At 58.8% G+C, this 57,671-nt stretch carries 47 protein-coding genes and 2 pseudogenes (1 of these 49 running past the window's edge); 26 read left to right on the top strand and 23 right to left on the bottom strand.

Translation table 11 applies throughout. From position 1 onward, the window contains the following. The 5 genes from BOP96_RS22160 to BOP96_RS22135 form a co-directional block, all read right to left on the bottom strand. Window positions 1–572, bottom strand: the 5' portion of a protein-coding gene (locus BOP96_RS22160) for a mannose-1-phosphate guanylyltransferase/mannose-6-phosphate isomerase (protein ID WP_073454046.1). Its footprint begins 889 nt before the window's first position; only the first 572 of its 1,461 coding nucleotides appear in the window; it begins with the start codon at window positions 570–572; its stop codon lies beyond the left edge, outside the window. After that, window positions 572–2,011 (bottom strand): undecaprenyl-phosphate glucose phosphotransferase, encoded by a 1,440-nt coding sequence (locus tag BOP96_RS22155; RefSeq protein WP_003190214.1) that lies wholly within the window; start codon window positions 2,009–2,011, stop codon window positions 572–574. The genes BOP96_RS22160 and BOP96_RS22155 overlap by 1 nt, the downstream gene beginning before the upstream one ends. Before the next feature lie 514 nt (window positions 2,012–2,525). Further along, on the bottom strand, window positions 2,526–5,012 hold the full coding sequence (locus tag BOP96_RS22145; protein ID WP_073454041.1) for a TonB-dependent siderophore receptor: 2,487 nt from the start codon (window positions 5,010–5,012) through the stop codon (window positions 2,526–2,528). A gap of 105 nt (window positions 5,013–5,117) precedes the next feature. Next, window positions 5,118–6,068 carry a FecR domain-containing protein gene (locus tag BOP96_RS22140; protein ID WP_073454039.1) on the bottom strand — a complete coding sequence of 317 codons (951 nt, stop codon included), beginning with the start codon at window positions 6,066–6,068 and terminating at the stop codon, window positions 5,118–5,120. Further along, window positions 6,055–6,570 (bottom strand): sigma-70 family RNA polymerase sigma factor, encoded by a 516-nt coding sequence (locus BOP96_RS22135; protein ID WP_003190219.1) that lies wholly within the window; start codon window positions 6,568–6,570, stop codon window positions 6,055–6,057. The genes BOP96_RS22140 and BOP96_RS22135 overlap by 14 nt, the downstream gene beginning before the upstream one ends. A 169-nt stretch (window positions 6,571–6,739) precedes the next feature. On the opposite strand from BOP96_RS22135, the gene BOP96_RS22130 reads away from it, so the two are divergent. Next, window positions 6,740–7,369 (top strand): LysE family translocator, encoded by a 630-nt coding sequence (locus BOP96_RS22130; RefSeq protein WP_073454037.1) that lies wholly within the window; start codon window positions 6,740–6,742, stop codon window positions 7,367–7,369. A 281-nt stretch (window positions 7,370–7,650) separates the two neighbouring features. Here BOP96_RS22130 and BOP96_RS22125 read toward each other — a convergent pair whose 3' ends face one another. Next, window positions 7,651–8,196: a hypothetical protein gene (locus BOP96_RS22125; RefSeq protein WP_238346862.1), complete on the bottom strand. Its 546-nt coding sequence runs from the start codon at window positions 8,194–8,196 to the stop codon at window positions 7,651–7,653. Window positions 8,197–8,364: 168 nt separating this feature from the next. Between BOP96_RS22125 and BOP96_RS22120 the strand changes: the two genes are divergently transcribed. Next, a complete protein-coding gene (locus BOP96_RS22120; RefSeq protein ID WP_073454035.1) occupies window positions 8,365–12,159 on the top strand; it encodes a YobI family P-loop NTPase in 3,795 nt (1,264 codons plus the stop codon). Between the two features lie 112 nt (window positions 12,160–12,271). Here BOP96_RS22120 and BOP96_RS22115 read toward each other — a convergent pair whose 3' ends face one another. Together BOP96_RS22115 and BOP96_RS22110 are read right to left on the bottom strand one after the other, a co-directional pair. After that, the gene (locus BOP96_RS22115) at window positions 12,272–14,143 is read right to left on the bottom strand and encodes a UvrD-helicase domain-containing protein (RefSeq protein ID WP_057710175.1); all 1,872 of its coding nucleotides are present in this window, start codon (window positions 14,141–14,143) and stop codon (window positions 12,272–12,274) included. Then, a complete protein-coding gene (locus BOP96_RS22110; protein WP_057710174.1) occupies window positions 14,140–16,437 on the bottom strand; it encodes an AAA family ATPase in 2,298 nt (765 codons plus the stop codon). The genes BOP96_RS22115 and BOP96_RS22110 overlap by 4 nt, the downstream gene beginning before the upstream one ends. A gap of 224 nt (window positions 16,438–16,661) precedes the next feature. Here BOP96_RS22110 and BOP96_RS22105 point away from each other — a divergent pair, with 224 nt between their 5' ends. Together BOP96_RS22105 and BOP96_RS22100 are read left to right on the top strand one after the other, a co-directional pair. Further along, complete coding sequence (locus BOP96_RS22105; protein ID WP_057710173.1) at window positions 16,662–17,828, top strand: restriction endonuclease; 1,167 nt, start codon at window positions 16,662–16,664, stop codon at window positions 17,826–17,828. Window positions 17,829–18,386: 558 nt separating this feature from the next. Beyond that, window positions 18,387–18,641 carry a DUF6124 family protein gene (locus tag BOP96_RS22100; protein WP_019818714.1) on the top strand — a complete coding sequence of 85 codons (255 nt, stop codon included), beginning with the start codon at window positions 18,387–18,389 and terminating at the stop codon, window positions 18,639–18,641. A gap of 165 nt (window positions 18,642–18,806) precedes the next feature. Here BOP96_RS22100 and inhA read toward each other — a convergent pair whose 3' ends face one another. Then, a complete protein-coding gene (gene inhA, locus BOP96_RS22095; protein WP_019818712.1) occupies window positions 18,807–19,487 on the bottom strand; it encodes an isonitrile hydratase in 681 nt (226 codons plus the stop codon). Between the two features lie 88 nt (window positions 19,488–19,575). Here inhA and BOP96_RS22090 point away from each other — a divergent pair, with 88 nt between their 5' ends. Next, window positions 19,576–20,544 carry a GlxA family transcriptional regulator gene (locus BOP96_RS22090; protein ID WP_014717847.1) on the top strand — a complete coding sequence of 323 codons (969 nt, stop codon included), beginning with the start codon at window positions 19,576–19,578 and terminating at the stop codon, window positions 20,542–20,544. Here BOP96_RS22090 and BOP96_RS22085 read toward each other — a convergent pair. The 3 genes from BOP96_RS22085 to BOP96_RS22075 are packed head-to-tail and all read right to left on the bottom strand — an operon-like array spanning window position 20,530 to window position 24,048. Then, window positions 20,530–21,441 (bottom strand): alpha/beta fold hydrolase, encoded by a 912-nt coding sequence (locus tag BOP96_RS22085; RefSeq protein WP_014717848.1) that lies wholly within the window; start codon window positions 21,439–21,441, stop codon window positions 20,530–20,532. The two genes, BOP96_RS22090 and BOP96_RS22085, sit on opposite strands and share 15 nt — an antisense overlap. Beyond that, on the bottom strand, window positions 21,429–23,255 hold the full coding sequence (locus BOP96_RS22080) for a glycoside hydrolase family 15 protein (RefSeq protein ID WP_073454032.1): 1,827 nt from the start codon (window positions 23,253–23,255) through the stop codon (window positions 21,429–21,431). The genes BOP96_RS22085 and BOP96_RS22080 overlap by 13 nt, the downstream gene beginning before the upstream one ends. Continuing rightward, entirely contained in the window at window positions 23,248–24,048 is an 801-nt protein-coding gene (locus BOP96_RS22075; protein WP_019818709.1) for a glucose 1-dehydrogenase, read from the bottom strand. Before BOP96_RS22075 ends, BOP96_RS22080 begins: the two co-directional genes overlap by 8 nt. A gap of 147 nt (window positions 24,049–24,195) precedes the next feature. On the opposite strand from BOP96_RS22075, the gene BOP96_RS22070 reads away from it, so the two are divergent. The 7 genes from BOP96_RS22070 to BOP96_RS30650 all read left to right on the top strand — a co-directional run bounded on the left by BOP96_RS22070 (window position 24,196) and on the right by BOP96_RS30650 (window position 31,452). After that, window positions 24,196–24,597, top strand: coding sequence for a c-type cytochrome (locus tag BOP96_RS22070; protein ID WP_020301884.1), 402 nt, complete (start codon window positions 24,196–24,198; stop codon window positions 24,595–24,597). Window positions 24,598–24,676: 79 nt separating this feature from the next. Further along, complete coding sequence (locus tag BOP96_RS22065) at window positions 24,677–25,177, top strand: sigma-70 family RNA polymerase sigma factor (RefSeq protein WP_073454030.1); 501 nt, start codon at window positions 24,677–24,679, stop codon at window positions 25,175–25,177. 26 nt (window positions 25,178–25,203) lie between these two features. Further along, window positions 25,204–26,154, top strand: a complete 951-nt coding sequence (locus tag BOP96_RS22060; protein ID WP_019818704.1) for a FecR family protein — start codon at window positions 25,204–25,206, stop codon at window positions 26,152–26,154. Between the two features lie 97 nt (window positions 26,155–26,251). Further along, window positions 26,252–28,645 carry a TonB-dependent siderophore receptor gene (locus BOP96_RS22055; RefSeq protein WP_019818702.1) on the top strand — a complete coding sequence of 798 codons (2,394 nt, stop codon included), beginning with the start codon at window positions 26,252–26,254 and terminating at the stop codon, window positions 28,643–28,645. 234 nt (window positions 28,646–28,879) lie between these two features. Then, window positions 28,880–29,899, top strand: a complete 1,020-nt coding sequence (locus BOP96_RS30165; protein WP_175563008.1) for a type III secretion effector protein — start codon at window positions 28,880–28,882, stop codon at window positions 29,897–29,899. 291 nt (window positions 29,900–30,190) lie between these two features. Then, window positions 30,191–30,358 (top strand): hypothetical protein, encoded by a 168-nt coding sequence (locus BOP96_RS30655; RefSeq protein ID WP_020301887.1) that lies wholly within the window; start codon window positions 30,191–30,193, stop codon window positions 30,356–30,358. A 176-nt stretch (window positions 30,359–30,534) separates the two neighbouring features. Continuing rightward, on the top strand, window positions 30,535–31,452 hold the full coding sequence (locus BOP96_RS30650; protein WP_238346861.1) for a type III secretion protein: 918 nt from the start codon (window positions 30,535–30,537) through the stop codon (window positions 31,450–31,452). Between the two features lie 8 nt (window positions 31,453–31,460). Here the strand turns inward: BOP96_RS30650 and BOP96_RS22025 are convergent, their stop codons facing one another. Beyond that, complete coding sequence (locus BOP96_RS22025) at window positions 31,461–32,612, bottom strand: MFS transporter (protein WP_014717858.1); 1,152 nt, start codon at window positions 32,610–32,612, stop codon at window positions 31,461–31,463. 362 nt (window positions 32,613–32,974) lie between these two features. Between BOP96_RS22025 and BOP96_RS22020 the strand changes: the two genes are divergently transcribed. The 5 genes from BOP96_RS22020 (at window position 32,975) to BOP96_RS22000 (ending at window position 39,925) form a co-directional block, all read left to right on the top strand. Then, window positions 32,975–33,961, top strand: coding sequence for a diaminopimelate epimerase (locus tag BOP96_RS22020; protein ID WP_073454024.1), 987 nt, complete (start codon window positions 32,975–32,977; stop codon window positions 33,959–33,961). Window positions 33,962–34,257: 296 nt separating this feature from the next. Further along, window positions 34,258–36,153, top strand: a complete 1,896-nt coding sequence (gene tssI, locus BOP96_RS22015) for a type VI secretion system tip protein TssI/VgrG (protein ID WP_003190245.1) — start codon at window positions 34,258–34,260, stop codon at window positions 36,151–36,153. Beyond that, on the top strand, window positions 36,153–36,989 hold the full coding sequence (locus BOP96_RS22010) for a DUF4123 domain-containing protein (protein WP_060767125.1): 837 nt from the start codon (window positions 36,153–36,155) through the stop codon (window positions 36,987–36,989). Before tssI ends, BOP96_RS22010 begins: the two co-directional genes overlap by 1 nt. Beyond that, window positions 36,982–37,761: a hypothetical protein gene (locus tag BOP96_RS30645; protein ID WP_373420032.1), complete on the top strand. Its 780-nt coding sequence runs from the start codon at window positions 36,982–36,984 to the stop codon at window positions 37,759–37,761. The genes BOP96_RS22010 and BOP96_RS30645 overlap by 8 nt, the downstream gene beginning before the upstream one ends. A 13-nt stretch (window positions 37,762–37,774) precedes the next feature. Further along, complete coding sequence (locus BOP96_RS22000; RefSeq protein WP_060767126.1) at window positions 37,775–39,925, top strand: lipase family protein; 2,151 nt, start codon at window positions 37,775–37,777, stop codon at window positions 39,923–39,925. A gap of 9 nt (window positions 39,926–39,934) precedes the next feature. Here the strand turns inward: BOP96_RS22000 and codA are convergent, their stop codons facing one another. From codA to BOP96_RS21980, 4 genes are all read right to left on the bottom strand, one after another. Continuing rightward, on the bottom strand, window positions 39,935–41,170 hold the full coding sequence (codA, locus tag BOP96_RS21995) for a cytosine deaminase (protein WP_060767127.1): 1,236 nt from the start codon (window positions 41,168–41,170) through the stop codon (window positions 39,935–39,937). A gap of 50 nt (window positions 41,171–41,220) precedes the next feature. Further along, the gene (codB, locus tag BOP96_RS21990; RefSeq protein WP_014717865.1) at window positions 41,221–42,489 is read right to left on the bottom strand and encodes a cytosine permease; all 1,269 of its coding nucleotides are present in this window, start codon (window positions 42,487–42,489) and stop codon (window positions 41,221–41,223) included. Between the two features lie 230 nt (window positions 42,490–42,719). Beyond that, on the bottom strand, window positions 42,720–43,076 hold the full coding sequence (gene queD / locus BOP96_RS21985) for a 6-carboxytetrahydropterin synthase QueD (protein ID WP_003190259.1): 357 nt from the start codon (window positions 43,074–43,076) through the stop codon (window positions 42,720–42,722). A gap of 97 nt (window positions 43,077–43,173) precedes the next feature. Continuing rightward, complete coding sequence (locus BOP96_RS21980) at window positions 43,174–44,253, bottom strand: hypothetical protein (protein WP_060767128.1); 1,080 nt, start codon at window positions 44,251–44,253, stop codon at window positions 43,174–43,176. Window positions 44,254–44,411: 158 nt separating this feature from the next. On the opposite strand from BOP96_RS21980, the gene BOP96_RS21975 reads away from it, so the two are divergent. The 4 genes from BOP96_RS21975 to BOP96_RS21960 are packed head-to-tail and all read left to right on the top strand — an operon-like array spanning window position 44,412 to window position 47,003. Further along, window positions 44,412–44,714: a PepSY domain-containing protein gene (locus BOP96_RS21975; protein WP_014717943.1), complete on the top strand. Its 303-nt coding sequence runs from the start codon at window positions 44,412–44,414 to the stop codon at window positions 44,712–44,714. Then, on the top strand, window positions 44,714–45,025 hold the full coding sequence (locus tag BOP96_RS21970; protein ID WP_003190266.1) for a PepSY domain-containing protein: 312 nt from the start codon (window positions 44,714–44,716) through the stop codon (window positions 45,023–45,025). Before BOP96_RS21975 ends, BOP96_RS21970 begins: the two co-directional genes overlap by 1 nt. Next, window positions 45,025–45,693 carry a response regulator transcription factor gene (locus tag BOP96_RS21965; RefSeq protein WP_003190268.1) on the top strand — a complete coding sequence of 223 codons (669 nt, stop codon included), beginning with the start codon at window positions 45,025–45,027 and terminating at the stop codon, window positions 45,691–45,693. Before BOP96_RS21970 ends, BOP96_RS21965 begins: the two co-directional genes overlap by 1 nt. Next, window positions 45,690–47,003, top strand: a complete 1,314-nt coding sequence (locus BOP96_RS21960) for a sensor histidine kinase (protein WP_014717944.1) — start codon at window positions 45,690–45,692, stop codon at window positions 47,001–47,003. The genes BOP96_RS21965 and BOP96_RS21960 overlap by 4 nt, the downstream gene beginning before the upstream one ends. Before the next feature lie 128 nt (window positions 47,004–47,131). Here BOP96_RS21960 and BOP96_RS30965 read toward each other — a convergent pair whose 3' ends face one another. Both BOP96_RS30965 and BOP96_RS30960 read right to left on the bottom strand, forming a co-directional pair. Then, window positions 47,132–47,887, bottom strand: coding sequence for a methyl-accepting chemotaxis protein (locus BOP96_RS30965; protein ID WP_370694801.1), 756 nt, complete (start codon window positions 47,885–47,887; stop codon window positions 47,132–47,134). Between the two features lie 102 nt (window positions 47,888–47,989). Further along, a pseudogene (locus BOP96_RS30960) lies at window positions 47,990–48,136 on the bottom strand (HAMP domain-containing protein); the annotation flags it as partial. Between the two features lie 1,372 nt (window positions 48,137–49,508). On the opposite strand from BOP96_RS30960, the gene BOP96_RS21950 reads away from it, so the two are divergent. The 3 genes and pseudogenes from BOP96_RS21950 to BOP96_RS30950 all read left to right on the top strand — a co-directional run bounded on the left by BOP96_RS21950 (window position 49,509) and on the right by BOP96_RS30950 (window position 52,687). Further along, entirely contained in the window at window positions 49,509–50,828 is a 1,320-nt protein-coding gene (locus BOP96_RS21950) for a Na+/H+ antiporter family protein (protein ID WP_161793214.1), read from the top strand. Window positions 50,829–51,007: 179 nt separating this feature from the next. Next, window positions 51,008–51,829: pseudogene (locus BOP96_RS30955) on the top strand (cache domain-containing protein); the annotation flags it as partial. Between the two features lie 36 nt (window positions 51,830–51,865). Beyond that, window positions 51,866–52,687 (top strand): methyl-accepting chemotaxis protein, encoded by an 822-nt coding sequence (locus BOP96_RS30950; RefSeq protein ID WP_370874666.1) that lies wholly within the window; start codon window positions 51,866–51,868, stop codon window positions 52,685–52,687. Window positions 52,688–52,709: 22 nt separating this feature from the next. Here the strand turns inward: BOP96_RS30950 and trhP are convergent, their stop codons facing one another. Then, entirely contained in the window at window positions 52,710–54,023 is a 1,314-nt protein-coding gene (gene trhP, locus BOP96_RS21940; protein ID WP_072435681.1) for a prephenate-dependent tRNA uridine(34) hydroxylase TrhP, read from the bottom strand. A 171-nt stretch (window positions 54,024–54,194) separates the two neighbouring features. Between trhP and BOP96_RS21935 the strand changes: the two genes are divergently transcribed. Then, window positions 54,195–55,262 carry an AI-2E family transporter gene (locus BOP96_RS21935; protein ID WP_019818663.1) on the top strand — a complete coding sequence of 356 codons (1,068 nt, stop codon included), beginning with the start codon at window positions 54,195–54,197 and terminating at the stop codon, window positions 55,260–55,262. Between the two features lie 3 nt (window positions 55,263–55,265). On the opposite strand, the gene BOP96_RS21930 is transcribed toward BOP96_RS21935, so the two are convergent. The 3 genes from BOP96_RS21930 to BOP96_RS21920 form a co-directional block, all read right to left on the bottom strand. Further along, window positions 55,266–55,448, bottom strand: a complete 183-nt coding sequence (locus BOP96_RS21930; protein WP_003190283.1) for a hypothetical protein — start codon at window positions 55,446–55,448, stop codon at window positions 55,266–55,268. A gap of 91 nt (window positions 55,449–55,539) precedes the next feature. Further along, window positions 55,540–55,734, bottom strand: coding sequence for a hypothetical protein (locus tag BOP96_RS21925; RefSeq protein WP_014717949.1), 195 nt, complete (start codon window positions 55,732–55,734; stop codon window positions 55,540–55,542). Window positions 55,735–55,967: 233 nt separating this feature from the next. Further along, window positions 55,968–56,342, bottom strand: a complete 375-nt coding sequence (locus tag BOP96_RS21920; protein ID WP_019818659.1) for a hypothetical protein — start codon at window positions 56,340–56,342, stop codon at window positions 55,968–55,970. 156 nt (window positions 56,343–56,498) lie between these two features. Here BOP96_RS21920 and BOP96_RS21915 point away from each other — a divergent pair, with 156 nt between their 5' ends. Next, complete coding sequence (locus BOP96_RS21915; protein WP_014717950.1) at window positions 56,499–57,317, top strand: shikimate 5-dehydrogenase; 819 nt, start codon at window positions 56,499–56,501, stop codon at window positions 57,315–57,317. Window positions 57,318–57,671: the final 354 nt, after the last annotated feature.

Here is a 57,671-nt window from a genome sequence, read left to right as displayed (position 1 = left end):
TAGCCTTGGGCGGTGGCCAGGTCGGGCTTTTCGACAAAGCGCTGCACCCTGAAGCCCGCGCCCAGGGCCGGCCCTTGTTCGATATAGCCAAAGCCGGTTTCTGCTCGGTCAGGCTGGATGCCAAAGGTCACCAGGTAACCGGCCTCGGCCAATGCGCGGGCTTTTTCCACCGCCTGGGCAAAGGCGCCTTCATCGAGGACCAGATGATCGGCCGGCATCACCAGCAACTGCGCATCTGCGCCAAAATGCTCCTGCACATGCAAGGCGGCCACGGCGATGGCGGCGGCGGTGTTGCGGCCAAACGGCTCCAGCAGCAGGTCGAGGCCCAGGCGCTGGGTGTTCACCGCGCGGTAGTCGTCCAGGGTGCGAAACAGCAGGTCGCGGTTGGTCACGGTCAGGATGCTGTCGACGCCCGGCAAGTGACTGGCCCGCAGGAAGGTCTTCTGCAACAGGCTCTGGTCGTCGCGCATGCGCATGAAGGGCTTGGGCATGTTCTGCCGCGAAACCGGCCACAGCCGCGTACCCGAACCACCGGAGATGATGCAGGGAATCAATCCGTTAAGTGGGTTCATCAATAGACTTCCTTGGTGGAAAGAACGGCCGGGACCGTCATGAAAACGATGTAGAGGTCCAGCCACACGGACCATTTGGCGATGTATTCCAGGTCGTATTCGACCCGTTTCTGAATCTTGAACAGCGTATCGGTCTCGCCGCGGTAACCATTGATCTGCGCCCAGCCGGTGATGCCAGGCTTGACCCGATGGCGTGAGCTGTATTCGCTGACCGCTTCCTCGAAAGGAATCCCGGCCGCCTTGGTGGCCGTGGCGTGGGGGCGCGGGCCGACCATCGACATATTGCCCAGCAGTACGTTGAACAGCTGGGGCAGCTCATCGATGCTGGTCTTGCGGATGATCCTGCCGACCCGGGTAATGCGCGGGTCCTGGCGCGTGGTCTGGTGCTCGGCGTTGAGGTCGGTCTGCTCGACGTACATCGAGCGGAACTTGAACACGCGGATCAGGTTGTCGTTGTAGCCATAGCGCTTCTGGCGAAACAGCACCGGGCCCTTGGAATCGAGTCTGATCGCGATGGCGGTCACCAGCATCACCGGCGACAGCAGCAGCAGGCCGATGCTGGCCAGCAGCAGGTCTTCGCAACGCTTGATAAAGGGCGACCAGCCTCGCAACGGCAACTGCGAGGTGTTGAACATCAGGATGCCGCCCACATCGGTGATTCGGTTATGGCCGTAGCGCAGGGCGGCCATGTCCGGCACCAGCATGACGTTCACCGACATCTGCCGCAGGCGCTTGACCAGCCCATTGATGCGCTGCTCGGCGGCCCAGGGCAGGGTGATCATCACCTGGTTGACCTGTTCGGAGCGGATCAGCTTTTCCAGGTCGCGGGTATTGCCCAGCAAGGGCAGGCGGCTCAACTCCTTGGGAATGCGCTCGGTACGGTCGTCGATAAAACCGATCAGGCCGGAGCGGATGTCACTGTTGCGCGACAGGTGTTCAGCCACATGCACGGCCGTGTCGGTAAAGCCCAGGATCACGGTGCGCTGGAGGAATTTGCCGTTGTCCATCAAATGGCGGTACAGGCGCAGCATCAGGATCCGCTCCACGCCAAACAGCAGCAGGCTCGCGGAAAACCAGAACACCAGGTTGCGTGGGCTCAACTGCGGGAACAGGAGCAGGATCTGGTACATGAACAACAGGATGCAAAACGCCGAGACCCAGGCCACCAGCATCACGCGAAAACGCAGGCGATTGCTGAACAGGTCATCGGAGTAAACCCCCAGGGCCTGGAACAAGATAATGGTCAGGATCGCAAAGAACGCCAGCAGGCCCAGGTAGTGAGTGCGCATGTGTTCTGCGACAGGGTCCGGGTAGAACAACAGGATGATCGCCGGCGAGATTGCGGTCAGCCCATGGATCAGTTTTACGAAAACGACAAAAAACTCAACGAAACCGGTGCGAGTCAAAAACAGGCTATCAACCGACGATTTACCGCGCATACATCAGATCCTCAATACACCACCAGAACGTTCCTATTCGTTTGCTCATCCATAAGGCAGGTATGCATTACAAGTGGTGCAAATCGAACGACTTCTGTTGCTGGGTAAACCGTAATGGCTGTCTAGACGCAGGCATTTACTGGGTGATGGCTAAATAGTGGCTTCATTGAGGATTTGTGTCAATGATTTGGCTTTTCGTCCGTTTTCTTCGGTGCCCCTCTCAATGCCTCCATGATATGACGGTTTGTTGACGTGTATGGCGGGTATTTCAGAATAATCGAGAATCGATGATGGCTTTTTGGAGTGTAGGAACAAACCTGGGGATTTGCCTGCCAGCGACGAAAAGCTTTTGCCGGCGGGAAGGAGGGGGCGGGACAAGGCTTTTTTGTAGGAGCGAGGACGCCTGGTTCTTGCTCGCGAAAGACGTCAACGATAACGCGTGCTTCCTGAATAAACGCGGCGTCTGTGAGTTTTTCGCGAGCAAGCTCGCTCCTACAGGAGGGGTATGCAGTGCTTAGAAGTTGCCTTTGAGGCTCAGCGTGAGGTTACGCGGCTCCCCGTAGAGGTTACCCCAGCCTGCTGTACCAACGGTCTGGTAGTAGTTTTTATCGAACAGGTTGTTGCCGTTGAGCGCCACAGTCCAGGTGTCGTCCACCTGATACGCAATGCGCGCACTCCACAACGCATACCCGGCCTGCTCCAGTTTGATGGTTTGCAGGCGGTAGTTACTGCTTTGGGCGTTGACGCCTGCGCCGACTGTCCATTTCGACAGCGCACCGTCCAACTGGTAGTCGCCCCACAAACGCAGCATATGCCGCGGTACGTAGGTGTTGGACACCGCGCCTTCGGCGGCACTGTCGATGTTTTTCAGGTTCTTGGTTTGCGTGTAGGTATAGCCGCCGAACACCTGCAGGCGTTCAAGCAATTCGCCGCTCAGCTCGGCCTCGACCCCTTGAGCGCGCACTTTGCCCGTGTCGGTGTAGCAGTAGCCGTCGGAGGAGCTGCCGCAGCGGGTCTCGAAATCGGTTTGGGCGGCGTTTTTTTCGATGGCGCGAAACAGCGCCAGGGAGCTGTTCAGGCGCCCGTCAAACCATTCGCCCTTGATGCCCAACTCATAGTTCTCACCCATTTTCGGCTTGAGGGCCGAACCGCTGACCGTAGCGTAGGAGCTTTGTGGCTGGAAGATATCGGCGTAGCTGGCGTACACCGAAAGGTTGTCATTGAGGTCGTAGATCAGCGCGGCAAACGGCGTGACCACCCCGGTTTCCTTGGTGCGTGCATCCTGGTCGGCCCACTCGCCCCAGGCCAGGTTCAGGGACTCACGGCGGTTTTCATACCAACTGACGCGACTGCCCAGAACCAGCATCAAAGGTTCGGCCAGACGCAGGCGCAAGGTGGCGTAGGCACCGTATTGAGTGGCGGTTTCCTTGACCGTGCCGCCACGGTACATGTTGGGCCAGAAGGTGTCGTCGGCAGGTTCCGGGAAGTGGTGGTTGGGGTTGAAGACGCTTTGGCGCTGGGGCAGGTTGCGGATCGCATAGACATCGTCCTGAGTGCCACGGCTGCCATTGGCGCCGAGGATCAACTCATGTTGCAGGCCAAAGGCTTCAAATTGACCGTCGATGTAGGCGTCCAGGCCGTAGTCTTTGTGATCGTAGTCCAGCAAGGCTGCGTAGCTGGTGAGCGTGGGGGCCGGGTTGCCATAGTCCACGGTGCTCTCGCTGGCGGCGTATTTGATGTCTTGCAGGTTGCGGCTATGCACGGCGCTGACTTTGAGCTTCCAGTCGTCGTTGAAGTGATGGATCAGATCGGCGAACAGCGTGGTGCGCTGGCTTTGCCAATCGTTCCAGGCCTGGCCAAGGCAGGTGGAGCGGCTCAGGCCGAGGCTTTTGCCGTCGCGATAACGCGGCAGGCCGCTCCAGCACGGCGTGGAGTCGACATCCTCATAGCTGGCTCCGAAGCCCAGGGTAGTGTCAGGGCGGACATCCATGTCCAGGGCCGCGTAAAACGCCTGGTCCTGACGCTTGGCAAGGTCCATGTACGAGCCACGATTCTGTTGGCTAACCGCCGTGCGGCCACGCACCGTGCCGCTGTCGTTCAACGGGCCGCCGGTGTCGAATTCGGCGTGATAGTTATCCCAGGTGCCCGCCGACAGGCCAAGGCTGGTGGTGGGCTTGTCCTGGGGCCGCTTGCGCACGAAGTTCACCGCACCACTGGCAGTGCCGGCGCCCTTGAGCATTCCGGCAGCGCCTTTAAGCACTTCCACACGGTCATAAATCGCCATGTTCGCGCTGAAACTGTCGGCTTGTATGTAGTCCTTGCCGATGTCCAGTGGTACACCATCGAACTGGTACTGGCCGAGCATCTTGAAGCCCCGGGAGTAAAAATACTTGCCGCCCATGGGCGATTCGTAGCTGGTGATCCCTGGGGTGCGCTCCAGCAATTGGTCGATGGTGGTGATGTTCTGGTCATCCATCAGCTTGCGTGTCATCACACTCACCGATTGCGGCGTGCGTCGCAGGCTGTGTTCGCCCTTGCCGATGGTCACCGCGCCGGTGGTGTAGGAGCCGCTGCCTTCGGTGGTGGCGCCCAGGCGCTCGCCGTTAATGGTGGTGGCGCCCAGGTTCAGGGTCGAGCTGTCGGCCTGTTGAGGTAACAGTAACCAAGCGTTCGGGCCCTGGCTCTGAGCCTGCAAGCCCTGGCCTTGAAGCAGTCGGCTCAGGGCCTGTTGTGGCTCCAGGGTACCGCTCAGCCCATCACTGCTTTTGCCGGCTACGCTGCCTGCGTCATACGACACGCTGATACCGGCCTGCCGTGCAAATTGATCGAGGGCGCCGGCCAGTGGGCCGGGGGCGATATTCCAGGTGCGCGTCTGGCGTTCGCCGCCGGTTGGCTGGGCACCGGCGGTATACGGAAGGGCAGTGGCCGCCAGGCAGGCGCCGAGGAGGGTCGCCTTGATGGCGTGCCTGAGAGGTGAACGCAGGGAGGGGAACGCTTGCATGACCGCGGGATGCTCCTGAAGGAAGTGGACAACACGGGCCTGTTGATCGGCCTTTCCTTACAGGTCGAATGGCAATGAGAATTCACCTCATTTATTTTTGGCCGGTCACGCGCGCGCGGAGACGGTCACCCAGTAACGGCTACGGTAGGTCACATCGATTGCCAGCGATTGCGCCACCAACTTGAGCACCTGGTCGGTGTCGTCCAGTTGGTAAGTGCCCGACACCCGCAGCCCCGCCACGGCTTCGCTGCAACGCAGCAACCCATTGCGATAGCGACCCAGCTCGGCCAGGAAGTCCTCCAGGCGCATATTGTGGGCGCTGATCACGCCGTCACTCCAGGCCCAAGGGTCCAGGCCGTTGTTGGGGGACGGGCGAATGCCGCTACGATTGAACATCACCTGTTCGCCCGGCTTGATCACTTGGCGTGCGGCGCCGTCATAGCGGTCGGTAAACACCGCCACTGCACCCTGTTGCACGGCCAGGAAGGTGCCTTGGGGTTCTTCGCGCACCAGCAAGCGCGTACCGAGGGCGCGCAGGTAACCATCGCGGGTATGCACCCATAGCGCACGGTGGTCGGCCCCGGTATTGATCAAAATTTCACCCTGGCGCAGGTTCACCAGCCGTTGTTCGGCGCCAGGAGTAATGTCGACGGCGCTGGCGCTGTTGAGCTGGACTTTGCTGCCATCCTCCAATGCTACCCAGCGCCGCTCGCCAGTGGCGGTGCGGTAGTCCGCCATTAAGGCGGGCAGGGGCGTGTAGTCGCGGCCAAGCCAGGCTAAACCTGCGGCGCCGGCAAACAGCCCGAGCAGTTTCAGGCTTTCACGACGGCTGATGTGCTGGCGTGCGCCGTCGAGTGCATGGCGACTGACATGCGCTGGCAAGTGGTTGAAATCGTCATTCAGGGTGGCGACCCGATGCCAGGCCTGTTGATGCGCGTCGCTGGTGTGCAGCCACTGTTCAAAGGCCGCGGTGCTGGCGTCGTCGGCGGTGTTATAGCGCAACTTGATCATCCACTGGATGGCCTGGTCGACCAGGCGCGAGTCAGGAGTCGGCATAGCGCAACCGGTAACAGGCGTGCAGCGCCTTGGACAGGTCGCGTTCCACCGTGGCCTTGGACACGCCCAGGCGCAAGGCGATCTGCGGGCAGGTCAGGCCGTCCAATTGGGCCAACAGGAACGCCTCGCGTACCCTCGGCTTGAGCTGGTCGAGCAGACGGTCAATGCGTTCCAGGCTGTCGAGGATCAGCCGCCGTGTTTCTTCGCTCGGCACCTCCATTTGCGCAAAGTGCGCCAGGCTTTCCAGGTAGGCGCGTTCCAGCTCGCGGCGCCGGTATTGGTCGATCATCAAGCTGCGTGCGATGCTGCTCAGATAAGCGCGCGGCTGCTGCAAAGTCTGTTGCTGACGCGCGTTGAGCAGGCGCACGAAGGTGTCCTGCGCGAGGTCAGCGGCGCGCTCATGGCAACCCGTGCGCCGGCTCAACCAGCCCCGCAGCCAGGAGTGGTGGGCTTGGTAAAGCTGGCCGATGGCAGCAGGGTCCAGTGGGTGATCGCTCGACATGGTCATCCTGGCGCAGCAGGCTTAATTGATAATGTTTCGCATTCTAGACGTTGGTCGTGGCATTCAGCAATCACTGGGTTCGCTGCGTGAGCAATGTATCCAGCACAATTTTTTGTAGGGGCTGGAAGCATCGATTAATCTGCAGTTTTTGCAGGTGGACGGTTCAAGCATGATCAGCCTTGTCACACTCGGCGTTTTTTCCGGCGCTGTGTTGCTGTTGCTGCTGTCACCGGGGCCGAACATGGCGTTTGTCATCAGCCAGGGTGTCACCCATGGCTGGCGCGGCGGTGTTGCCTCGGCCCTGGGCATCGGCGTGGCCGACCTGCTGCTGACGGCATTGACCGCCATGGGGGTGACGGCGGTGGTCGCCAGTTGGCCGCCGGCATTCGACCTGATCCGTTATGCGGGCGTGATCTACCTGCTGTGGCTGGTCTTCAAAACCTTGCAAAAACGCCCCAGCCTGGGCGCCGCTCACGTCGGCCGCGTGGCGTTGGGCCGGGTGTTTTTGCAGGCTATGTTCAACAGTTTGCTCAACCCCAAGGCGTTGTTGTTTTTCATGGTGTTCCTGCCGCAGTTTGTGCGGCCCGAGGCGGGGCCCATCGCCTTGCAACTGATGGTGCTGGGCGGCGTTCTGACGTTGATCGCGAGCGTGTTTCACATGCTATTAGGCCTGTTTGGCGGGGCGCTCAGCCGCTTTTTCGCCAAGCGCACCAAAAGCGCCTGGCTGCAGAAGTGGGGCTTGGCAGCGGTGCTGACGGCGTTGGCCGTGCGCTTGGCGGTGATGTCGCGTCCTGCCTGAATGACAGGCGGGAAGCCAAACGAGTTTCTTCGTGGCGAGGGAGCTTGCTCCCGTGACGGCCCGACAGCCGATGCTCATCTACCAGACACCCCGCAATCCAACTGTGGGAGCGGGCTTGCTCGCGAAGGCGGCCTAACAGGCGACGCAGTTATACCGAGAGCATATCCATTCCTGCGGTAACGGCTGGGTTCCGCCCTGACGGCGGCTCATTTTGCAAAAGCGGCAGAGTAAGCAACGCTCTTACCCCACCTGGGGTTCCTGCACTAACTGCTTTGGTGAGGTTACTGCGAGCTGAGCCAAGCTTCCATTTTCCCCAGATTCATTTCAGCAAGAAGTTTTGGCTTAGCCAACTCTAAAAACCTGAGTAGCTTTTGTCTGTCTCCAGGCGAGGTAAACCAGTCAGCTATTTCGACGTTACATTGCTTTGAATCGCTCAGCACCAACTTCACTATCATGTCCGCAGCGGCCCTCTGGTGATCGGCGATGTACAAGCGCCGCCCTTCAGCAGACCATGCACGTTTTGTGAGCTCATCGGTCACGTCTGTGATGCCAAGGTCGCCAAAATAGTCGGTGGTCTCAAGATAATGAATGCCTGCCAATGACACCTTGGCTACGCCGGATTCCCGATCAAAATAGGAAAGGAAATGCCACCCACCTGTGGTGCTTTCGGGATGAGGGAAATTGATGGCGGCTTTCCTTGTTATGTAGTGCTGATGCGAGACGCGTTTGAGGTCAAAGTCGAACTGAGGCTGTTTCCTTTCGGCTGACCTATGAGCGCCGTGGATTTGATGTCGTTCTTGAGCAAAGCTGGGCGAACAAATGTCCATTGGGGTCGCGAGAATGCTGAATATCTAGGCGTCTAAAGCATTGCTGGCTCATAGCCTAGTAATTATGGCATATAGCCGCTATAGAAGATGGCGCTGGCCTAGCTGGTGCTCAATTACTTTGCAGATACTCAAGCCTGAAGGTATGGGTGTCTAAAGCCAGGATTGCCTATGTCACAGGGACTGTCAGCCAGTATCAAACTAAAATATGCCGCTTTTTTGGTTGCTGCTAAAGAAGGGATCCGCATCTTCCAGTCTCTGTGCTCCGGGCCTTCGTCGCCAGGTTCTTTTGAGCCACTCACACCAGTCCTCATCGATAGTGACCACTTTGATCGCTACGAGCGCGAATTGCTCGGCGCACTTGAAAAGGATGAGGTTCTGAACATCGCACTTACCGGTGGATATGGAGCAGGTAAGAGCAGTGTCCTCAAGACCTTTTTTGAGCGACATCCAGAATTTCAAACGGCTTATGTTTCACTAGCGACCTTCAGCAAGGATGCACCTCCACCGTTGCCGGTTTCGGACGCTGAACTCTCTGAGACCTCAGCCAGAAGTTCCCAGTCAGCACAGGATTCCGGCGAGAGTAGTACCTCAAGCGATTTGATCGCAAGAATTGAGGAAACCATTGTCCAGCAGCTCCTTTACGCCGTGCCAACTGCACGCGTGCCCAAAACCAGGCTCAAGCGAATTGTCCAGACATCAGGGCGTAGCATCGCTTGGCGCACGATTTTTTGGGGGGTAATGCTCATCGCGTGCCTACGGCTTTATGTCCCTACATTGAAGGAGATACCTGCGTTAGATCCTGCTTGGTTGCTGACGAGACTGTTAATGATCCCGGGTTGGTTGGCAGTCTCGGTAACAGGGCTGGGTGGTTTCTATCTTCTCTATTCGGGACTCAAATTTCTATCTATGTTCAGTATCGACGGCTTAACCTTAAAGGGTGGAAAGCTCGAGGCCGTGAATCACGGATCCGTACTCCACAAGAACGTAGATGAAATTATCTATTGCTTTGAACGAAGCAATGTCCGCGTCGTGGTGATTGAGGATCTGGATCGTTTTGGAACTCAGGAAATATTTTTTCGCTTGCGCGAGATCAACTTCACTATCCGGCACTCGCCCCAAATAACTCGACCTGTTCATTTCATTTACGCTATTCGTGACGAGCTGTTTACCGTCACCGACAAGACGAAATTTTTTGATCTGATTATCCCGGTGATTCCTGTCGTCAATTCTGAAAACTCTAGGGAGAAGCTTCAAGAGCTCATGATGACTCGGGCTGTTGATGGCAAAAAGCTGGGTTCTGATCTTGACCCAATTCTCGTGGAGACAGTCTGCTATTACATAGATGAGATGCGGCTGATAAAGAACATCGTCAATGAGTACGACATTTTTGCAAGCCTGCTGTCCCAAGGTGGCCTAAAGCTGGATCAAAACAAGTTGTTTGCCATCGTGGTGCTCAGGAACCTCTATCCGGAAGAATTTGCAGAGCTGGTTAAGCGGAGGGGGAAGGTGTACAGCTTGCTCACGGGGTTGTCTGCTTGGGCTAACCAACCATCGCAGGCACTCGTTGAGCTCGAACGATTAATCGAAGAAAAGTCCCGGCGTGAGGAACACGGTGAAGAGCGCGTAATCGATCTTAGGTTAAGTGTCTGGTTCGAGGTGTTGAGGGCGAGCGGAATAGACGGTGCAAATTACGTTTTAGTAAACGGTTCTGAGCGGGTAAGCCTCAAGGAATTCCTACAGGACGACATCTTCACTAAAATCTGTGAGGCTGAGCAACTTAAAGGCGTCCTCTATTCACAGTGGGCGAATCACAACCCCGTTGGAAATATTATTAGTCCCAATGACGCGCTTACACAGACATCCTATCGCACGCGTCTCGCATGGATTCATCAGTCCATGAAATCGATGGATGAGGCCATTGGGGCGGCAGAGAGGAAGCTCACCGAAATCAAGACAATTTCCTTCCGTGAAGCTGCCCGTGGTGATTATGGGGCAATTATTGACCAGCGGCTGACAGGAATGGAGATCGTCGTTTACCTAATGCGCGCTGGCTACCTCGACACCGATTACACAGATTATCTTGGATTTTTCTATGAAGGCTCGCTGACTCGCGATGATCAGAATCTTATTCTCGCACTCAGGCGCCGTGCCACCCTCGACGTCGCCTCGCCAGTCCGGAATCCTGAGCGAGTGGCAAGCAAATTGGAGCACGATGCTCTCGGCGATGGCAAAGGCATTATCGCTGACCTAATTGTCCAACTCTCACTATCGGCGCCACTCACTGAGTTGTCCGACACAAGAACGCAAAAGCTGGACGTCATCCTGCAAAGCGGCCACCAGAATGCTGGCCGATTGGCTGAGGCTGTATCCATCATCCTTGCAGGGGATGCTAGGTTACCGCTTGTTCGCGCTATGCATGCACTCGCCCCTGAGTTGTTCGCCGTGATCTTGAGCACTGAGCGATTCAATGAGGCTGACGCTCGACAGGCTTTGGTGTGCGGGATCATGGACGCGTTGTCTCAGCAACAACTTGAGGTTATGGCTCATCGGCAGCCGTTGCTTGAAGTTATCGCCAGTCTCACAGGTGTTAACCACCTGATCACAGGCATGGCCTCGAACATCGATGGCTGGGCGTGGCTTCGCCGCGAGCCTGTTCGCTTCAATAGTCTCTCCGCAGAGGTTGGTGCGAGTACGCTGGAGCAATTGATTGGCTGGCGCTGCTTGCAACTGAGTCTCCCGATGATGGCATTGATCCTGGAAACGTTTGCGGACGAGGGGGGAGATGTCTCCTGCAAGCGCCTTCGAGCGTTGGGTCTCGCAGGAATTGATTCATTGATTGAGATTGCTCCTGAAGACTTCATCTTCGAGCTGATGAAGCAACAAGGTAAGCTTCAGGAAGACACTGAGTCCCTTAGGTACATTCTCGGCCTAGTAGAGGATGATCAAGAATTGCAGGAGAATTTGTTCCAGCACACCGAATGTTTGATGGATGACTTGGAAGGGTTCACCGATAACATTTGGGAGAAGGCTCTTGAACTAGACCGTGTGACCTCCGTCCCAAATGCTGCGTGGAGCTACTATATCGGCATGATTGTAAGGCCAATAGAGACTCCTTCTGAATCGATTGACAAGGAAGAACAGGATCGTATCCGAGACATCTTCACAGCATTCCTTGCTAGGAACGCCTGTGAAGCTCAGCGGCTTTGGGATGATGCGAGAGATGAGGCAGATGACCTGAAAGCCTATTTGCTGGCGTCGGAGCTTGACGATGACTCGCTGGATGAAATTTTCGGGAGTACCACTGTCGGCCCTGAGTCTCTCGTAGGGCTGAACATATCTGCTGACCGATGGACGTTTCTGGCCCAGGCTCATTTCGTGCCCTTCGATGGTCAGGTTCTGGAAGAAATTGGCAACAATGATCCAACCGCAGAGGCGGCGTATTTGATCAGGTGCTGGGCTGATGCCCGTGACTACGTCGTCCTACGAAAGCTCGATCCGAAGACTGTCGGTTTGATCAGCGCCGCACGCAGTGTGCCTATTGGTGACATTGCCGAGATGTGGGAGGGTTTGGTTGAGCGAGAAGAGGCTAGCCAAGCTACTGTAGTCGGGAAACTTGCATTGGTATGCGCCAGGGCTAATGCCGAGAATTTCGTCATGCCCCGGAATTGCAGAAGCATCATTGCGTCGCGGGCGTGCGAGGCCATTCTTTCGCAACGTGAAAGGCAGGAGCTATTGCATCAGGCTCTCAAACTGCATGTTGATTGGGCTATCACCTCGTCGATACTGGCTTCGCTCACCGGTGGATATGCTGAGTTGTTGGGGGATAAACGAACTGTGCGGTTGCCGAATTCGGAGCTTGATGTTCGTCTTTGTCAGGCACTCAATGATCGTGGTTTTGTAGGTAAGATCAAGCCGGAGAAAGACTATGTAACGGTCTATACCAAGCGAGTTGGCAGGCTCTAGGCAGGGGATTTCAACCTGCCGAGAATGGGTTGCCTAAAGCCAAAAGGTGGCGCACTCCACAGTAGGTAAATAACCCCTGCTCGGTTAGCGGTCAGCTAGCTGCGAGAGGAGGTCATAGAATTTCGATCTCCTCTGGCTGGAGCCAGCCTGCCTCAATCACTCGCTGTTTCGCCGTCGCAGGCTGACCGGTATAAACCACAATGGCGAGACTTTCTTCGGCCCGGCTGCAAGTGACGTACAGTAGGCGACGAGTGCGGGCCAAGGAGTCATCTTTACCTTCGCGTTGATTTTTTACATCGCTGTCAGAAGCAGGCTTGACCCCCAGGAGCTTGTCGTAACTGAAAAGGAAACCACCTGCCTCCTCATCGTTTAGGATTACCATGACTCTTGGGAACTCCAGTCCCTTCACGCCTTGATGCGTGTCGAAAGGGGATAGTCCATCGGTATACCCGGCGAACGCAGCCATTTCCGAGAAGGGGCGTCCAAGTAGAATCTGGTATGCATGGGTTTCCAACGCATCACGATCCGATGTCTCGGGAGGATCGTCACTTGTGGCGCCCAGTAATAGAGCTGTCACAAGGCGATCAGGGAGATCTAGTAAGCCAGTTTCGAACAGTACATGAGCCACCTCTCCAATCAAGGGATCGTTGGCACTGAATAGTTCACACAACGACTCAGTTGCTGTTCCTGCTTTATCAAGCAAAGCAAATTGGTCAGGCGCGTCTTTTATAGATTTTGTATCGAGAAGCGGAGACTGAAGCCGCACAGCCTCCATGAGACTGAAACTGTTCGTCTTGGCCGCTTGAAGAATAGGGGCTACCCGTTCGAAGAACAGTTTCAAGATTGGCAGTGTTCCATCCAGTAGCCCCGTGCGCAGGTGCTCAACTCCATACAACGGTGTGAACACACCCTCGAACCCCATTCGGCGTCCGGCCATTTTGTGTTCAAGAATCAGAGATTTTCTTCCGTCTTTACCAATTGCCCACTGAGCGTCGCCGGTGATGGCGGCCATGCGCTGTGCGATGTCTTCCTCCAACTCGAAACCTTGACCTGGTATCTGTTGGGTGCAAAACATTCGAACTGTGCCTTCTATAGCGTCAGGCTTTGGCTTCTGCTGATGGCTGTCTGCGCTCGCACGAATTACGTTGATAAGATCAACAACCCTTGTTGGGCAGCGACGGTTCATACGTTTTTCGGGCACAGCCCAATCTGGAGGGATCGCTTCCTCCAAACGCAACTTCCCATCGCTGTAGATGCGTTGCATGGTATCGCCGAGAAGCCCGAGACAAAAACGGTCAGGGATGAGGGATTGTGCTTGCAGAAAAGCGTCCATGAGAGGCCCATAAGTATCTTGGCTCTCATCAATCAAAATTACCGGATGCAGATCCGCCATAACGTCCAACAATGGAGGCTGCTGAATAAAAGCAGCGGCCATTTGAATGACTTCGCTATGATTTAGGGCTTGCCTACCGCGATTATCGCCAGTAGGGCTGTAAATGAATGTCGATATCTCATCCAGGGAATCAAGACGACGAGCTTTGCTATCCCTCGAAGCTTGATTCGCTAGAAATGTCTTGTTTTGCCCTCGAGCCTTTCCGAGTTTCTCATTAAGCTCGCCAATATCTCGCGTGAGCTTGGCCCTAAGCCACTCACGTATGTCGGTATTAAAGCCTTGAATCATCCGCCAAGAGAACGCGTGGATAGTTGATACGACCACCAATGGATCGTGTTCAAGACGGCGGGAAATTTCCTCGGATGCAGCATTTGTATAGGTGATGATCGCGATTTGACGCCCTTCAAACGTCAGCCGTTGCCGCTCCCTATTTTTCAGGTTTTTCACGGCCTCGACCAATGAGTGGGTTTTTCCAGAGCCAGCGCCGGCGTATAGGAAAAAACTCTTCGGATGGTCGAGATTCAGACATTCCTGAATGATCTGATCGGCATCTGGAACATCATCCGTAGCAGCTTCCGGCTGCCGGCTCATGGCGTCACCTCGAGAATCGCTGAAGGGACGACCAGTAGTTCTTTGCTTTTTCTTTCGAGCTTGGACTGCAGCCACGCCAAGCCCTCATGGATGTAAGTAGGCACCTTCAACGTGGCGAAATTAGAGTCGCCGAGAACGTGTAGTGCGAACTCAGCCTTATCACCATCCTTGAGCTTGGTGAATAGCTCGGTGCCAAGCTCTAAGGATGTTTCTGCTTCCCGTAGCGACTTGGCAAAGGATCGCATCAGCCCGCGCCCCGCTTTGTTAGCAAAATACTCTGTATTGCTCAAGACGAGGCTGTCTTCAAAGGTATTTGGCAATGCTTCGACATCGAGCCCAGTTTTGGGTAAGCGGACAGTAATGGGCGTTTGATAAGCGATCCTGATCGAAAATAGATCGTCAATTTGCTGGGCTTTACTGTCAAAGGGCAGATCCAGTAATGAGTCCACATCATGTCCAAGGCCTGCTGCTCGCATCCAATGGCGCACGGTTGGGTTATTAGTGGTTTGGCCTTTCTTCCGTTCGACAGGTTTGCCTACCTGTAGAAGGCCCGCGTCCAAGTCGGTTATCACCAGAGTGACAATGCCCAACGCATCGATCAGGGGCCGGAGCCGATGCGCGTGACTTCCCCCAATATCCAAAATGGTTATGTAGCACTGGTTTAGGAAACGAAAGTGTTGCCTCAAAAAATGCGGAAGCATCATGCGCTCAGCGGCCCCCTCAACAAGGATCACCGCATCCGCAAAGAACAGGTCGGCATGTTGTGCCCGAAGGTAACGGGTAACGAATTCCTTCGTTTGATTGGACTCGCCGAACACTGCGCTTAGGTTCGAGACGGTAGTGACTGGGATTGAAATCCCAGCCATGCCGGACGGAAGCCTGCGGAAGTATCTCAAGTTTTCGTAGTCAATTTCATGAGCTACGTGGCTGGAGTGGGAACTGACCATCAGCTGCGTCCTGAGATTCGGATACTTCGCTAACAATGGGTCGCTGCACAGCACATGGTAGGCGTGTTTTATGAATGCTTGCTGAACCTGGACGTGCAGGTGGGCCTCCGGTTCTTCGATTAGAACCAAATGTATAGGCTCAACACCAGTAGCGCTTTGCTCTTCAGGACTTCTGTACTTCTTAAGCCATTCATCTCGAAATGCCATCAATCGGAATATCATTGAGATGAGGTTCTGGTAGCCGAGCCCGTTGGACGTCTCCGGAAGCCTAAGAGGCGGTGCTCCAGGGGCTCCTCCAACGGAATCCAATTCAAACAGCACAGCTGCTTCGTGGTTCATCCCGTCCGTAGGGGCGAGGCGGGTGGAAACTCGGATGGACGGGTCGGAGTTATTCGGATAGCCCAAGCCGACGACTTCCTTGAGCGCAGGCGCAAAGCTCGTGCTCAGGCGAGTGTCAAAGGCAGTTTGAGCTGCCTCAATTGCTCTGAGTGCCTCCAAATCTGAAATATCTGGGCTATCGCCTGGATCGAGATGCCTGCTGTAGTACGCTCGCAATTGTTCCGAGAGCTTCCTGCCCGATCCATGCCCTCCCTCTAGGACGCCTTCGTCAGCGCTGTCACCAAAGCCGCGTTGAGCATTGATCTCGTGGACTCGTATCAGGTCTGTTAGGGGATTGCGCTCGAGTGGCGTTGCTGTGGCCGCAAGCGGTTGCTGGTTAGCTTTACGAGTTGCAGGATCTGGAGCTCGTAGCTGGCCTGAATCAAGTCGGTACCATCGGATCTTGAAGGTTTTACCGATTCGACGATTCAGGTAGTCATGCAAGCTCTGCGGCCAGAGCGGAAGCGATGGTGGCTGCGTACCTAGCGCTGCCTGTTTTTGAATTTCCTGCTGAAGCTCCCTCACTCGTGCTCGCTCTTTGCGGTAATCGACAAACAGCGTTGGCATATCATCTGGCTCCAGCCGGAATCGCATACCGACATGGCCGCCTTTCCAAGCGAAGTTCGGTATGAGATCTCGGATGTGATGAAGCTCGCCCTGAGTTGCTTCAAGCCAAATATCTAGCGTTGGCAACCAGTCAGCCCATTCATTTGCGACTGGGATGGAGAAGCTATCATCTGCAGCCTCCCAAGCTTCACCAATGGCATCGATTGTGGCGAGATGGCTCAGAGTAAGATCTTGCAATCTGAAAATCGACGCTTTCGAAAGTAGGAACTTACGCAAGGCCAGCACCGCAGATGATTTGCCACTGTTGTTGGCTCCAACGAGTAGTGTGGTCTCGGCTGCGAGGTCGACTCGTACGGATAGGAGCTTGCGAAAGTTCGCGATTTCCAGATGCTGAATTTGCATAGTCGCTTCCCTGGTGACTGCTCAGCAACGGAGCGTCCGGCTGATAGATGCTGGAACTCTAGCTTAGCCGGCCCGGCACTCCAACCGCCGTGATGGGGTTTCGCCATCATTGATGCGTCTGTGTGCAGTAGAAACAAGCTCGTGGACTGAGTGATGGCACTGAGCTATGGTCGCTAGCAGGATGTGCGTGAAGGCGCGCGATGACTTGGGAAGGAACGAAAACGATGATTTACCAATGCAATGGATGCAATAGGACTACCTTCGAGATCGCATGCCCCTGGTGCATGGGCTCTCAAGTTTCGCCGTCATCAGAGCTTACGTTGCGACACCTCACGCCACTGGATCCTTCGTTTTATCCCGACTTTCAATACAGATCCAAAGGCTTGATCCAAGACTTTTTCGGGAAGAAAAAGGAGCAAGCGCAGCTCAACGATCTCCTGAATAACGTTTTGAGAAAGTACGCAGAGCTGAAGCAGCCATACTTTACGAACTTTATTCATACCACTCGCGAAAGCGCAGCTAGTAGCGATGACGCGGGCGTTCCTGGGCCACGATTGGATGGGGTTTACAGCGAGAGGGAACTGTTTAGGGAAGTCCTGATTCGCAAAGGCTTTGACGAGCTTGAAGGGCTTCCATCTCTCTTGGACAAGCTGTTGCAGACCACCGCCTTCAACTCTGCCTATCTGGGCTTCTCCAGAGAGTTGACCAGGCACATTCGAACTGACCTTGCCGACACATTACGTTCTTGGATTGAAGAGGCAGGAACGACATTTAGGTCTGACTTGGCTCTGTTCTATTACTACCTTTGGGAAAATGACGTAGCTTTCCCCAATGTTCAATTCAATCCCCAAGCAGCGTCGACATCTGGTGTGCCACTCCTCCCGATACAGGTTTTCCGGAATGGGCTGAGCCTCTGCGAGGAGATTTATTTCGATATTCTCGTCGAGCGGCTGGGATCTCAGCTCGAGCATTTCAATCCGAATCAGTTCATCACCATGTACCTAGTGGATGCCATGGACGGTTTTCAGTTTGAAGCCTTCTTGGTTGAGATCTTCCAAACCATCGGCTACGACGTCAAAGAGACCAAGAAAACTGCAGATCAGGGCGCTGACCTTTTCGTTACCCGGTTCGGTAAAAACATGGTCATCCAAGCGAAGAATTACTCTGGCTCTGTGGGTAACGCTGCTGTGCAGCAGGCCATCTCTGCTAAAACCTTCTACGGTTGTGACGAGGCCATGGTCGTTACGAACTCCTATTACACGAAATCAGCGAAGGAGTTGGCCAGCACGGCAGGCGTGCGACTAATCGACCGGGATGGGCTCCAGAGCTACCTTGATGACTACAATCAAAAGCTCATCGAGGTCTTCCAGGCCGAGGAAGAAAACGCCTAGGCCTGCACCGGTCAGCGGTCTAAACGGCAATCGCCAAGGCCGCATAATGGTACAGATCTGAGGGAGGGCGATACGTGTCAGGAGTACGACAGCACTTCACTCCAAGGTTTTTACAGTCCCCCACAGGTAAAGCGCCATACCTGGAGATGTGTAAATACCGAAGGTGTGATAGCGGTAGATCAGCCAAACATCGGTGACTGATCTACTGCCAATTCACTTTCGTACAACGGACTAGGACTCATCTTAAGGTCAAGCACCGAGCCCGGCTTTTTCCTACAACCTTTTCAGGTTGCTGCTAAGAATGGTCATCACTAGTCTTGCCCAGTCGCTGCCAATTCAGCGACCGGACGTGAGAAATCCGAACTACTCCATTGGCGCAAAAGCGCTCACCGTATACAGTGCACGCGCTTTTCGGCTCGCTGTTATGGCGGCTGTGCGCGGGCACGCTTCGGCGTGGCCAAGCTCCTGGGGTCTTGGTTTTCTCACTCCGCGTACAGCTGCCACCTTCAGTTCGTGAGAAAAACTCGGTGGTAGTCCATTACTCTCAGGAACTACACCATGATCAAAGACAGCCCCAATCCTCCTTCAGATTCAAACCTGCTCTTCACCCTCCATCCCAACCTCGACACCGAAACCCTGCTGGTCAATGCCTCCCAGGATCTGGACTCCATCAATGCCATTGCGGCGCACCTGGCCTTTGAGGTTGAAGGTTCGCAGCGCAGTGTAGTGCTGGGGATTTGCCGAATGGTGGAGGGCGTTCAGTTGCTGGTTGATCGGGTAGTAGAGGGAGGCGGCGAGACGCGAGCGCAGTAACGGCGATGCCCGTCAGTTAAGAAGCAGCGCTGTACTGTGGCGAGGGAGCTTGTCGAGGCGTCGAACCGTCCCGCTGGACTGCGTAGCAGTCCCATTATTCTCTAACCAAGAACGGGGCCGCTTCGCGCCCCAGCGGGAGCAAGCTCCCTCGCCACGGATGAACATTCACCCCAACCGCGCAGCTGCCCGCGCAACAATCTCCCCGCGCACTCTGCGTGACTCCACCGTGCGCTTGTTGGCTTCCTCCAGCACATGCCGGGGCGCCGTCTCCGGGCGGCCTGAGTCAAACGGTGGGGCCGGCGCGTATTCGATCTGCAGTTGTACCAGTTGCGCCGCCGCTTCGCTGTACAACTCCGCGGCCAGAGTCAGGGCAAAGTCGATGCCGGCGGTGATCCCGCCGCCGGTAAACAGGTTGCCGTCACGCACCACACGTTCCTGTACGGGAATAGCACCGAGCGGGGCGAGCAGGTGGTGGTAGGCCCAATGGGTGGTGGCCTTGCGACCGCGCAGTAACCCTGCCGCGCCCAATACCAATGAACCGGTGCACACCGAGGTCATGTAGCGCACTGTCTGTGCCTGGGCCTTGAGAAAATCCAGGGTTTGCGGGTCTTCCATCAACGGGCCCACACCGGCGCCGCCGGGTACGCAAAGCACATCCAGGTTCGGGCAGTCGGCATACGTGATGGTCGGCGTGAACACCAAGCCGGTGCTGGAGGTGATCGGTGCCAGGTCTTTCCACACCAGGTGCAGTTTCACGTCTGGCAGCGAACCGAGGACATCATAGGGGCCGGTAAGGTCCAGTTGCTGGATGCCGGGGAACAATAGAAAGCCGATCTGCAAGGTCATGATTCACGCTCCGAAAGGGATGGACGTCCTTACTGTAGAAGCCTAGGCTTTGGCGAATACGCCATTGAGCCCACTAATCTCGCCAATCATGCCAAAAATTATTCATGTGCTCGCGTTTGAGAATGCCCAGGTGCTCGATGTCACCGGGCCTCTACAAGTGTTCGCATCGGCTAACGATCTCGCGCGCCAACGTGGTTTGCCATTGCCCTACGCGGTCAACGTCATTGCTACTCAGGCTGGGCCGGTAATGACGTCGGCCGGCCTGGCGCTGCTGGCCGAGCCGCTGCCCGCCATTGACCAGCCCTGCGACACGCTGGTGATCGCCGGTGGCTGGGGTGTGTACGGTGTTGCCGAGGACCCGACGCTGGTGCAATGGGTGCGTGATAAATCCCTGCACACCCGGCGCATGGCCTCGGTCTGCACCGGGGCTTTTCTGCTGGCCGCCAGTGGTCTGCTTGATGGTTGCCGCGTGGCCACGCACTGGACGCGCTGTGAAGAACTGGCGCGCAAGTTCCCTGCACTCACGGTGGAGGCCAATCCGATTTTCATCCAGCAGGGCGCGGTGTGGACGTCTGCTGGCGTGACCGCCGGGATCGACCTGTGCCTGGCCCTGGTAGAGGATGACCTGGGGCGTGCGATTGCCCTGGAGGTGGCGCGCCACTTGGTGGTGTTCCTCAAGCGCCCTGGCGGTCAGTCGCAATTCAGCGTGACGTTATCCCTGCAAAAGAGCGACAGCCGTTTTGCCGAGCTGCATGCCTGGATCGCCGATAACCTGACGCTGGATTTGAGCATCGCCACCCTGGCAGCCCAGGCTGGCATGAGCGAGCGCAGCTTTGTACGCCATTACCGCACCGAGACTGGCCAAACACCGGCGCGGGCCGTGGAACTGATTCGCGTCGAAAACGCACGCCGGCAACTGGCAGACAGCACGACCTCCATCAAACGTATCGCCATGCAATGCGGTTTTGGCTGTGAAGAGACTTTGCGCCGCAGCTTTCTGCGGGCCTTGTCAGTGACGCCCCAGGCTTATCGAGAGCGTTTTTCACCGCTCCAGTAGTTCCAGCAGTGCTTCAAGCGTGACCTGCGGCGCTTCCTGGAAAACATTATGACCCACGCCGGGCAACACCTGCCGGCGATAAAAGCCGCTGAAGTGCTCCACATCGTCATCCACAAGCGGCGGCGGGCCCACACCGTCATCGGCCCCACACAACGAAATGCTCGGTACCGATATCGCCGGTTGGGGCACCAGCGCCTGCTCGATGTATTCCAGCGCGGGATCACCCGGCGCATACATAAAACGATGGCGATAGGAATGAATCACCACCTCGACAAAATCCGGGTTATCAAACGACGGCGCGGTCAGGGCGTAGCGGCTTGGCCCTTCGGCCCAGGACGGTGACCACAGCGTCCAGAGCAATTGGCAGAGTTCACGCCGGTTGGCCGTCAAGCCGTCGACCCCGCGCTGGGTGTGAAAGTAGTACTGATACCAGAGCCGGTGCTCTGTCTCAGGCGGCCGGGGTTTGAGCGACTGGCTGATGGCCTGGATGTTGTAGCCATCGCCGGTCACCAGCCCGCGCACCCGCTGTGGCCATAGCGCCGCGACAATACAGGCGGCGCGCCCACCCCAGTCAAAGCCGGCGAGGGTGGCTTGCGGGATCGACAATGCATCCATGAAGTCGAGCAAATCCTTGGCCAGCGCCGCCTGTTGGCCGGAGCGCATCACTTGCGTGTTGATAAATCGCGTCGGGCCATAACCGCGTAAATACGGGACCAATACCCGATAACCACGTTCAGCCAGCACCGGCGCGATGTCGTCGTAGCCCCGTGGGTCGTAAGGGAAGCCATGCAACAGGATCACCGGTTCGCCATCGATGGGGCCGTGGGTTTCGTAAGCCACATCAAGCAGGGTTGTGCGCACATACAGCAGCGGCGCAGGGGACGTCACGGTTGCCATACGGTTTTCTCCCCGCTGAGTTTGCGGTCCAGGAACGTTGCCGCACTGATCAATGCCAAGTGGCTCAAGGCCTGGGGCGTGTTACCCAAGTGCCGGGCCTGGCTGTCGAACTCTTCGGCGTACAACCCCAGCGGGTTGGCGTAACGCAGCAACTGCTCGAACTCCAGATGAGCTTTTTCGACTTGCCCGGCGCGCGCGAGGCATTCGACGTACCAGAACGAGCAGGCGGCAAACGCGCCTTCGACGCCTTGCAGCCCATCGATCTGGCTGTCGTCATTGCGGTAGCGGTAGACCATGCCGTCGCGCACCAGGCTTTTCTGGATCGCTTCCAGCGTCGCCAGCCAGCGCGGGTCGGTGGCTGCAACGAAGCGCACCAGCGGCATCAACAGCATCGAGCCGTCCAGCGCCGTACTGCCGATATGCTGGACGAAATGCCCGCGTTCTTCGTTCCAGAAGTTGCTCCAGATGTCGGCGTAGATCGCCTGGCGCGTCTGGTCCCAGCGTGCGAACGGGGCCGGCAGCGAACGTTTGGAGGCCAGGCGAATGGCACGGTCCAGGGCCACCCAGCACATCAGGCGTGAATGCAGGAAGTGGTGCTGCTCACCGCGCATTTCCCAGATGCCTACGTCTTTGCGGTTCCAGATCTCACACACTTGGTCGACCACTTCCACCGTGTGTTTCCAGCCTTGGTGGGAGATGGCTTCGCCGTACTTGTTCACCAGATAGACCGCGTCCATCAGTTCGCCATAGATATCCAGCTGGATCTGATCGAACGCCTCATTGCCCACCCGTACCGGTTGGGCGCCGCCGTGGCCGCTCAAGTGGTCGAGGGTGGTTTCCGGCAGTTCCTGGCGACCGTCGATGCCGTACAGGATGTTGATCTTGGTCGGCTGGCCGCAGCAGTCGCTGACCCGCCCCCTGAGCCAGCGCATATAGGCGTTGGCTTCCTCGACGAAGCCCAGGCGCATGAACGCATAGACGGTGAACGACGCATCGCGGATCCAGGTATAGCGGTAGTCCCAGTTGCGTTCGCCGCCGGGCGTTTCCGGCAGCCCGAACGTGGCCGCGGCGATAATGGCGCCATGTTTGCGCGAGGTCAGCAATTTCAGCGCCAGTGCCGAGCGGTTGACCATCTCGCGCCAGCGCCCGCCATAGTTGGACTGGCTGATCCAACCGCGCCAGAACTTCAAGGTGCGCTCCAGGTAGAGGTCAGTACAGTCGTTGGTGACGCGCGCATCCTCCTGGCCACCGAGGACAAATTCGGCGCCTTCATCCTGGGCGAGGGTAAAGGTGGCGATGGCGGTGTTGTCTTGGAGGGTCAGCGACTGGCTGCCGGTCAGGCGCAGGCCGGGTTGGCCGTTGGCGGTGAACACGACACTGGCAGCCTCGGCCTTCGCCTCGGTAGCGGCCCGGGCATAGTCGTGGCGCACGGCGCAGCTTAAGTGGATAGTCGCCTTGCCACTGACCACCCGTACCCGCCTGATCAGCAAAGGCAGTTCATCGACGTTTTCGCTGACGGTCAGCAGGTCGGTGATCTCCACCACCGCTTCATCGCTCAGCCAGCGGGTCTGCAGCACGTTGGTGTCGGGCAGGTAGATCTGCTCGCGGCGGGCGTTGGGCAGGTCCGGGGTAAGCTGAAATGTGCCGGCCTCGGGCGTGTCGAGCAATGCGCAAAACACCGACGGGCTGTCAAATTCCGGCCAGCAGAAGAAGTCGATGCTGCCGCGGTCGTTCACCAGTGCCGCGCTGCGCATGTCGCCAATGATCCCGTGGGCATCAATGGCACTTTGAGGTTCGTTCTTGAAATCAACCATTGCCACGGAACTCCGGGTAGAGGCTCATACCGCCATCGATGAACAAGGTGCTGCCAACCACATAATCAGAGGCATCGCTGGCCAGCCACACCACGGCGTTGGCCACGTCTTCGACGTCACCGACACGACCATAGGGAATCAATTTAAGCAGCTCTTGTTCTGCCGCGCCTTCGGTGGCCGCGCGGTTGATCGCCGTGCGAATCGCCCCTGGCGCAATGCCATTGATACGGATGCGCTGTTCGCTGACTTCCTGGGCGAGGGTGCGCATCAGCATCTCCACGCCGCCCTTGGACGCGGCGTAATTCACATGCCCGGCCCAGGGGATGACTTGATGCACCGAACTCATATGGATGATTTTGCCGGCGGCCCGTGACACACCTTCACGAACGCCCTGGCGATTGAAGATACGCACCGCCGCCCTAGCGCACAGGAACTGCCCGGTGAGGTTGACGCCAATCACCGTGTTCCAATCCTCAAGGGTCATGTCGACCAGATTGGCATCTTTTTGCAGGCCGGAGTTGGCCACCAGAATATCCAGATGGCCGAAGGCGTCGAGGGTTTGGGCGAACAGGCGTTCGACATCAGCCTCCTTGGACACATCGCCGCCAATCGCAAGCGCTCGGCCGCCGTTGGCATTGATCTGCGCGGCGAGAGCCTCAGCCGGTGCCGCCTGGGAGTTGTAGTTAAGCACCACTGCGGCGCCTGCTGCGGCCAGGGCTTTGGCCGCGCCCGCGCCAATGCCGGAACTGGCCCCGGTGACCAGGGCCACTTGTTGCTGCAAGGAAATCTGCATCGCCCACCCACCGTTTTATGAGAGTCCTTCTTGCTGACTGGCGGCGGGGAGCGGAAGTTCACCCCCTCGCGTTTACGCCCAGCGCGGGTAAAAGCGCGACTTTATCGTATGATGCTGAAAACAAAGGGCAATACAGGAAGCGATGGAATGCAGGCGCGGGCCGATACCAGATTGATCAAACTGTTAGTCAGCGGCGTCTTGGCCGTTTTATCACTGACTCAAACAGCCCTGTGCCTTGCCGATAACAGCAATGGTAAAACGCTGTATCTACAGCGCTGTGCTGTATGCCATGGGTCCGATATCAAAGGCACGGGGCCATTGGCTAAAAAAAGCAATCCGCCAACCCCTGACCTGACAACCGCCGCCTTCAAGAAACGACTCCATGAATATCCTGGCGTTATTGTCTCCTCGGTCATTCTTCGCCCCAATGGCAACCTGATCCCCAAGACGCTGCAAGACAATGGCGTAAAGATCGCGCCACATGCCTGGAGTGTTAAAGACTTTCGCGATTTGCATCAATACATGAGTGAGGTCATTTCAAACAAATAGTGGGTGGGCGATGAGCACCAATTGCCCCACTTAATAGGAAGCATTACTATTCACGCCCCGCCTCCCCAGTGCTCTCGCGATGACTCCTCAGCCGCCCCGCAGAACAGGCTTTTTCGAGCACTACGAAGAGTTGATCGGCACCTGGACACGCCGCCTGAGAAACCGTCAGCAAGCCGAAGACCTGGCGCACGACACCTTCGTGCGTGTGCTTGAGTCCGCTGCCTGCGAGGTGGCGCAACCGCGCGCCTACCTGCATCAAACCGCGCGCAATATTGCGGTGGACGCCTACCGCCGCGAAGACCTTCGCGAGACGTTGACGCTGCAGGTGGTTGATCACAGTACGCCGCACAGTAGCGACCCGGAACATTACATGCACGCGATCCAATTGGCCGACGCCATCGAGCGGGCGCTGGCCGAGTTGCCGCTCAACTGTCGCAGAATTTTCATCTGGCAAAAGATCGAAGGGCTCACCCAGCAGGAAATCGCCACACGCCTGGGGCTGTCTAAAAACATGGTGGAAAAGTATATGATCCGCACCTTGCGGCATCTGCGTGATCGTCTGGATGCGAGCGCGCCATGACCGGCTTTGAAACAGGATCTTCCACGATGGATAACCGTGTCCGTGATGAGGCCGCGCAGTGGTTTGTACGCCTGCAAGACGGCCCATTGAGCGCCCAGGAACGTCAACGTTTCGATGCCTGGCGCAGGTCGCAGCCCGCGCATCAGTACGAAATCGATGTGCTGCAAGGGCTATGGAGTGCGACGGATTTGCTGCCCAAGGCCCGCTTGCAGGCGCTGGGCGATGCGCCAACCGAGCGCCTTGGACGGCGTGCGCTGCTGCGTTATGCCGTGGCCGCCAGTGTGGTCGCCGTTGCAGTGGGCCTGGGTGCGTACAGCGGTCTGGGGCAGCCAAAGCCCTACAATGCCGAATTCAGCACGCGGTTAGGCGAGCATCGTCAGGTGACCTTGCCTGACGGTTCCGTGATGGACCTCAACAGCCGCAGCGTGGTCGCGGTTCGCTACGAAAAGAGCCGTCGGGGCGTAGAGCTCAAGCAGGGCGAGGCGATGTTCAGCGTGCAACATGACGCCGAACGCCCGTTTGTGGTCGCAGCCGGGGCAGGGCAGGTGACCGTCACCGGCACGCGCTTTGATGTACGTCGGGAGGCGGACCAGACCCGCGTGGCGGTCGAAGCCGGCACGGTCAAGGTGCAGGGCCGGGCATCCGATCACATCGTCACGCTCACCGCCGGGCGTGGCACCCATGTCGATCCCCAAGGCCAAGTGGCGGCGGCCTACGCGGTGAACCCTGAAGAACTGACCGCGTGGCGCAGCGGTAAACTAGTGTTCAACAACGCCACCCTGGTAGACGTGGCGCGGGAAGTGTCGCGCTACCGCGAGCAACCGCTGCGGGTCAGTACGGCAGCGGTGGGCAACCTGCGCTTGACCAGCGTCTTCAAATCCAGCGACACCGACGCTTTGCTCAAGGCCTTGCCCCACATCCTGCCGGTCGCCTTGCGCACTTTGCCGGACGGTAGCCAGGAAATTATTTCACGCTGACGTTCAGGTTTTTTTCGAGTTCTTCGTCTTCTCGTACAACTGCAACTGGTTTGCATTAACGGCTGCGCATGCTTGCGATCACAGGACTAGGTTCGACGTGAAAAAACTTGCTCTTCACAACAATAAAATTTCCCGCTGGGCGCCCTTGGCCCTGGCCGTTGCCATCAGTACCGCACAGGCTGCCGAGGGCATCCACATTCGTGCCCAATCCCTCGGCGCAGCCTTGAGCCAATTGGGCCAGCAGACCTCGCTGCAAGTGTTCTTCAGCCCCGATATGGTGGCTGGCAAGCAAGCTCCCGCGGTCGATGGCAACCTCTCGCCCGAACAAGCCCTGCGGCAATTACTGCAAGGCAGTGGCCTGGATTACCAGATTGACGCCGGCTCCGTGACCTTGCGTCCGGTGCGCAGCGGCACCGGTGAAGCGGGCTCACCGCTGGAACTGGGGGTCACCGATATCAAAGTGGTGGGCGACTGGCTTGCCGACGCCGATGCCGAAGTGGTGCAGAACCACCCCGGTGCGCGCACGGTTATTCGCCGCGAGGCCATGGTAGAGCAGGGCGCGATGAACGTCGGTGATGTGCTGCGCCGTGTGCCTGGCGTGCAAGTGCAGGAATCCAACGGCACCGGCGGCAGTGATATTTCCCTCAACGTCGGTGTGCGCGGGCTGACGTCACGCCTGTCGCCGCGCTCCACCGTGCTGATTGACGGCGTACCGGCTGCGTTCGCTCCCTACGGCCAGCCACAGCTGTCGATGGCGCCGATTTCTGCCGGTAACCTGGAAAGTATCGACGTTGTCCGTGGCGCGGGTTCGGTGCGTTATGGGCCACAGAACGTCGGCGGCGTGATCAACTTCGTAACCCGTGCGATCCCGCAAGACTTCTCCGGGGAAGTCGGCACCACCCTGCAAACGTCTGCCCACGGGGGCTGGAAGCATGTGGAAAACGCCTTTATCGGCGGCACGGCCGACAACGGTATCGGTGCCGCGCTGCTGTACTCCGGAGTCAATGGCAACGGTTACCGCAACAGCAACAACGGCAACGACATCGATGATGTGATCTTCAAGACCCACTGGGCGCCGACCGATCAAGACGATTTCTCGCTGAACTTCCACTATTACGATGCCAGCGCCGATATGCCCGGCGGCCTGACCCAGAAGCAGTTCGATGCCAACCCGTACCAATCGGTGCGTGACTGGGACAACTTCAGCGGGCGCCGCAAGGACATCTCCTTCAAGTACATCCGCCAGATCGACGACCGCACCCAGGCCGAAGTGCTGACTTACTATTCCGACAGTTTCCGTGGCAGCAACATTGCCAACCGCGACCTCAAGACCCTCAGTTCCTACCCGCGCACCTACTACACCTTCGGCATCGAGCCGCGTGTGTCCCATGTGTTTGACCTGGGGCCCAGTACCCAGGAAGTCAGCGTGGGCTATCGCTACCTCAAAGAAGGCATGCACGAGGAGGCCACCAGCCTGAACCTGGTCAACAACGTACCGACGCCGGGCGGGCAGAGCGACGGTCACGTGTATCAGGACCGCACGGGGGGCACTGAAGCCAACGCCTTCTATATCGATAACAAAATCGATATTGGCAAATGGACCATCACCCCGGGCATTCGCTTTGAAGATATCCGTACCGAATGGCATGACCGCCCAGTCGTGGCCCTGAACGGCAAGCGTACCGAGGAAAAACGCCGCGAGGTCCACAACAACGAACCGCTGCCGGCGCTGAGCGTGATGTACCACGTGTCTGACGCCTGGAAACTGTTCGCCAACTACGAAACCTCCTTCGGCAGCCTGCAGTATTTCCAACTGGGCCAGGGCGGTACCGGCGACCAGACGGCCAACGGCCTGAACCCGGAAAAGGCCAAGACCTACGAGGTCGGTACGCGCTACAACGACAGCGTCTGGGGCGGCGAAGTGACGCTGTTCTACATCGACTTCTCGGATGAACTGCAATACGTCAGCAATGACGTGGGCTGGACCAACCTCGGCGCCACCAAGCACAGCGGCATCGAAGCATCGGCCCATTACGACCTGTCCAACCTCGACCCGCGCCTCGACGGCCTGACCGCCAACGCGGGCTTCACCTACACCAAGGCCACCTCCGAAGGTGATGTGCCGTTCAAGGGCCGCGACCTGCCACTGTATTCCCGCCAAGTGGCGACCCTGGGCTTGCGCTACGACGTCAACCACTGGACCCACAACCTGGATGTCTATGCCCAGTCCGGCCAACGGGCGCCAGGCACCGGAACCACCTACATCACCCAAGGCACCGCGGATGGCCAATACGGTGATATCCCAGGGTATGTCTCGGTCAACGTGCGCAGCGGTTATGACTTCGGCGCGCAGTTGTCGAACCTGAAGCTGGGTGTGGGCGTGAAAAACGTCTTCGACCAGCAGCATTACACGCGCTCCAGCGATAACAATGCCGGCTTGTACCTGGGCGAGCCTCGCACCTTCTTTGTACAGGCAAGCGTCGGGTTCTGATCTGTCGTCTCTGGGAAAAATCGCAACCTCAGGGGGGCGATTTTTTTTGCCTGGGCAAAGCGCTCCGCGCACTCATTGCTGCAAGACCACACTCTGTTTCCTACATCACCACAGCACAGATTATGGCTGGATCAGGAACTGATTCCCACGCAAAACCACACATGGGAAAGCTGATGGGCTTCGACACTGCGTTGGAGCGACAAGCTGAAAATCGCCCACTGTATGGAGAAACTTATGTCGGTATCGATGTTGGATACACCCGTCTCTGCTTCATCAACGCCTGACCTTTCACAGGCCAGCGCCAAGGCCGAGGTCAAAAACACGCGCCAGGCTGCACCTTCCTTCAAGGGCCAGAATGCTGCCCATGTGAATTTTCAATCGGGGGACAACAAAGCCGGGCCGGTATTCGGTAACCCCCAGGCACCCACCTCCGCAGCTGACGTGCGTGGACATCACCACAGACCACCGGCGATGCAGAATTTCCTGGGCCAACTCCCGCACTGGATCAGTCATTGGTTCTTCGGACATCGGCCGTCTATGCATCCTGGCTGTGGGCATCCGCCGCCAAAGCCGAACCCAGGTTGCAGCAACCCGCCACCCAGGCCGAACCCCATTGGGAGTAATCCGCCACCGAGGCCGGACCCCACTGCAGGTCGGCCGTATCCGCCCGCCCCCGGCAGGCCTGATCCGCAGTACTCGCTGAAAAATAGAGAAGAGCTGGCGCAGCAGTTGCGCGATAACTTCAATGCCTTCAGAGACCCGAAGAACCCTGGTTCCATTAGCGTTGACAGCATTCTTGCAATGGCAAAAAGAGGGTGGTCGCCCAACCCCGTCATGAACGAGAACATTCGCCTGGCCAATGAACTGCTACGACGTCCGGAACTGATGGCCGCATTGGACCGGCACGGTTCCACGGGCGCTTTGGATGGCCTGATCGACCGGCACAGCCTGAACGCGGTAATCAAAGGAGAAAACTACTTCAAGTACAAGACCGACAAGGAACTGGCCGGGGAGCTGCTTGAGCATTTCGACGAGTTGAAAAACGGGAGCGGGGGCTCAAGCCTTAAAATCCGCGACCTGAAAAAGTGGGCCTGCCAGCCACTTACCGGCGACGCAGCCAAGGACCATCTGATTCAGTTATCCCAGGAAATAATACGCAAGCGCAGTGATCTGCTGGAGAAAATGGATAACCGCGCCAGTAAAGATGACGACGGGAAAATCAGCCGTACAGGACTGTACTTGTTGTCCCGCTGACCGCTCTTCAGGCGCCGCCTCTCGGGGGCGGCGCCAGTCCAATATGTTTCAAGGAACGAATTACGCCCATTTGCCACAGAGGTGATACTTGCGGTTGTAATTCGACCCGCCGCTTTTCAGATTCTGAATGAGGGAAAACATATGACTTCAGCCTCGTTTAATTCTTCCCCAAACGGTCCCATCGACCTGTTGCGCAGTACCCAACGTACAAGTCCACCAGTATCCAAGGAGCGCGGCCCCTCGCGTAGCTTCCCTTTTGCGTCGACGGAATATGAGGCAGAAGCACGGCGTATGAAGGCTTATGCCGGCGAGCGTAGATTCCAGGCGCCCGTGTCGGACGACTTTTCCCGGGGCATGCTGGCAGACCCGCAGGTCAGGGGGGAGGGCGCCGATTCGTTGAACGACACGGGGTTGATCAATTGCCTGGCAGGCTGGTGGCGTAGGCGCAAGCTGGGTTAACCGCGGCTGACCACGGTTTTACATATTGTCATTGGTAGGTATCGTTGACTCGGAACTGCCGAGTTCCTCCAACCACACATGAGGTGCCTGCCTGGGTAGAGTCCATTCGTTGATTTTGCCCATCAAGGTAAAAATCACCCTGCGGATATGCATCTGAAAAGTGTTGGAGAAAATCCATGACAATCGAGGGTGTATTACCTTCCGGACGGCCTCTGCCCCCCGACAAGCCGGCCGTACACTCAACTGCGTCATCAGCGGCCATCCACCCTGAGGCCTGGCATCAGCCCCCTTCATCGACGTCGGGCGAGGGGTCGCGCAAGCCTTTTCTTTTACGCGGAACATTGTCCGCTCTACGCCATCGTGACTTGCAGAACTTTCCCATTGGGCGGGCCAGTGGTACCCCGCCGGGTGCTAGCTCAACGGACAACCAACTGGCGAAGGCCCTGGAAAAATCCTTCGGCCTGCTGCACTCCTTTCTGAATGATGGGCGCTTGACGTGGATGTCTTTGCAGCGGATCGCCGTTCATCCTATGGGTGAAAGCGAGGCGTTGGACGGCGTGATTCAGGTCGTCGGGGAAATGCTCAAGCGCCCGCGGTTAAGTGACGCGATCTTCAGTCGTGACGGCGATATCACCCGTGACAGCCTCCGCGCGGCGGCCCAAGCGTTGCAGGGGAACAGCTCGGCAACCGAGTTCAGTCAGGACCCGTTTCATGCGCAAGGCAATGCGCAGGTGGTGGAGGCGCTACAAAGCCAGTTTCCGCTGTTGAGAGACAAGGCCATGGACCGAACCTACCTGTTTGAACCGCATCAGTATGTTGAAATAGCCAGGCTGCGGGAGGTCATGCAGGACCCGCATGAGGTTGATCAGCAGGGCGCGCCGGTGCTGGATGCGTCCACGGGCATGCCCCAGTCCAAATACAGCGAACTCTGTGTCTACACCGCGAAGAACATTATTGAGCGTCCAGGTTTGCTGCCTTCGTTGGAGCGCGCCAATGGCACACGACTATTTGGCCCGCCTCACAAAGAGGGGTGGCTCAGCAACAAAAGCCTCGAACGGTGGCATGAGCAAGACGCCGCACGCAAGGCACGCTGAAAGGCAAGCTACACCTTTAGGACTTTGCCGCTGATGGCCACCGCCGCCAGCAATACGGCGATCAGGATGAAGGCAGTGCTCAAGCTGCTGCCGTGGGCGATAAAACCAATCACGGCGGGGCCGGCGAGAATGCCGGCGTAGCCCAATGTGGTGATGGCAGGCACTGCAATATGCTCCGGCATTACCGTTTGCTTACCCACGGCGGTGTACAGCACCGGCACGATATTCGAACACCCAGCCCCCACCAGCGCATACCCCAGCAGCGCAGTTTCCCACGCAGGCAATAGCGTCGCGAGGAGCAAGCCGGCACAGGCCAGCGTGCCGCCCATCACGATGACCCGCGTGGGGCCCAGGCGTCGAACAATCGCATCACCGGTCAGGCGTCCAGCGGTCATGGTCAAGGCAAATGCCGCGTAGCCCAGGCCGGCGTAAGCCTCATCCAGGCCGCGCTCGGCGCTGAGGAACACAGCGCTCCAATCCAGTACGGCGCCTTCAGCCAGGAACACGATGAAACACAGGCAACCGATAAACAACACCACACCATGGGGCACTGCAAATGCCGGCCCCGAACTTTCACTGCCATAAGGCAGTAAGTGCGGTGCAGCCTTCAACAGCGCGGCCAGTGTAATAACCACCACCACCAGGGTCGCCTGCAATGGCGACAGGCCCAGGCCCAGCAACCCCGCAACCCCCGCAGCGCCGACAATGCCCCCCAGGCTGAACAAACCATGGAAACCCGACATCATGGTTTTGCCACTGGCGCGCTCAACGATCACCGCTTGCAGGTTGACGGTGGAGTCCACGGTGCCCAGGCCTGCGCCAAACAGGAACAACCCGGCAATCAGCAACGGGATGGAACTGACGGTGGCCAGCATCGGCAGGGCCAGGCAGATCATCAGTGTCCCTGCGCTCAGCACGCGTCGGCAACCGTAACGCGAGGCCAGCGCGCCCGCTGCCGGCATTGCGATGATCGACCCCACCCCCAGGCATAACAGCAGCAGGCCAAGGGTGCCTTCATTCAGATTCGCACGCGCCTTGGCGTACGGCACCAGCGGCGCCCAGGCGGCGATACCAAAACCTGCGATAAAAAAAGCGATGCGGGTCGACATCTGCTCCAGTCGCCCGGGAACCACGGGGGCAGGAGTGGGAATGGCAGTCATGGAAAATCCTTGGTTTGGCGTTCAACGAACGATGTCCGGCGCGACATCCTTGCATATCAGGCTCTCTTGAGCGAATCGGGTTCCGTTGGTGTTCAGGATTAAAGGTACGGGGTGCAAGCCTCATTTTTTTACAAACACGGAACGCTTTGGTGGCCGGTCACCACGTAGAAATGATCGAGCCTGTAGGAGGTGGGCTGGAAGGTGTGTAATCCCTGCAGGAGTGGCTGAACCCCAGGTTTCTTGTGGCGGATTACCACCTTCCAGCTCACTTCCCACAGACCGGCCGTTGTGTAATACGCTGCTGTCCCGATAGTAGATAAGTGAACGGACGAACCGATGAAGAATTTCCGGTTGGCGTGGTTATGACCCGATTCTACGACGCGCGCGGCAATATCTATGGGGTGGTCAGCCCCGCCTATTTATGCCGCCAGGGTATTGCCGTGCCCGACACTGCCGGCTTGGCTGCGAGCACGCGTAAGGCGTGGGCCGCATCGGCGATTGCGTCGGAATGTGGTTGGGGTTCGTTGCCGCGTCCTGCTGGTGCCAAGGCGCATCGCTGCGATGGTTTGTTGGTCGGGCCATTTCAGGCCCAGCCACCGTTTGATCTGCTGATCATCAATACCGACGGCTCTCTCGCCGAACGCAGTGGCAATGGGCTGACTATCTTTGCCCAAGCGTTGACCGACCAGGGTTTGCTGGTCCATGGCAGCGAGTTGCGGGTGTATCACGACAAGCCGGATGCGGTATCGCCCGTAATCACCTGTGTCGAGCCGGCTGAGCATGAACAGGTGCCAGGCTTCTGGCTGGCCTTGGGCCGGCCCGAGTTTGGCCCCTTGGCGGTGGGGGCGGTTGGCGTGAGCCCGGTGGCTGTGGGGCGGCATGAACTCAGTCATGTGGCAGCCTTGACGTCGCTCAATCCGCAATGGGGGAGCAGTCAATTTGTCCGGGTTGGCAACCCCCATTGTGTGACGCTGGTTGAGCAGGTTTCGGCATTGCCAGGCTGTGACACGATGCATCAGTCGGTACTTTTCAAGCAGTTGAAGGCCATCGCTTTTGCACCGCCGGCAGGGTGCGGCCAACCCTGTGTCGGTGGGGTCAACCTGCAATGGGTTGCTCGAGACGCTGGCAATCGAATCATCGCACGCGTATTTGAGCGAGGAGAGGGGCCTACGGCGTCCTCGGGGACCAGCGCCAGTGCAGTGGCGTGCGCGGCATGGCGAGCAGGTTGGGTTGAGGGGGGCGACGTAGCGGTGGTAATGCCGGGTGGCACGGCGCCAGTGCGCTTGCAGATCGAATCAGGAGACGTGCTGAGTGTTAGTCTTTTCGGGACAGCGCAATTAAAAGTCTGAACATCGGAAATGACTGATGCCTTAAATAAGCGTCAGCCGTTTCCTTAAAACTCAGTTAAGAGAGTACAAGCCGCAGTCAGAGTTTGCCTCTAATTATTAGATGATTTTTTGGCTGTATTTATATTCTGTAAAAGACACTTCCATCTTTGCTGTACGAAACTTCTTTATTCTTTCTGAAGGGCCGAAAGTCGCCTGAAATCGCTAAGCTTTAGCGCATTCAGGTGCTTTTTCTCAATCCAAATGGCGTTGACGAGGGAAAGCTGTTCAAACGAAAAGTTGAAGACGGGTAACAAAGGATGGTTAACGCGTTTGTTTCGTCACGTTTCAAATTGGTCCTTGCAGGTATAAAGACAGATTTTCAGATAGTGGCATTCAAAGGCAGCGAAGCCCTCGACCAGCCCTACTTTATACAGGTGCAGTTAGTCAGCGAAGACCCCTCCCTTGACCTGGAGGCATTGCTTCATCAACCCGCCTATCTGCACTTGGGCGAAGCAGGTCAGGGCTTGCATGGGCAAATCTTTGCCATCGGTCGGGATGATCCCGGTATGCGGCTCGCCCTTTATCACCTGACACTGGCGCCACGTCTGGCATCCCTTGCCTATCGTTGCGACCAGCGGGTTTTCCAGCAGCGCAGCGTACCGCAGATCATTGTTGCGGTCCTCGAACAGCACGGCATCTTCGCCGACGCCTATGCCTTTGAGCTCGGGCCGGTGGTGTATCCACCACGCGCCTTTTGCGTGCAGTACAGGGAGTCCGACCTGCATTTCATCCAACGGCTGTGTGAAGAGGAGGGCATTCACTATCACTTTCGTCACAGCGCAGAGAATCATCTGCTGGTGTTTGGTGATGACCAGACGGTGTTTCGCCGGTTGCCGGTACAGCGTTATTGTTCCTCGGCTGATCCATCGCTTGGGGCCCCGGTCGTCCAACGTTTCGACCGGCGCCTGGTCACGCGCAGCCGGCGCACCGTACGTCGTGACTATGACTTTGAGCACCCTTCGTTTCGCCTGCATGACCAAGCCGGTGCCGGGCCGGCGGATCCTTTGGAAGACTATGGCTACCCTGCTGGCTTTACGAGCCATGCACGTGGTGCGAAGCTGGCGCGACGCAGCCTGGAGCGTCACCAGCGTGATCGCCATCGAGTGCTGGGCAAGAGCGATCAACCGGCGCTATGCAGTGGCCACTTCCTTGAACTGTGCGATCACCCGGACCCAGCCTGCAACGACTTATGGTTGCTGACCTCGGTGCGTCATGAGGGTTACCAGCCGCAGGTGCTGGAGGAGTCGATCGTTGATGCCAATGGGTTCCAAGGCTATCGCAACCGGTTCACTGCAACCCCCTGGCGCGCAGTGCATCGACCTGCCCTCAAGCACCCCAAACCGACGATCAGTGGCAGCCAGACCGCGACGGTAACCGGGCCTGCCGGCGAGGACGTGCACTGCGATGCCTATGGCCGTGTGAAGGTGCGCTTTCATTGGGATCGCGCGGACAAGGGCGACGAGACGAGCAGTTGTTGGCTGCGCGTGGCGTCCGGTTGGGCGGGTGATGGGTTTGGCGCCATGGTCATTCCACGGGTGGGCATGGAAGTGCTGGTGAGCTTTTTGGAGGGCGACCCGGACCAACCCCTTGTCACCAGTTGCCTGCCCAATGCATCGCACTTGCCGGCGTACGCTTTGCCGCAGCACAAGACACGCAGCGTACTGCGTAGCCGCAGCTCGCCGGGCGGCGGAGGCGCCAACGAGTTGCACTTGGAAGACCGGCGCGGCGAAGAACTCATCTACCTGCGTGCCCAGCGTGACCTGGAGCAACGGGTGGGGCATGACAGTCGCCTGGAGGTGGAGGGCGATAGCGTGACTCGCGTTGGCAAGAGCTTGTTGATCGAAGCCGGGCAGCAGGTTCATCTCAAGGCCGGCGCCAGCCTGGTGATAGAGGCCGGCGCACAACTGAGCTTGAAGGCAGGCGGGGAACACCTGGTGATGCAAGCCGGCAGTATTTCCAGCAGCCGGTCCATCACTCTGGGCGGTTCGCCGTCTGCAAGCCGTTCGGTGAACCCATCAGGGGTTGCCGGCACGCAAATCTCTGCTGTGCAAAACGTCATCATGGACTTGGCCAAGCAACTGGGCGCCGACTTTTGCCCTCTGTGCGAAGGCTGCCGCGAAGGCCTGTGCGATATCCCAGGGAGGGCGGCCTGATGGACAGCTTGCTCCATTGTTGGATGGCCCAACAACAGCAGAGCGGACACCCATTGTGCCTGATGCTTGATGGTAACCACGAGGCTCGCCAACGCCTGATGGCAAACCGTGCTCCGTCGCACTATTGCAACCTCTACAGCGAGACCGCTGCGGCGGAGTTGGCGAATACAGGCCCGCTCATACTGTTACTGGAACAACTGAATGAGCCTGCCTTGGCCGACCTGTTGCTACACCCCGAGTCGAACTGGGGCTGGCTCGCCAGCCTTTCGGCCAGCGACCTGGTGGGTGTGGCGCGCCATTGGCGCGAGAGACTGCGGGTGGCGCCAGAAGGCCGTCAGGTGCTTTATCGCATTCACGACAATCGCACCCTGGCCCGTGCCTTGGCCCATCTGGGCAAAGAGCATTGGCCCGCCTACCTCGGACCACTGATCAGCGTGTGCTATTGGCATGAAGGCCGTTGGCATCACCACGAAAATCCTGCGCCGGGCGACTACCCTGCGCCTGATCCAGCGCCGTGGCTCGACACACCCAACCCTCACGCCGAAGCCATCCTGCACGCCAATATCCTGCGCTACCTGCTGGCTGAGCACAGTGAAGACCTGGCGGCATTGGTCGAATTCCAAGACCCCAGGATTTGGCTGGCCCAGGTACTGGAGCAGGCACGCAGCTGGCAATGGCGGGAGCCGGCGCAGCTCGAGTTCCTGGTGGTACGCCGGTTGGCAGAGGCGACCGGCAGCAGTGTTATTCATTGGTTACCGAGGATTGGCGAGGCTCCAGGGGAGCATTTTGAACGAGTGATGGAGCAGTGGCACAGCGAGGTAGGGAAAGGTGAATAGGTGGATAGGGTGGGTGCTGGTGGTTATTACGGGTGCGTGGCTTTCGGGGTGTACGGGGAGGACGGTGGAGCGTTTTACATTGGAGGTGGATTTGCCGGCGCAATTTGAACTTAAAACGGCTGCCAACTACCGGCCCGCAACGGGTGAGACCTGCACCTTGCCTCGGCGGCGAGGCAAAAGACCTGAGCGAAAAGTCTTTTTTACAGACTACAAGCCTGTAGCGAGCAGCGTGAGTTATGAGTTGCCATTGACTGAAACGGTAGAGGGTTGTCCATTGGTACTACGCAGTGTGGAGTTTGACTTCTATGCGAAGTGGGGGACGCGGAGTACGGATGTGGGCGGGAATTTCGGGAGTATTTCCATTCGCGACCGTTTGGAGGCCGACCTACCTGGGATGCCCGAGTCGGGTGTGCAGGAAATACGTGGGCAATGTAAATGGCACTTTCGGACGGTCGGGCCTTTGCACGCGATTAGAAAACTTCTGATCTGCAATTCATTGGATTCGATGGGCAAGTTGCAAGAGTCGCGGGTAGGGGGCGTGGCGTACCGGGCGCAGTTACCGGGGAAAAAGCTGAGGTTGGTGCTATCTGTCAGTGAGGATGAGTTACCTGCCTTTGATGATAGGTGGGTAGCTGTGCCGGGTGGATGGCGGCGATGCAGAGGCAAGAGTTTCGAAGACCTTTTTGCATATTGCGCAGGTAACACCACGGACTTCAAACCCATAAAAATGCCGGACGGGCGCATATGCGACGTCTATCCAACATGCCAATAACAAGGACGAATTCATGAAGCTGGATGCATGGAAGCACGCTTTTTTCAGTGAACGAATGCCTGCTTGCGCATTGAAAGGGCACTGGGTAAGTTTTCGTTTAGTCGATATGGCGGGCAATGGAAAAGCCTATGGCGGACTATCATTTTCGGTCCATGACAGTTCAGGGAGGCAGTACGTCGGTAAATTGAATGGTGAGGGTTTTGCCAGTCTGCAGGATTTCTATTGCGGCCCTGTTGTTCTCATGTTGGATGATTTGTATAGCGGGACTGAGGAGCCGTACTACCAGCTAAGAACGCGCCGAACGTACAAACTACCTATCACCGAACTTCAAATTCGCGCTGAGCGAACTTTTTTTGCTAGTGCTGACGGAAGACGCGTTGAGGGGGCGCCTGCCTACCCACAAGCGGATGGAGTTTATCAGGTTGAAGTAAGCGATTTGGTACGCCATAGCGCTCATCTGCCCCGACCTGCTTCGTCAGCTTTGCGACCCAAGCGTCACGCATTGAAAATGATGGCCGATCTGGGCTTCGGCCCGCCTCAGCCCTCATTGGTGGGTATCGTACTGTTCCCCAACAAGCACACCGTTCTAGAAGTACGACCCCTACGGGCGTTACGCCCAATGTTATCCACCGAAGACAGCTTCTGCGCCTTGAACCTATACCAACTGGCATTGTTTGCTGCGTTGAGTTACTGCGATTTTGGGCAGGTCCCCGCAGAAAGACCGTTAGACGAAGTTCGGTTTCCGTTAGATCCGAGCGTTGGAAATTTATTCGCTGAACAGCTTTCGGTGTATCACGAAGCCTGGCGAATTGATCCGAAGCAATCACACCGTTTTTACCCCCTCTACGAAGATATCCCTTACTCCCAACGCTTCGAAATCCTGCCTTTCGATCCGCAGTTGTATCCACAAAATCGCCCGGAACGGAAGGAAGAACAGGAACACCCCGCACGCTTGCACTTTTTCGATGATGAAAAATTCGGTACTGACACCCAGGCTTTCATCACCCACCACGATGAAGTCATCCTGATTTCTGTGCGAGGAACGGTCAGCCGTGCCGACGCATTACGTGACGCCGACGCCCATCAGGTGGCTTTTGAAGGCGGTATTGGAAAAGCACACGATGGTTTTTACCAGGCCTATCGGGCTATGCGTAATTTCGTATTGCAATATCTTGATCAGTTTCACACAGGTCAGCGCATCGTAATTTGCGGTCACAGCCTCGGCGGCGCCATTGCATTGCTATTGGCCGAAGGACTGCGCCGAACCCCAGACGCCCACTACAACATTCTGCTCTACACCTACGGCGCCCCCCGCGCCGCCGACGCCGAATTCACTGCCGGCGCCTCAACATTGGTCCACCACCGCATCGTCAACCACAACGACCCTGTCCCCAGCGTCCCGGCACCCTGGATGAATACCACCGCCAAGCTCTGGATTCCCGGAGCCATCACGCTATTCAGCCACCCCGTGCCCGGTGGCCTGTTGTTCGCCGCAGGGCTGGTGCGGGTGGGTGGTAACCCTTATCGACATCATGGCGAGCAATATCACTTCATGCCGATCACGCTCCCGGATGGCAGCCACTCCTCGGTGTTATGGAAGCCTGGCTGTGAATCCCTCCAAGAAGCGGGTTGCAACCGCGCATTGCAACTGCAGGGCGACATGCCCGAGCGCGATAATGTGCTGAGGCAGCTGTTTCAAGCCGACCAGCACTTCATGACCACCAGCTACATCCCCGCGGCGTGGGCGACATTGCGCCGCTGGCAACAAACCCTGGAGAGTGAGGGCGCGTTGGTGACTCAGAGGGAGTTCGAGCTGCTCGACCGGGCCTTTGAAGACATGCGCGAGCAACTCCGGGCCAAGCGGCGTGAACTTGCGCTACGGCGCCCTGCCAATGATCGTAGCCATGAACCTACTGATGCCTTGAACGCAGAGATCGACCGGTTGCACACCAGTCGTGAGCGCTTGGCAAGCCTGCGCTGGCGACGCCTGGAAGCCCGCGATGTCTACGGCAGCCATGCCCGTTCTGCACATCTCCAATCGAGCCTCAAACGTTGGTTCAGCCACCGCGAGAATCGTGAGCCGGCCCAATTCGCCAGCATCCCGCCGCCTGCCCACGACGAACAGGCACGGGGGCAAACGCTGGACATCGACTCAATCGTCTAACCCGCGCGGTTACATAAACTCTACCTGCGCCGGTTGCCGCTTCATCAGCACCTTGCCGTTGCGAATCGAGTACAGCGGCAAGCCCTGGCTACGTATGACTTCGTAGTCGCTGTCGGCCGACAGGATCAACAGGTTAGCCGGGCGGCCTGCTTGCAACCCATAACGATCACCCAGGGCCATGGCTTTGGCACTGTTGTCGGTGACCAGGTCCAGGGCGTTTTGCAAATTGCGGTAACCGAGCATATGACAGATGTGCAGACCGGCCTCCAGTACTCGCAGAATGTTGCCGTTACCCAGCGGGTACCAGGGATCGACGATGGAATCCTGGCCGAAACACACGTTCATGCCGGCCTCAAGCAGTTCGTTCACACGGGTGACACCGCGCCGTTTCGGGAAGTTGTCGAAGCGGCCCTGCAGGTGGATGCTTTCGGTGGGGCACGAGACAAAGCTGATGCCGGAATGCCCCAGCAGGCGAAACAGCTTGGCGCAGTAAGCATTGTCGTAGGAACCCATGGCGGTGGTATGGCTGGCGGTCACGCGGGCACCCATGTCGCGGCTGCGGGCTTCTTCCGCTAGGACTTCGAGAAAGCGTGAGTGGGGGTCGTCGGTTTCGTCACAGTGCACGTCCACCAGGCAGCCAGTACGTTCGGCCAGGTCCATGAGGAACTTCACCGAACTCACGCCTTGGTCGCGGGTGTATTCGAAGTGGGGGATGCCACCGATCACATCGGCACCCAGGCGAATGGCTTCTTCCATCAACTCATGACCATTGCGGAAGGACTCGATGCCTTCCTGGGGAAAGGCGACGATTTGCAAATCGATCAGGTGCGTGCTCTCTTCACGTACCTCCAGCAGGGCCTTGAGTGCAGTAAGGTCTGGGTCGGTGACGTCGACATGGGTGCGCACATGCTGGATGCCATGGGCGGCGAGGGTCTGAATGGTTTTTTTGGCCCGGGCCTTGGTGTCTTCCAGAGTAATGGTGGCCTTGCGTTCGCCCCAGCACTCGATGCCTTCAAACAGCGTACCGCTCATGTTCCAGCGCGGCTCGCCGGCGGTGAGGGTGGCGTCGAGGTGGATGTGGGGCTCGACAAAGGGCGGTATGACCAGGTTGCCGGCGGCGTCCAAGTCGCCGGCCATCAGCGCCGGCTCCCCCGTTTGCGCAGTGATGCTGGCGATCCGGCCGTGTTCCAGGTGCAGATCATGCAGGCCTTCACGGTTGCGCAGGCGGGCATTGATGATGTGCATGGGCAAGTTCCTCTTGGCTAAAAACAATCAGGCAGACAGCCGCCAGATCCTCAGGGCGATACCGATGTCCAGGCGGTCATGGCGCGTAGTATGGCGCTGAGCAGCACATAGGTCAGCGATGCGGCAAAAATTCCCACCAACGGCGCGACCCACGGCGAGTTGAATGCGACCACGGTGCCCACCCCATACGCGATCAGACCTGGCCAATTGAACGCCGGTAAGCGAGCCTCTGCCAAGCGGGGATAGTGGCCGCGATAGCGATAAAAGAAGTCCGCCATGATCACGCCTCCTATCGGCGGGATGACCGTACCCAGCAGGATCAGGTACGGCACCAGCAGGTCGTACATGCCGAACAAGGCGAGCAGGGTGCCGATCACCGCGCCGGCCAGGGTCACGCTCTTGCGACGCTGGGTGCGCAGCAAGTTGCAACCGGCGACGGCGAAGTTGTAGATGGTGTTGTCCTGGGTGCTCCAGATATTGAGCAGCAACATCGCCATCGCCGCCGTGGCGAAACCTTGCAGCAGCAAGACCTCCACCACATCCGGTTGCTGATAGACGATGGCGCCATAGGCCCCGATCAGCACCATCAAGCCGTTGCCGACAAAAAAGCCGATCAGGCTGGCCAGCACCGCAACCTTGGCCGAGCGCGAAAACCGTGTCCAGTTGGTGGCCTGAGTTGCCCCGCTGACAAAGGTCCCGAACACCAGCGTGATGGCGGTGGACAAGTCCAGCTCAGCGCTGGGCACCACCGCCAGCAGCCCCTCCAGCCCGCCGACCTTCACGGTGGCGACCCACATCGACAGCGTCAACAGAATGCCCATGGCCGGCACCGCGATGTAGGACAGGATTTCCAAGCCGCGATACCCCACGTAGGCGGTGGCGCAGAACAGTAAGCCAAATACCACCATCAGCCCCAGCACACTGCCCTGGCTCAATTGGAAATACTTGCCCAATACCACCGCAGCCGTGGCCGTGCCCCAGGCATACCAGCCGATCTGGGTAAAACCGAGGATCAAGTCACTGAGTTTGCTGCCCACTTCGCCAAAGCAGAAACGCCCCATCAACACCGAGTTCAAGCCGCTCTTGAACGCGATGTAACCCAAGCCTGCGGCGTAGATACCCAACAACAGGTTACCCAGGGCCACGACGCCGAGCATATCCATGAAGCTGAACGCTACCCCCAGCTTGCCGCCGGCGAACATGGTCGCGGTAAAAAAGGTGAACCCCAGCAACACCATGGCCGTAGAGGCCAGGCCCTTACGCGCGTGCAAGGGGACTTCGCTGAGAGGGTAGTCGTTGCCGGGTTCTTGCTGCGTCATGGGGGCTGCTCCCTGAGTGGTGACCCAGGTCGTGTGCATCCTGCGTGCCAATGCAGGTGCAGGCAGGTATGGGCTGACGGGAGCAAGCCTTTTATAAGGTCGCCCCCTCCCAATCAGCGCAAAAGCAGTGCAGCGGTGAGCCAAACTGGCTCAGTCGAACAGCGTCTGTGCGGGTTTCCCAAATGGATCAGCCCGCCGGCGCTTCGAAAAAAACCACCCGCAGGTGGTTCTTACTCACCGCGATAGATGCAGCCACTGGTGCACGTCTCGTGGATACGGATCGCACTGAGTTCCGGCAGCAAGGGTTTCAGTTCATTCCAGATCCACTTGGCCAGCACTTCGCTGGTGGGGTTTTCCAGGCCGGGAATGTCATTGAGGTAGTTGTGGTCGAGGCGTTCATAGAGCGGCTTGAAAATCGCTTTGATCTCCGAGAAGTCGCGAATCCAGCCGGTATGGGGATCCAGGTCGCCGCTCAGGTGGATGGCCACCTTGAACGAGTGCCCATGCAGACGCCCGCATTTGTGGCCTTCCGGTACGTGGGGCAGGCGATGGGCGGATTCGAATGTAAATTCCTTGAAGATTTCCACAGTGTTTTCAGCTCGGTCAGGTGTCTGGCAGGCGGCGAGTTTAACAGTTTGATCAACCTCTGCGCATACCGCCCCTCGGCCGCAGGCACCCATGCGGTCAAAGGGTTAGCAAACGGTCGCCGAGCTTGCCGTTATCCGCCAATGCCAAAAACTCATCTCCCAGTCGTTGGCTCTCGCTCATGGCAGTTTGCCAATATTTGTTGCGGCCTGGATCATCGCCCATGAAACGCTTGAAGTCGCTGCGGTCTGGCAGCTTGCCGTGGGGCAGGCGGGCCAGGTAGTCCCTGGACGGCGCCAGCAGTAACACATCCTGCAAGCCCTGCTGGTTGCTGCGTCGCCATGGCAGGCCCTTGTCGAACCAGCCGGGGATGACCCGGTCGGTAAAGTGCGGGTACAGCACAATGTCATCGCCGTGGTAGGGCAGGTCGAGGTGGTAATCCAACAGGCCGCCGTCGCGGTAGGTGCCGACCCCGGCACCGGGCAGGTCGCGCACGCCTTGCATGACCATGGGGATCGAGCCGGACGCGAGCAACGCCTGGCGCAGGTTGCCCACGTCCAGGGTGAGGAAGCGCGAGGGGAAATCTTTCAGGGGGTGTACCGGAGGCGCCTGACGCGGGTCGTGGATGATCAGCCGTTCGAAATGCCGCGACAGCCGTGCGCGGCCCCGCAGATTATCGGCAATCACCGATGACAGGCCCAGCCCCAGCCGCCCACGGTGGTCATCGGCGAGCAATCCGTGGCTCTTGACCACCATGATGTTCAGCCGATAGTCGGGGTTGTCCAGCACCCGCGCATCGCGCCCGGCCAGCAGGTCGTCGAGCATGCGTTGGCAGCTCTGGCTGACTTGCGCCATGGTCACGCCTTTGGCAAAGCGCTGCTCGTTGTACAGGCGGCCCAGGTCGAGCAAACCTTGCACCGGGTCGGGCAGGCAGGCGCTGGCGAACCGCCACGAGCCGATGGACGCGCCGATCAGCGCACGCTCGCGCGGCGCACGGGGCAACCAGTCACCGAACAGCACCAGGTCCAGCCCTTGGATACCCAGGGCCTTGGGGCCGCCCGCCGCGCCGGGGAGGATACCGACGTCGGCAGGCGCAAGGCCCTGCTCGCGGATGCGGGTGAAGGCGCGTTTGCCGGCCTTGAGGGTCAAGGCCGGGAACTTGATATGGATGGCTGTCATACCGGTCTCTGTTGAGGCGAGCGGGGCAGTATAAGAAATCTCGCAGGCAGTGGGAAAAATGGCTTAACCGGAATTGCCATGGTGGCAATTCAGTTTCAGTTAAGTTGCAGCGCGTACCGTGGCCGGCGTAGGAAAACATCATGTAACGGAGACTTATCATGAAGCGCCTCACTGCCCTGGGCGCCGCCGCTATCATCCTCGTTACGGCGACCCCGGCCGCCGCCGTGGACCCCGACAAGCCACTGATCGTGCCGGCCACTGTTACAATTGTCGCTTTCGATCAATTGGACGCTACGGCCCTGGCCCTTCACCCTGGTTCGACGCTGCTGGACACCGATTTGGATGAGGAATACGGCAAGTACGTTTATGAAGTCGAGCTACGAGATACCGACGGCATTGAATGGGATGTTGAATTGAATGCGCTCACCGGGCAGGTTCTCAAGAATCATCAGGATACGTAATGAAGGTAAATTTACGCGTCGGCAGTCGCGTGGCGCTGGTGCTCATGGTGTTTTGTTCCAGCCTGGCGGCCCGCGACCTCAACCAGGACGAAGCCCTGGCCCTGCGCCAGCAAGGCGTGATCCTGCCATTGGAACAGCTGTTGCAGCAGGCCATGGCGCGATACCCCGGCTCGCGGCTGCTGGAGGCCGAACTGGAAAAGAAACACGGGCAATACGCCTATGAAGTGGAACTGGTGACCACCGAGGGCGTGGTGCGCGAGATCAAGCTGGATGCCACCAATGGCGACCTGATCAAAGATGAGGAAGACTGATGCGCCTGCTCCTGGTGGAAGACAACGTGCCCCTGGCCGACGAACTGATGGCCGGCCTGCAGCGCCAGGGTTATGCAGTCGACTGGCTGGCCGACGGCCGGGACGCCGTGTATCAAGGGCGCAGCGAGCCCTATGACTTGATCATTCTCGACCTTGGCCTGCCCGGTTTGCCCGGGCTTGATGTGCTGGCCCAATGGCGCGCCGCCGCGTTGGCCATCCCGGTGCTGATCCTTACCGCCCGCGATTCCTGGGCCGAGCGTATCGAAGGGCTCAAGGCCGGCGCCGATGATTACCTGAGCAAACCCTTTCACCCTGAAGAGCTGTACCTGCGCATCCAGTCGCTGCTGCGCCGCTCCCACGGCCAGACGAACCAGCCCACCCTGCAAGCCGCCGGCCTGCATTTGGATGAAGGGCGCCAGTGCGTGCTACGTGACGGCGCCGAGATCCAACTGACGGCTGCCGAGTTTCGCTTGTTACGCTATTTCATGCTGCATCCCGAACAGATCCTGTCCAAAAGCCACCTTGCCGAGCACTTGTATGACGGCGAGACCGAGCGCGACTCCAATGTGCTGGAGGTGCACGTCAACCACCTGCGGCGCAAATTGGGACGCAGCGTGATCGAGACCCGACGCGGTCAGGGTTACCGATTCGGCGCCACTCCGGCATGAGGTCGATCCAGCGGCGCTTGAGCCTGGGGTTGATCAGCGTGATGGTGATCGTCGGCGTGGTGCTGGCGCAAACCAGCCTGTGGTTGTTCGAGGCGGGTTTGCAGCGCTACCTTGAAGCGGGCTTGCGCAACGACAGCGAAAACCTGCTGGTGGCGCTGGTGCGTGGGCCCAACGGAGTGCAGTTGGATGAGCAACGCCTGTCGCCGGCGTACCAACGGCCATTTTCCGGGCATTACTTTCGTATCGACTTTGCCGATGTGCATTGGCGCTCCCGCTCACTGTGGGACCAGGAACTGCCCCGGCTCCCGGTGGCGGGGCTCAAGGGCAACCTGCAACTGGGACCCGAAGGCCAGCAACTGTTGGTGCTGCGCTCGGACTACAAGCGCTTTGGCCAATCGATTTCCATCAGCGTGGCCCAGGACTACACGCCTGTGCGCGAGAGCTTTCGCCTGATGCGTCAGGTCGGCCTGGTGATGGGGCTGGCGGCGCTGCTGCTGGTGCTGATCCTGCAACGGGTCACCGTGCGCCGTGCCCTGCGCCCCCTGGAGACCGCACGTAACCAGATCGCCCAACTGCAACAAGGCCAGCGCTCGCAACTCGATACTCAGGTGCCGCTTGAGCTGGAGCCACTGGTGGCGCAAATCAACCACCTGTTGGCGCACACCGAAGACAGCCTCAAGCGCTCGCGCAACGCCCTCGGCAACCTGGGGCATGCGCTGAAAACCCCGCTGGCAGTGTTGTTGAGCGCGGCCTCCAGTGACGCCCTCAAGGATCATCCGCAACTGAGCCAGTTGCTGCGCGAGCAATTGGAGCAGGTGCAGCAGCGCCTCAACCGTGAACTCAACCGTGCGCGCCTGGCGGGTGATGCGCTGCCGGGCGCGTTGTTTGACTGTGAACAAGAACTGCCCGGTTTACTGGCCACCCTGCGCATGATCCACGGCGAACACCTGGACCTCAGCTACCAGGTGGCGCCGGGCCTGCAACTGCCTTGGGACCGTGAAGACCTGCTGGAACTGCTGGGCAACCTGTTGGACAACGCCTGTAAATGGGCGGACGCCGAGGTACGCCTGAGCGTTAGCGAGACGCCCCAGGGCTATCGGCTGGCGGTGGAAGACGACGGCCCCGGCATTCCCGAGGCCCAGCGCGACCAAGTGTTCAGCCGTGGCGCACGCCTGGATGAGCAAAGGGTTGGCCATGGCCTGGGTTTGGGGATCGTGCGGGATATCGTTGAGGTGTGGGGTGGGGTGTTGCAACTGCAAGAGAGCGAGCTGGGTGGGCTCAAGGTATTGATCCAGTTGCCACGGCGCTAGCATTCACACACCACCGCTCAAAATGTGGCAGCTGGCTTGCCTGCGATAGCATCGACTCGGTTTGCCTGACATACCGAGGTGTCTGCATCGCGGGCAAGCCCGGCTCCCACAGTAAAGCCTTGCTACATTCAGACCCTGAACTGATCCATCAACCCCTGCTGCTGATTTGCCAGGCTGTTCAACGCCTGGCTGACCCGCGCCGATTCATTGGCCTGCTCCGACAACGACTCGGTCACATCGCGAATGGTCGCCACGTTGCTGTTGATCTCTTCGGCCACGGCGCTTTGCTCTTCGGCGGCGCTGGCGATTTGCAGGTTCATATCACTGATCACCGTGACCGCATCGCCAATCTGGCGCAAGGCGGTGACGGCCTGGCCGACCTGTTCGACGCTGCCCTGAGCCTGGCGATAGCTGTTGCCCATGGAGCCGACCACGTCGCTGGTACCGGTTTGCAATTGTTCGATCACCAGGCGGGTTTCTTCCACCGATTCCTGGGTGCGCCGCGCCAGGTTGCGCACTTCGTCGGCGACCACGGCAAAACCGCGGCCGGCTTCACCGGCGCGAGCGGCTTCGATGGCGGCGTTGAGCGCCAACAGATTGGTCTGCTCGGCGATGCCGCGAATCACTTCAAGCACCGAGCCGATCTGTTCGCTGTTGGCGGCCAAGCCCTCTACCTGGGTCATGGCGGTGCTCATGTCGGCGGCGAGCTCGCCAATGTTGGCGGTGGTGCGGTCGATAACCGTCAAGCCTTGACGAGTTGCCTGGTCGGCATCTCGGGCGGCTTGGGCCGCTTGGGCGGCGCTGCGGGCCACGTCCTGGGCGGTGGCGCTCATTTCGTGGGATGCGGTAGCCACCTGATCCACCTGGCGGTATTGCTGCTCCATGCCGGCGCTGGTTTGCGTGGCAATGGCCGCGGACTGGTCGGCAGTGCCCCGGGCGTCCTGCACCGAGCGTTTGACCTCGGCAATGATCGGCTGCAGCTTGTCGAGGAAGCGGTTGAACCAGCCGGCCAATTGGCCCAGTTCGTCCTGTTTGGCGTAGGCCAGGCGCCGGGTCAGGTCGCCTTCGCCGCTGGCGATATCCTCAAGCATGTGCGCCACGCCAAGGATTGGCCGGGTCACGCTGCGCGCCATCAGCCACACCAGGATCAAGCCGACCACGGCGGCGAGCAGGCCCAGGCCCAGTTCTAGCAGGGTGCCTTTGGCGTTGTCGGCGTCCAGCTGGTTTTTCAGCGCTTCGGCGGGGGCGACCAGGACTTTTTCCGGTACATCCAGCAATACGCCCCACGCCTTACCGCCGGGAATCGGCGCAAAAGGCGCCAGTACCTTGAGTTGATGGTCGGTGCGCAGGCTGTGGGTCTGGGTACTGCTGGCCAAGGCACTGGTCAACTGTGCGCCGCTGGCCGGGTCGACCTGCTCCAGGCGTTGGCTGAGTTTGCTGGCATCCGGGCTGTAGCCGGCCAGTAAGCCGGTCGGGCTGAGGATGCTGACTTGGGTCTGGCCGTCGTACAGTTTCTGGCTGGCCTGTTGGCTGACCGCCTGCAGGCTGTTGAGGTTGATATCCACCGACAGCGAGGCGATGACTTTGCCATTGACCATCAGCGGGAACACGATGCTGGTCATCAGCACGTTCTGGCCGTCGATCACGTAGAAGTAGGGCTCGATCACGCAGGGTTTGAGAGTCGTGCGCGGGCAGGTGAACCAGGCGTTGGCTTTTTCGCCGCTGGGGCCGATGGAGGTGTCGGCCATGTCGCTCTCGGGCAGTGCCATCGAGGTGATTTTCCCCGGTGTCGGTTGCGACCAGTACAGCGCGAAGCGGCCTTTGTCATTGCTGCCCAGTTCTGCCTGGTTGGCGAACAGTTCGTCTTTGCCGTCCAGCGCATTGGCTTCGAACACCAGGGACAGGCCGAGCAGGTCGGGGTTGGCCTGCAGGGCGGCCTTGACCTGGCGGGTCAGGTCTTCACGGGTGTCGAAGGCATCGAGAAAGCGCTTCTCGGCCTGTTCGCGCAAAAACAGCACCTGGCGGGAAAAACCATGGCCGTATTGGTAGGCATCCATGAACTGCTGGCGAATGCCCAGCGCTTGCACTTCGCCTTGGGCCTCGATGCGCGACTGGGCGGCTTCGTCGAGCATCTGCATGCTGGACGCCTTGACCTGCTGGGAGCTCTGCGCCATGCGATACAGCGACAGACCCACCAGCAGGGTCACGATCCCCAGCAGGCAGAGGCCCGCCAGCAGGGTGATTTTCCATTGAATGGAGAGCTGCCTGAGCGACATCGGGACATCCTTACCTGAAAGCACATAGAGACAGCGTATCGGCCAGCGCCTGTAATTCTTTATGCGTGCAGAGGGCTTTGCCTCACCACAGTTTTTGACATGACAGCCCAGCTCCTGCAAAGTGCGCGCCCTCTAATAAGACCTCTTTCAAGCTTGCACGCCGGCAGCTGTTCCCATGGGCCGCGCGCGGGCATGCCTGTCTTTTTTGTTTCTGCTTGAGGTAACCATGATTAACGCAGTCATCGCCGCGGTCGGCACCATGCTGGTACTCAGCCTGTCCCGCGTGCACGTGGTCATCGCCATTATCGTCGGCGCCCTGGTGGGCGGCTTGACCGGTGGCCTGGGTATCGAGGCCACGCTCAAGGCCTTCAACGGCGGGCTGGGCGGCGGCGCAACCGTGGCCTTGTCCTACGCATTGCTCGGGGCTTTCGCCGTGGCGATTGCCAAGTCCGGGCTGGCCCATGCGCTGGCGGACAAAGCCTTGCTGCTGGTGGACCGCCAGGACGCCAGCGGTGGCAACCACGTCAAATGGCTGCTGATCGGCCTGTTGTGGGTGGTGGCGATTGCCTCGCAGAACATCTTGCCGATCCACATTGCGTTTATTCCGCTGCTGGTACCGCCGCTGCTGTATGTGCTGACCAAGCTGCAACTGGACCGTCGCCTGATCGCCTGCGTGATGACCTTCGGCCTGATCACCCCGTACATGTTTCTGCCGGTGGGCTTTGGCAATATCTTCCTCAATCAGATCCTGCTGGCCAACGTCGCCAAGAGCGGGGTGGATATCAGCGGGGTCAATGTCACCCACGCCATGGGCTTGCCGGCGCTGGGCATGGTGGTCGGCCTGCTGGTGGCGGTGTTGATCAGCTACCGCAAAAAGCGTGTGTACGACCTGAAGAAAATCGAGCGTGTCGAGCAAGTGGCGGTGCAGTACAACCCGCTGACCCTGCTGGTGGCCGGCCTGGCGATTGCCTCGGCGTTCATCATCCAGTTGTGGCTGGACTCGATGATCATCGGCGCCCTGGCCGGGTTCCTGATCTTCTCGGTGTCGGGCATCGTGCGCTGGCGCGACACCGATGACCTGTTCACCGAAGGCATGAAGATGATGGCGATGATCGGTTTCATCATGATCGCGTCCTCAGGTTTTGCCGAAGTGCTCAAGGCGACCGGTGACGTGAACTCGCTGGTGCAGGCCTCGGCAGCGTTCATCGGTCATAGCCGGGGCGTTGGCGCGTTGTTGATGCTGCTGGTGGGGTTGTTGGTGACCATGGGCATCGGCTCGTCGTTTTCCACGGTGCCGATCCTCGCGGCGATTTTCGTGCCGCTGTGTGTGCAGTTGGGCTTCAGCCCGGTGGCCATCGTGTGCATCGTTGGTACCGCCGGTGCCTTGGGCGACGCCGGTTCGCCCGCTTCGGACTCCACCCTCGGCCCCACCTCCGGCCTGAACATTGACGGCCAGCACCACCATATCTGGGACACCGTGGTACCGACCTTCCTGCACTACAACCTGCCGCTGCTGGCGTTCGGCTGGCTGGCTGCGATGACGCTCTGATCCAAGTGAGCCCCCTGTGGCCAGAGATTGCTCCCGCTGGGCTGCGAAGCAGCCCCAAAAAACTTGCGGGCGCTGCGCACCCGAGCGGGAGCAAGCTCTGGCCACACAAGCTCGCGCCTACAGTAATCGCTCACATGGCCGTTAACCTCTCAAGTCGCCACTAACAAGAGAGAAAAGCCATGCGTCTGAGTTTGAAGGCCAAAGTCCTGGCCCTTGCTGTCGTGCCGGTGTTGTTGTTTGCCGTGGTCATCAGCCTGACCACCGTGTGGATTCTGCAGGGCCAGGCCCGCAACGAGGTGGATGAAACCCGTCAGCGCCTGCTCAACGACGCCAAGGCCACCCTGCAAGGTTATGTCGAGGTGGCTATGACCACCATCAAGCCGCTCTACGACGCGGCAGCCCCCGGCGACAGCGCGGCGCGGGCGCAGGTGGTCAAGTTGTTATCCAATACCAGCTACGGCAAAGACGGCTATTTCTTCGGCTACGACTCCGAGACCATCCGCCTGTTCAAGGGCAACAGCCCGGACGGCGTAGGCAAAAGCTTCAAGGACAACCGCGACCCCAACGGCGTCTACGTCAACCGCGACCTGGTCAAGGTCGGCAAGGACGGCACCCACTACCTGCAATACAGCTCGACCCAGCCCGGCCAGACCGAACTGGTGCCCAAGCTCGGCTATACCGAGTACCTGCCCAAGTGGGACATGGTGATCGGCACCTCGGTGAACCTCGATGGCATCGACGCCCAAGTGGCGGTGGTGCAGGCAAAAGTCGAGAAGCGCATGCAAGGCGTGCTGTTGAGCATCCTCGGCGTGGCCGTGGTGGTGTTGCTGGTGATCGCCGCCGTGGGCATGCTGCTGGCCAATACCATCTTGCGTCCGCTGCACCTGATGAAAGCCAACCTCGATGACATCGCCGCGGGTGAAGGTGACCTGACCCGCCGCCTGGCCATTACCAGCCAGGATGAACTCGGCGACCTGGCCGGTGCATTCAACCGCTTTGTCGATAAAATCCACGGCCTGGTGCGCCAGATCACCGACATGACCGCCCAACTCACCGGGCTGGTGAGCCAGGTGTCCGACCAAGCCCAGCGTTCCGAACAGGCCATGGAACGCCAGCGCCACGAGACCGACCAGGTGGCCACTGCGATCAACCAGATGTCTTCGGCGGCGCACGAAGTGGCACGCAGTGCCCAAGGCGCCGCCGTCGCTGCGCAGCAGACCGACGCCGAAGGCCAGGCCGCCAAACGTGTGGTAGACGGCAGCATCGCGCAGATCCATGCGCTGGTGAACGACATCCGCAGCAGCGGCGTGTCCCTGGACAGCCTGCAGCAGGACGTATCGTCAATCGTCAGTGTGCTCGGCGTGATCCGCTCCATCGCCGAGCAAACCAACCTGCTGGCGCTCAACGCTGCCATCGAGGCCGCACGGGCCGGGGAGGCTGGGCGTGGCTTTGCCGTAGTCGCCGATGAAGTGCGCGCCCTGGCCAGTCGCACCCAAACCAGCACCCAGGAAATCCAGGGCATGATCGATCGCCTGCAAAAAGGCACCGAGGCGGCCGTGGACGCTATGCGCCGCTCCAGCGATGCCGGCGACGGCACCTCGGCCCAGGCCAACCAGGCCGGCGCGTCCCTGGACACCATGGCGCAACTGATTGGCACCATCAACTCAATGAACGCCCAGATCGCCAGCGCCGCGGAAGAGCAGACCGCCGTGGCGGAAGAGATCAACCGCAGCGTGCATCAGATTGCGGTAGCGGTGGACAGCGTGGCGGACGAAACCCAACTGGGCGCTCAAACGTCTCGCAGTCTGGCCGACCTGGGCCAGCGCCTCGGGCAGTTGGTGGGCCAGTTCAGGATCTGATCCATTCAACCCATGGCAGGGTTTAAACGTCGCGCATCAGCAGGCCAAAGCGCAGGTCCATCTGCGCCGGAATCGGCACATACACCGTATGCCCGTCCCCCGGCGCCACCTCAATGCTTTCGCCCTTGGCGTTATGCAGGCTCGGCAAGTCAAAATGAAAATTGCCCGCGGGCGTCATCAACTCCAGGTGGTCGCCCAGCGCAAAGCGGTTCTTGACCTTCACCTCGGCCAACGCGCCACGGCGCTCGCCGGTCAGCTCCCCGACAAACTGCTGGCGCTCGGAAACCGAGCTGCCGTTCTGGTAGTTCTGGTATTCATCGTGCACGTGGCGGCGCAGAAAACCTTCGGTGTAGCCACGCTGGGCCAGGGACTCGAGGTTGGTCATCAAGCCGCGGTCAAACGCCCGGCCGGCCACTGCGTCATCGATGGCCTGGCGGTACACCTGGGTGGTGCGCGCGCAGTAGAAATGGGACTTGGTGCGGCCTTCGATCTTCAACGAATGCACGCCCATCTGTGCCAGGCGTTCCACATGCTGCACGGCCCGCAGGTCCTTGGCGTTCATGATGTAGGTGCCATGTTCGTCTTCGAAAGCGGGCATGGAGTCATCGGGGCGATTGGCTTCCTGTAACAGGAACACCTGATCGGTGGGCGTGCCGATCCCTAATGTGGGTTGATATTCATGGACGATATCGCCAGTGGCATTCTCCACTGCCGGCGTGGCCTGGTATTTCCAGCGGCAGGCATTGGTGCAGGTGCCCTGGTTGGCATCGCGCTTGTTCATGTAGCCCGACAGCAGGCACCGCCCGGAATAGGCCATGCACAAGGCGCCATGTACAAACACCTCCAACTCCATCGCCGGCACTTGCTGGCGGATTTCGCCGATCTCTTCCAGGGACAGCTCCCGCGACAGAATCACCCTGCAAATGCCTTGTTGCTGCCAGAACGCCACGCTGGCCCAGTTCACCGTATTGGCCTGTACCGACAGGTGAATCGGCATCTGCGGGAAGTGCTGGCGCACCAGCATGATCAACCCCGGGTCGGACATGATCAGCGCATCCGGGCCCATGGCGATCACCGGCGCCAGGTCCTTGAGGAAGGTCTTGAGCTTGGCGTTGTGGGGCGCAATGTTCACCACCACGTAGAAGCGCTTGCCCAGGTCATGGGCTTCGTGGATGCCGAGGGCCAGGTTGGCGTGGTCGAACTCGTTGTTGCGCACCCGCAGGCTGTAGCGCGGTTGGCCGGCATAGACCGCATCGGCACCGTAGGCGAAGGCGTAGCGCATGTTTTTCAGGGTGCCGGCAGGGGCGAGCAGTTCGGGGGCAATCATCGAGGGCATGGCTGTAGGTCGCAAAAGGCGCGAGGGTAGTGCAGGGCCGGGCGCCGTTCATTGATCCACGTCTACGCATGGCGATCTATGCTTGTTCGATAAACAAGGGCACTCCCACGTTTGGCTGCGGACTAAGCAACAGGGCCGCCATCGGCCCTGTTTTTCTGACATGGACCGGACATGAATCAAACCAACCTGCAATTCAAAACCCTGTTGCTGCTACTGGCCTTGGTCACCGTGGCTTTTATCTGGATATTGCTGCCGTTCTACGGCGCGGTGTTCTGGGCCGTGATCCTGGGCATTATCTTTGCGCCGATGCAGCGCCGCCTGCAGCAGCGTTTTAGCTGGAACCGCAACCTGACCTCCCTGACCACCTTGATGGTGTGCCTGGTGATCGCGATTCTGCCGGTGATCATCACCAGTGCTTTGCTGGTGCAAGAGGGGGCCACGCTCTACAAAAACATCGAGAGCGGCAAACTCGACGTAGCGGGTTATATCGAGCAATTCAAGAACGTCCTACCACCGTATTTCCAGCAGTTGCTCGACCGTTTTGGCATGGGCAACCTCGAAGGGCTGCGGGAAAAGGTCGTCAAGGGCGCGATGCAGGGCAGTCAGTTCTTTGCCTCCCAGGCGTTCAGCTTCGGCCAGGGGACGTTTGATTTCCTGGTGAGCTTTTTCATCATGCTGTACCTGCTGTTTTTCCTACTGCGCGATGGCCCGGAACTGGTACGCAAAGTGCGCACAGCCGTACCGTTGGCCGAGCCGCAAAAGCGTCGCCTGCAGCTCAAGTTCAACCGCGTGGTGCGCGCCACGGTCAAGGGCAACGTGCTGGTGGCTGTGACCCAAGGTGCGCTGGGAGGTTTGATCTTCTGGTTCCTGGACATCCCCAGTGCCTTGCTCTGGGCCGTGCTGATGGCGTTCCTGTCGCTATTGCCAGCGGTGGGTGCCGGGCTGGTCTGGGGGCCGGTGGCGGTTTACTTCCTGTTGAGCGGTTCGATCTGGCAGGGCGTGGTGCTGGGGCTGTTCGGGGTGTTCGTGATTGGCCTGGTGGACAACGTACTGCGCCCGATCCTGGTGGGCAAGGACACCAAGATGCCGGACTACCTGATCCTGATCTCGACCTTGGGTGGCCTGTCGGTGTTCGGCCTTAACGGCTTTGTCATCGGGCCGCTGGTGGCGGCGTTGTTCATGTCGTGCTGGGCGTTGTTCGTCGAAACCAAGCCGCGGGTCAAGTTGCCGCTGCCATAGCGTTCAGGCTTCTAGCCTGAAGTCGGTTGCCATTCGGCGTTGTGTTTCGGCATCCGATAACGAAGTGAGCGGGCCGCTGATCGGCTCGCCATCGCGCACCACATACCAGCAGGCGAGCAAGCCCAGTTTGCGCAGAGGGGCGGGGACGGCGCTACCGATGACAGACATGATTTGAACAGTGGGCATAAGTACCTCCAAACGTTATGGAGGTCACCTTACGGTTTGCCGGTGCTTGGGAAAAATCACCTGGCTCGATAGTCGACATCAATGCCAGGCGTTAATCCACCACCTGGTCGAGCATGTTCACCACTTCGTGCTCACTGAGCAGGCCCTTGCGCACCAGGTTTTCGGCCAGCAATGCCAGGAACTTGGCGCTGCGATGGCCTTCAAGGTGCTTGAGTTCAGTCAAAGCGTTATAGACCTTGCTGGAGGTGCACAGGCCGGCGGTGCGGTGCGGGTTTTGCGTGGGCATGGTCAATCGTCCTTAATTGTTATTGGCTGGACTGGGTCGATAGTGCGACTGTTTTGTGACGCAAACATGACAGCGCAGCCCGCCATCGATCAAGAGGATATTCGACGCTCATGATGTGGGATTGGCGCTCGTGCGTTGTTCTCACAGCGACATCGGCAGGATAAATCCGGACTTTTCAGGCAAAAAAAGGCCCCGCGTGTGGGCGAGGCCTGTGTCTGTCAATGGATTAAAACTTACCAACCATGGCGGTAGTAGCCGTGGGGCGGGCCGTAGTAGCCGCGAGGTGGCCCATAATAACCGCGCGGTGGGCCGTAATAGACGGGCGCCGGGCGGTAGTAAACCTGCTGTTGCACATACACTGGTGGCGGTGGCGCGTAGTAGACCGGCGGCGGCGCGGCATACACCGGCTGCGGCTGCACATACACCGGTTGTTGCACGTACACCTCACGCGGCTGGCTGGCAACCACAGAGCCGACTACCGCTGCGCCGACAAGCGCACCGAACACGGCCGGGCCACCCCAACCACCACCGTGGGCGGAAGCTTGGCCGGCCATTGCGAGTGCGCCGATAAGCAAGGCGATCCTGGGAAGTTTACGCATGATGGTCATTCCTCAATTAGCCCCTGCGCTTGTGGTCTGCAATCAATAGACTCAAGGATTGTCGCGGGGATACTTTTAAGACAACGTATTTCGAGAAAACAGCACGGCCAGTGAGTAAAGGTTGTGTAAGGTCTGTACCGATTTGCTTACTTCAAGGAGTTATCCATGCAGATGCACCCCAACAAGGACACCCAACTGTGCATGTCACTGTCGGCGCGCCCTGGGAACTTTGGCCTGCGTTTTCATAACCACCTGTATGAACAACTGGGTCTGAATTTTTACTATAAAGCCTTCAGCAGCCAGGACCTGCCCGGCGCGATCGGCGGTATCCGCGCCCTGGGTGTGCGCGGTTGCGGGGTGTCCATGCCGTTCAAGGAGGCTGCCATTGCCTTGGTGGACGAACTCGACGATTCGGTTCAAGCCATCGACTCCCTGAACACCATCGTCAACACCAACGGCCACCTCAAGGCTTACAACACCGACTACATCGCCATCGAGCAACTGTTGAAAAAACACGCGGTACCCAAGGACTCCAGCTTCGCCCTGCGCGGCAGCGGCGGCATGGCCAAGGCGGTCGCCAGTGCCTTGCGTGACGGGGGGTACGCCAATGGCGTGATCGTGGCACGTAATGAGGTGGCGGGCCAGGCATTGGCCAGGAACCTGGGGTACGCGTGGCAGGCGGATCTGGGCAGCCTGCGGCCACAGATGCTGATCAACGTGACGCCCATTGGCATGACCGGCGGTGCGGAAGCGGATGCGTTGGCGTTTGACGCCGAGGCAATCGATCAGGCCGAGACGGTCTTCGATGTGGTGGCGATCCCAGCGGAAACACCGTTGATCGTGCGTGGCCGTGCCCAGGGCAAGCGGGTGATTACCGGGCTGGAAGTGATCGCTATCCAGGCGTTGGAGCAGTTTGTGCTTTATACCGGTGTGCGGCCTACGCAGGAGCAGTTCGAGGCAGCGGTGGCCTTCGCCCGCAGCTAAAGCCTTACGCACAACCATTCGGTGATCTAACTGACGCGCACGCGATCCAACTGTGGGAGCTGGCTCGCCTGCGATGGCGGCCTGCCAGGCGACGGCTATCTACCTGACACCCCACGATCCAACTGTGGGAGCTGGCTTGCCTGCGAAGACGGCCTCACAGTCGACGCCGTAATACCGAGTACATATCCATTCCTGCGGTAACGGCTACTTAGGGTTCCGCTTTTACAGCGGCTCACTTTTGAAAAGAGCCCAAAAGTAAGCAAAAGGCTCTTGCCCCACCACTCGGCACCTCGCCTAGGCTCGGTGTGCCCGAACGCAGGCTTGAATCCGTGGGCCGCCGCCACGCGCCATCCA

The organism is Pseudomonas sp. FSL W5-0203 (assembly GCF_001896155.1).
GTDB lineage: Bacteria > Pseudomonadota > Gammaproteobacteria > Pseudomonadales > Pseudomonadaceae > Aquipseudomonas > Aquipseudomonas paracarnis.
This window is presented reverse-complemented; position numbering and strand designations above follow the sequence as displayed.

Excerpts from the sequence above, each read along its gene's own strand:
- BOP96_RS22155 (WP_003190214.1), bottom strand. The coding sequence starts at position 2,011 with ATGCGCGGTAAATCGTCGGTTGATAGCCTGTTTTTGACTCGCACCGGT.
- BOP96_RS22145 (WP_073454041.1), bottom strand. The coding sequence starts at position 5,012 with ATGCAAGCGTTCCCCTCCCTGCGTTCACCTCTCAGGCACGCCATCAAG.
- BOP96_RS22140 (WP_073454039.1), bottom strand. The coding sequence starts at position 6,068 with ATGCCGACTCCTGACTCGCGCCTGGTCGACCAGGCCATCCAGTGGATG.
- BOP96_RS22135 (WP_003190219.1), bottom strand. The coding sequence starts at position 6,570 with ATGTCGAGCGATCACCCACTGGACCCTGCTGCCATCGGCCAGCTTTAC.
- BOP96_RS22130 (WP_073454037.1), top strand. The coding sequence starts at position 6,740 with ATGATCAGCCTTGTCACACTCGGCGTTTTTTCCGGCGCTGTGTTGCTG.
- BOP96_RS22125 (WP_238346862.1), bottom strand. The coding sequence starts at position 8,196 with ATGGACATTTGTTCGCCCAGCTTTGCTCAAGAACGACATCAAATCCAC.
- BOP96_RS22120 (WP_073454035.1), top strand. The coding sequence starts at position 8,365 with ATGTCACAGGGACTGTCAGCCAGTATCAAACTAAAATATGCCGCTTTT.
- BOP96_RS22115 (WP_057710175.1), bottom strand. The coding sequence starts at position 14,143 with ATGAGCCGGCAGCCGGAAGCTGCTACGGATGATGTTCCAGATGCCGAT.
- BOP96_RS22110 (WP_057710174.1), bottom strand. The coding sequence starts at position 16,437 with ATGCAAATTCAGCATCTGGAAATCGCGAACTTTCGCAAGCTCCTATCC.
- BOP96_RS22105 (WP_057710173.1), top strand. The coding sequence starts at position 16,662 with ATGATTTACCAATGCAATGGATGCAATAGGACTACCTTCGAGATCGCA.
- BOP96_RS22100 (WP_019818714.1), top strand. The coding sequence starts at position 18,387 with ATGATCAAAGACAGCCCCAATCCTCCTTCAGATTCAAACCTGCTCTTC.
- inhA (WP_019818712.1), bottom strand. The coding sequence starts at position 19,487 with ATGACCTTGCAGATCGGCTTTCTATTGTTCCCCGGCATCCAGCAACTG.
- BOP96_RS22090 (WP_014717847.1), top strand. The coding sequence starts at position 19,576 with ATGCCAAAAATTATTCATGTGCTCGCGTTTGAGAATGCCCAGGTGCTC.
- BOP96_RS22085 (WP_014717848.1), bottom strand. The coding sequence starts at position 21,441 with ATGGCAACCGTGACGTCCCCTGCGCCGCTGCTGTATGTGCGCACAACC.
- BOP96_RS22080 (WP_073454032.1), bottom strand. The coding sequence starts at position 23,255 with ATGGTTGATTTCAAGAACGAACCTCAAAGTGCCATTGATGCCCACGGG.
- BOP96_RS22075 (WP_019818709.1), bottom strand. The coding sequence starts at position 24,048 with ATGCAGATTTCCTTGCAGCAACAAGTGGCCCTGGTCACCGGGGCCAGT.
- BOP96_RS22070 (WP_020301884.1), top strand. The coding sequence starts at position 24,196 with ATGCAGGCGCGGGCCGATACCAGATTGATCAAACTGTTAGTCAGCGGC.
- BOP96_RS22065 (WP_073454030.1), top strand. The coding sequence starts at position 24,677 with ATGACTCCTCAGCCGCCCCGCAGAACAGGCTTTTTCGAGCACTACGAA.
- BOP96_RS22060 (WP_019818704.1), top strand. The coding sequence starts at position 25,204 with ATGGATAACCGTGTCCGTGATGAGGCCGCGCAGTGGTTTGTACGCCTG.
- BOP96_RS30165 (WP_175563008.1), top strand. The coding sequence starts at position 28,880 with ATGTCGGTATCGATGTTGGATACACCCGTCTCTGCTTCATCAACGCCT.
- BOP96_RS30655 (WP_020301887.1), top strand. The coding sequence starts at position 30,191 with ATGAAGGCTTATGCCGGCGAGCGTAGATTCCAGGCGCCCGTGTCGGAC.
- BOP96_RS30650 (WP_238346861.1), top strand. The coding sequence starts at position 30,535 with ATGACAATCGAGGGTGTATTACCTTCCGGACGGCCTCTGCCCCCCGAC.
- BOP96_RS22025 (WP_014717858.1), bottom strand. The coding sequence starts at position 32,612 with ATGACTGCCATTCCCACTCCTGCCCCCGTGGTTCCCGGGCGACTGGAG.
- BOP96_RS22020 (WP_073454024.1), top strand. The coding sequence starts at position 32,975 with ATGACCCGATTCTACGACGCGCGCGGCAATATCTATGGGGTGGTCAGC.
- tssI (WP_003190245.1), top strand. The coding sequence starts at position 34,258 with ATGGTTAACGCGTTTGTTTCGTCACGTTTCAAATTGGTCCTTGCAGGT.
- BOP96_RS22010 (WP_060767125.1), top strand. The coding sequence starts at position 36,153 with ATGGACAGCTTGCTCCATTGTTGGATGGCCCAACAACAGCAGAGCGGA.
- BOP96_RS22000 (WP_060767126.1), top strand. The coding sequence starts at position 37,775 with ATGAAGCTGGATGCATGGAAGCACGCTTTTTTCAGTGAACGAATGCCT.
- codA (WP_060767127.1), bottom strand. The coding sequence starts at position 41,170 with ATGCACATCATCAATGCCCGCCTGCGCAACCGTGAAGGCCTGCATGAT.
- codB (WP_014717865.1), bottom strand. The coding sequence starts at position 42,489 with ATGACGCAGCAAGAACCCGGCAACGACTACCCTCTCAGCGAAGTCCCC.
- BOP96_RS21980 (WP_060767128.1), bottom strand. The coding sequence starts at position 44,253 with ATGACAGCCATCCATATCAAGTTCCCGGCCTTGACCCTCAAGGCCGGC.
- BOP96_RS21975 (WP_014717943.1), top strand. The coding sequence starts at position 44,412 with ATGAAGCGCCTCACTGCCCTGGGCGCCGCCGCTATCATCCTCGTTACG.
- BOP96_RS21970 (WP_003190266.1), top strand. The coding sequence starts at position 44,714 with ATGAAGGTAAATTTACGCGTCGGCAGTCGCGTGGCGCTGGTGCTCATG.
- BOP96_RS21965 (WP_003190268.1), top strand. The coding sequence starts at position 45,025 with ATGCGCCTGCTCCTGGTGGAAGACAACGTGCCCCTGGCCGACGAACTG.
- BOP96_RS21960 (WP_014717944.1), top strand. The coding sequence starts at position 45,690 with ATGAGGTCGATCCAGCGGCGCTTGAGCCTGGGGTTGATCAGCGTGATG.
- BOP96_RS30965 (WP_370694801.1), bottom strand. The coding sequence starts at position 47,887 with ATGGAGCAGCAATACCGCCAGGTGGATCAGGTGGCTACCGCATCCCAC.
- BOP96_RS30950 (WP_370874666.1), top strand. The coding sequence starts at position 51,866 with ATGACCGCCCAACTCACCGGGCTGGTGAGCCAGGTGTCCGACCAAGCC.
- trhP (WP_072435681.1), bottom strand. The coding sequence starts at position 54,023 with ATGCCCTCGATGATTGCCCCCGAACTGCTCGCCCCTGCCGGCACCCTG.
- BOP96_RS21935 (WP_019818663.1), top strand. The coding sequence starts at position 54,195 with ATGAATCAAACCAACCTGCAATTCAAAACCCTGTTGCTGCTACTGGCC.
- BOP96_RS21930 (WP_003190283.1), bottom strand. The coding sequence starts at position 55,448 with ATGCCCACTGTTCAAATCATGTCTGTCATCGGTAGCGCCGTCCCCGCC.
- BOP96_RS21925 (WP_014717949.1), bottom strand. The coding sequence starts at position 55,734 with ATGCCCACGCAAAACCCGCACCGCACCGCCGGCCTGTGCACCTCCAGC.
- BOP96_RS21920 (WP_019818659.1), bottom strand. The coding sequence starts at position 56,342 with ATGACCATCATGCGTAAACTTCCCAGGATCGCCTTGCTTATCGGCGCA.
- BOP96_RS21915 (WP_014717950.1), top strand. The coding sequence starts at position 56,499 with ATGCAGATGCACCCCAACAAGGACACCCAACTGTGCATGTCACTGTCG.